This is a genomic window from Trichocoleus sp. FACHB-591 (assembly GCF_014695845.1).
Classification (GTDB): Bacteria; Cyanobacteriota; Cyanobacteriia; order FACHB-46; family FACHB-46; genus Trichocoleus.
Genome location: NZ_JACJPA010000038.1, coordinates 1 through 53,745, shown reverse-complemented (window position 1 = coordinate 53,745; position 53,745 = coordinate 1). Strand labels below are relative to the sequence as shown.

General features: G+C 48.7%; 45 protein-coding genes and 1 pseudogene. 22 read left to right on the top strand and 24 right to left on the bottom strand.

Annotation, left to right across the window (positions count from 1 at the left end; translation table 11 throughout):
- A pseudogene (locus tag H6F90_RS06165) lies at positions 1 to 302 on the bottom strand (photosystem II q(b) protein); the annotation flags it as partial.
- A gap of 166 nt (positions 303 to 468) precedes the next feature.
- On the bottom strand, positions 469 to 1,590 hold the full coding sequence (locus H6F90_RS06160) for a hypothetical protein (RefSeq protein WP_242024362.1): 1,122 nt from the start codon (positions 1,588 to 1,590) through the stop codon (positions 469 to 471).
- Between the two features lie 444 nt (positions 1,591 to 2,034).
- Between H6F90_RS06160 and H6F90_RS06155 the strand changes: the two genes are divergently transcribed.
- Both H6F90_RS06155 and cofG read left to right on the top strand, forming a co-directional pair.
- On the top strand, positions 2,035 to 2,751 hold the full coding sequence (locus tag H6F90_RS06155) for a LuxR C-terminal-related transcriptional regulator (protein ID WP_190551154.1): 717 nt from the start codon (positions 2,035 to 2,037) through the stop codon (positions 2,749 to 2,751).
- Positions 2,752 to 2,832: 81 nt separating this feature from the next.
- A complete protein-coding gene (gene cofG / locus H6F90_RS06150) occupies positions 2,833 to 3,825 on the top strand; it encodes a 7,8-didemethyl-8-hydroxy-5-deazariboflavin synthase subunit CofG (protein WP_190551152.1) in 993 nt (330 codons plus the stop codon).
- A gap of 90 nt (positions 3,826 to 3,915) precedes the next feature.
- Here cofG and H6F90_RS06145 read toward each other — a convergent pair whose 3' ends face one another.
- The 9 genes from H6F90_RS06145 to H6F90_RS31435 all read right to left on the bottom strand — a co-directional run bounded on the left by H6F90_RS06145 (position 3,916) and on the right by H6F90_RS31435 (position 13,177).
- Entirely contained in the window at positions 3,916 to 4,569 is a 654-nt protein-coding gene (locus tag H6F90_RS06145; RefSeq protein ID WP_190437046.1) for an LON peptidase substrate-binding domain-containing protein, read from the bottom strand.
- A 285-nt stretch (positions 4,570 to 4,854) separates the two neighbouring features.
- Positions 4,855 to 5,163: a 30S ribosomal protein S10 gene (gene rpsJ / locus H6F90_RS06140; protein WP_370527507.1), complete on the bottom strand. Its 309-nt coding sequence runs from the start codon at positions 5,161 to 5,163 to the stop codon at positions 4,855 to 4,857.
- A 152-nt stretch (positions 5,164 to 5,315) separates the two neighbouring features.
- Positions 5,316 to 6,545 carry an elongation factor Tu gene (gene tuf / locus H6F90_RS06135; RefSeq protein WP_190437052.1) on the bottom strand — a complete coding sequence of 410 codons (1,230 nt, stop codon included), beginning with the start codon at positions 6,543 to 6,545 and terminating at the stop codon, positions 5,316 to 5,318.
- Between the two features lie 23 nt (positions 6,546 to 6,568).
- Positions 6,569 to 8,692, bottom strand: a complete 2,124-nt coding sequence (gene fusA, locus H6F90_RS06130; protein ID WP_190437055.1) for an elongation factor G — start codon at positions 8,690 to 8,692, stop codon at positions 6,569 to 6,571.
- Between the two features lie 84 nt (positions 8,693 to 8,776).
- Complete coding sequence (gene rpsG, locus H6F90_RS06125; protein ID WP_190437058.1) at positions 8,777 to 9,247, bottom strand: 30S ribosomal protein S7; 471 nt, start codon at positions 9,245 to 9,247, stop codon at positions 8,777 to 8,779.
- Between the two features lie 250 nt (positions 9,248 to 9,497).
- Positions 9,498 to 9,878 carry a 30S ribosomal protein S12 gene (gene rpsL / locus H6F90_RS06120; protein ID WP_190437061.1) on the bottom strand — a complete coding sequence of 127 codons (381 nt, stop codon included), beginning with the start codon at positions 9,876 to 9,878 and terminating at the stop codon, positions 9,498 to 9,500.
- 206 nt (positions 9,879 to 10,084) lie between these two features.
- Complete coding sequence (locus H6F90_RS06115; RefSeq protein ID WP_370527504.1) at positions 10,085 to 10,414, bottom strand: HesB/IscA family protein; 330 nt, start codon at positions 10,412 to 10,414, stop codon at positions 10,085 to 10,087.
- 137 nt (positions 10,415 to 10,551) lie between these two features.
- Positions 10,552 to 10,971 (bottom strand): cupin domain-containing protein, encoded by a 420-nt coding sequence (locus tag H6F90_RS06110; RefSeq protein ID WP_190551150.1) that lies wholly within the window; start codon positions 10,969 to 10,971, stop codon positions 10,552 to 10,554.
- Between the two features lie 238 nt (positions 10,972 to 11,209).
- Entirely contained in the window at positions 11,210 to 13,177 is a 1,968-nt protein-coding gene (locus H6F90_RS31435; protein WP_199295752.1) for a phosphodiester glycosidase family protein, read from the bottom strand.
- Positions 13,178 to 13,978: 801 nt separating this feature from the next.
- Here H6F90_RS31435 and gltB point away from each other — a divergent pair.
- The 3 genes from gltB (at position 13,979) to H6F90_RS06090 (ending at position 20,075) form a co-directional block, all read left to right on the top strand.
- Positions 13,979 to 18,673, top strand: a complete 4,695-nt coding sequence (gltB, locus tag H6F90_RS06100) for a glutamate synthase large subunit (RefSeq protein WP_199295751.1) — start codon at positions 13,979 to 13,981, stop codon at positions 18,671 to 18,673.
- 108 nt (positions 18,674 to 18,781) lie between these two features.
- Positions 18,782 to 19,447, top strand: coding sequence for a hypothetical protein (locus tag H6F90_RS06095; protein ID WP_190551146.1), 666 nt, complete (start codon positions 18,782 to 18,784; stop codon positions 19,445 to 19,447).
- Between the two features lie 64 nt (positions 19,448 to 19,511).
- The gene (locus tag H6F90_RS06090) at positions 19,512 to 20,075 is read left to right on the top strand and encodes a Uma2 family endonuclease (RefSeq protein WP_190551143.1); all 564 of its coding nucleotides are present in this window, start codon (positions 19,512 to 19,514) and stop codon (positions 20,073 to 20,075) included.
- A gap of 112 nt (positions 20,076 to 20,187) precedes the next feature.
- On the opposite strand, the gene H6F90_RS06085 is transcribed toward H6F90_RS06090, so the two are convergent.
- Positions 20,188 to 21,819 carry a bifunctional pantoate--beta-alanine ligase/(d)CMP kinase gene (locus H6F90_RS06085; protein WP_199295750.1) on the bottom strand — a complete coding sequence of 544 codons (1,632 nt, stop codon included), beginning with the start codon at positions 21,817 to 21,819 and terminating at the stop codon, positions 20,188 to 20,190.
- 45 nt (positions 21,820 to 21,864) lie between these two features.
- Positions 21,865 to 23,058, bottom strand: coding sequence for a septal ring lytic transglycosylase RlpA family protein (locus H6F90_RS31430; protein ID WP_190551141.1), 1,194 nt, complete (start codon positions 23,056 to 23,058; stop codon positions 21,865 to 21,867).
- A gap of 447 nt (positions 23,059 to 23,505) precedes the next feature.
- Here H6F90_RS31430 and purM point away from each other — a divergent pair, with 447 nt between their 5' ends.
- Positions 23,506 to 24,534 carry a phosphoribosylformylglycinamidine cyclo-ligase gene (purM, locus tag H6F90_RS06075; protein WP_190551139.1) on the top strand — a complete coding sequence of 343 codons (1,029 nt, stop codon included), beginning with the start codon at positions 23,506 to 23,508 and terminating at the stop codon, positions 24,532 to 24,534.
- A 331-nt stretch (positions 24,535 to 24,865) separates the two neighbouring features.
- Positions 24,866 to 25,171, top strand: a complete 306-nt coding sequence (locus H6F90_RS06070) for a hypothetical protein (protein WP_190551137.1) — start codon at positions 24,866 to 24,868, stop codon at positions 25,169 to 25,171.
- Here H6F90_RS06070 and H6F90_RS06065 read toward each other — a convergent pair.
- Positions 25,168 to 25,485 carry an MGMT family protein gene (locus H6F90_RS06065; RefSeq protein WP_190551135.1) on the bottom strand — a complete coding sequence of 106 codons (318 nt, stop codon included), beginning with the start codon at positions 25,483 to 25,485 and terminating at the stop codon, positions 25,168 to 25,170. The two genes, H6F90_RS06070 and H6F90_RS06065, sit on opposite strands and share 4 nt — an antisense overlap.
- 231 nt (positions 25,486 to 25,716) lie before the next feature.
- Here H6F90_RS06065 and H6F90_RS06060 point away from each other — a divergent pair, with 231 nt between their 5' ends.
- The 3 genes from H6F90_RS06060 to H6F90_RS06050 all read left to right on the top strand — a co-directional run bounded on the left by H6F90_RS06060 (position 25,717) and on the right by H6F90_RS06050 (position 30,468).
- Positions 25,717 to 27,834 (top strand): TIGR00300 family protein, encoded by a 2,118-nt coding sequence (locus H6F90_RS06060; protein WP_190551133.1) that lies wholly within the window; start codon positions 25,717 to 25,719, stop codon positions 27,832 to 27,834.
- 126 nt (positions 27,835 to 27,960) lie between these two features.
- Complete coding sequence (locus tag H6F90_RS06055; RefSeq protein WP_190551131.1) at positions 27,961 to 28,959, top strand: hypothetical protein; 999 nt, start codon at positions 27,961 to 27,963, stop codon at positions 28,957 to 28,959.
- A 168-nt stretch (positions 28,960 to 29,127) separates the two neighbouring features.
- A complete protein-coding gene (locus H6F90_RS06050) occupies positions 29,128 to 30,468 on the top strand; it encodes an alkaline phosphatase PhoX (protein WP_190551129.1) in 1,341 nt (446 codons plus the stop codon).
- A 217-nt stretch (positions 30,469 to 30,685) separates the two neighbouring features.
- Here H6F90_RS06050 and H6F90_RS06045 read toward each other — a convergent pair whose 3' ends face one another.
- Positions 30,686 to 31,129, bottom strand: a complete 444-nt coding sequence (locus tag H6F90_RS06045; RefSeq protein ID WP_190551126.1) for a hypothetical protein — start codon at positions 31,127 to 31,129, stop codon at positions 30,686 to 30,688.
- A 305-nt stretch (positions 31,130 to 31,434) separates the two neighbouring features.
- On the opposite strand from H6F90_RS06045, the gene H6F90_RS06040 reads away from it, so the two are divergent.
- The gene (locus H6F90_RS06040; RefSeq protein ID WP_190551124.1) at positions 31,435 to 32,694 is read left to right on the top strand and encodes an alkaline phosphatase PhoX; all 1,260 of its coding nucleotides are present in this window, start codon (positions 31,435 to 31,437) and stop codon (positions 32,692 to 32,694) included.
- Positions 32,695 to 32,776: 82 nt separating this feature from the next.
- Here the strand turns inward: H6F90_RS06040 and H6F90_RS06035 are convergent, their stop codons facing one another.
- Positions 32,777 to 34,552, bottom strand: coding sequence for an N-acetylmuramoyl-L-alanine amidase (locus H6F90_RS06035; protein WP_190551122.1), 1,776 nt, complete (start codon positions 34,550 to 34,552; stop codon positions 32,777 to 32,779).
- A gap of 259 nt (positions 34,553 to 34,811) precedes the next feature.
- On the opposite strand from H6F90_RS06035, the gene H6F90_RS06030 reads away from it, so the two are divergent.
- Together H6F90_RS06030 and H6F90_RS06025 are read left to right on the top strand one after the other, a co-directional pair.
- On the top strand, positions 34,812 to 38,099 hold the full coding sequence (locus tag H6F90_RS06030; protein ID WP_190551120.1) for a cadherin-like domain-containing protein: 3,288 nt from the start codon (positions 34,812 to 34,814) through the stop codon (positions 38,097 to 38,099).
- A 165-nt stretch (positions 38,100 to 38,264) separates the two neighbouring features.
- Entirely contained in the window at positions 38,265 to 39,605 is a 1,341-nt protein-coding gene (locus H6F90_RS06025; RefSeq protein ID WP_190551118.1) for a pentapeptide repeat-containing protein, read from the top strand.
- Positions 39,606 to 39,624: 19 nt separating this feature from the next.
- On the opposite strand, the gene H6F90_RS06020 is transcribed toward H6F90_RS06025, so the two are convergent.
- Positions 39,625 to 40,311: a hypothetical protein gene (locus H6F90_RS06020; RefSeq protein ID WP_190551116.1), complete on the bottom strand. Its 687-nt coding sequence runs from the start codon at positions 40,309 to 40,311 to the stop codon at positions 39,625 to 39,627.
- 240 nt (positions 40,312 to 40,551) lie between these two features.
- A complete protein-coding gene (locus H6F90_RS06015) occupies positions 40,552 to 41,037 on the bottom strand; it encodes a protein tyrosine phosphatase family protein (RefSeq protein ID WP_190551114.1) in 486 nt (161 codons plus the stop codon).
- 127 nt (positions 41,038 to 41,164) lie between these two features.
- On the opposite strand from H6F90_RS06015, the gene H6F90_RS06010 reads away from it, so the two are divergent.
- The gene (locus tag H6F90_RS06010; RefSeq protein WP_190551113.1) at positions 41,165 to 42,154 is read left to right on the top strand and encodes a glycosyltransferase family 2 protein; all 990 of its coding nucleotides are present in this window, start codon (positions 41,165 to 41,167) and stop codon (positions 42,152 to 42,154) included.
- A gap of 53 nt (positions 42,155 to 42,207) precedes the next feature.
- Here the strand turns inward: H6F90_RS06010 and H6F90_RS06005 are convergent, their stop codons facing one another.
- Complete coding sequence (locus H6F90_RS06005; RefSeq protein WP_370587958.1) at positions 42,208 to 43,227, bottom strand: Gfo/Idh/MocA family protein; 1,020 nt, start codon at positions 43,225 to 43,227, stop codon at positions 42,208 to 42,210.
- Between the two features lie 488 nt (positions 43,228 to 43,715).
- Between H6F90_RS06005 and H6F90_RS06000 the strand changes: the two genes are divergently transcribed.
- Positions 43,716 to 44,015 carry a ferredoxin gene (locus H6F90_RS06000; RefSeq protein ID WP_190437124.1) on the top strand — a complete coding sequence of 100 codons (300 nt, stop codon included), beginning with the start codon at positions 43,716 to 43,718 and terminating at the stop codon, positions 44,013 to 44,015.
- A 154-nt stretch (positions 44,016 to 44,169) separates the two neighbouring features.
- On the opposite strand, the gene H6F90_RS05995 is transcribed toward H6F90_RS06000, so the two are convergent.
- Positions 44,170 to 45,906 carry a SpoIID/LytB domain-containing protein gene (locus H6F90_RS05995; protein ID WP_242024361.1) on the bottom strand — a complete coding sequence of 579 codons (1,737 nt, stop codon included), beginning with the start codon at positions 45,904 to 45,906 and terminating at the stop codon, positions 44,170 to 44,172.
- 202 nt (positions 45,907 to 46,108) lie between these two features.
- On the opposite strand from H6F90_RS05995, the gene H6F90_RS05990 reads away from it, so the two are divergent.
- The 5 genes from H6F90_RS05990 (at position 46,109) to H6F90_RS05970 (ending at position 48,962) form a co-directional block, all read left to right on the top strand.
- Positions 46,109 to 46,372, top strand: coding sequence for a ParB N-terminal domain-containing protein (locus H6F90_RS05990; RefSeq protein ID WP_190551111.1), 264 nt, complete (start codon positions 46,109 to 46,111; stop codon positions 46,370 to 46,372).
- A 170-nt stretch (positions 46,373 to 46,542) separates the two neighbouring features.
- Positions 46,543 to 47,013, top strand: coding sequence for a Dps family protein (locus tag H6F90_RS05985; RefSeq protein WP_370587959.1), 471 nt, complete (start codon positions 46,543 to 46,545; stop codon positions 47,011 to 47,013).
- A 101-nt stretch (positions 47,014 to 47,114) separates the two neighbouring features.
- The gene (locus tag H6F90_RS05980) at positions 47,115 to 47,804 is read left to right on the top strand and encodes a helix-turn-helix transcriptional regulator (RefSeq protein ID WP_190551106.1); all 690 of its coding nucleotides are present in this window, start codon (positions 47,115 to 47,117) and stop codon (positions 47,802 to 47,804) included.
- Between the two features lie 129 nt (positions 47,805 to 47,933).
- Complete coding sequence (locus H6F90_RS05975) at positions 47,934 to 48,473, top strand: Dps family protein (protein ID WP_190437130.1); 540 nt, start codon at positions 47,934 to 47,936, stop codon at positions 48,471 to 48,473.
- Between the two features lie 291 nt (positions 48,474 to 48,764).
- Positions 48,765 to 48,962 (top strand): hypothetical protein, encoded by a 198-nt coding sequence (locus tag H6F90_RS05970; RefSeq protein ID WP_190437134.1) that lies wholly within the window; start codon positions 48,765 to 48,767, stop codon positions 48,960 to 48,962.
- 7 nt (positions 48,963 to 48,969) lie between these two features.
- Here the strand turns inward: H6F90_RS05970 and H6F90_RS05965 are convergent, their stop codons facing one another.
- Positions 48,970 to 49,383 carry a response regulator gene (locus H6F90_RS05965; RefSeq protein ID WP_190551104.1) on the bottom strand — a complete coding sequence of 138 codons (414 nt, stop codon included), beginning with the start codon at positions 49,381 to 49,383 and terminating at the stop codon, positions 48,970 to 48,972.
- 393 nt (positions 49,384 to 49,776) lie between these two features.
- On the opposite strand from H6F90_RS05965, the gene H6F90_RS05960 reads away from it, so the two are divergent.
- Positions 49,777 to 50,058 (top strand): hypothetical protein, encoded by a 282-nt coding sequence (locus H6F90_RS05960; protein WP_190551102.1) that lies wholly within the window; start codon positions 49,777 to 49,779, stop codon positions 50,056 to 50,058.
- 56 nt (positions 50,059 to 50,114) lie between these two features.
- On the opposite strand, the gene H6F90_RS05955 is transcribed toward H6F90_RS05960, so the two are convergent.
- The 3 genes from H6F90_RS05955 to H6F90_RS05945 all read right to left on the bottom strand — a co-directional run bounded on the left by H6F90_RS05955 (position 50,115) and on the right by H6F90_RS05945 (position 51,749).
- The gene (locus H6F90_RS05955; RefSeq protein WP_190551099.1) at positions 50,115 to 50,396 is read right to left on the bottom strand and encodes a hypothetical protein; all 282 of its coding nucleotides are present in this window, start codon (positions 50,394 to 50,396) and stop codon (positions 50,115 to 50,117) included.
- A 281-nt stretch (positions 50,397 to 50,677) separates the two neighbouring features.
- A complete protein-coding gene (locus H6F90_RS05950; protein WP_190551097.1) occupies positions 50,678 to 51,031 on the bottom strand; it encodes a CDP-alcohol phosphatidyltransferase family protein in 354 nt (117 codons plus the stop codon).
- 322 nt (positions 51,032 to 51,353) lie between these two features.
- A complete protein-coding gene (locus H6F90_RS05945) occupies positions 51,354 to 51,749 on the bottom strand; it encodes a hypothetical protein (protein WP_190551096.1) in 396 nt (131 codons plus the stop codon).
- A gap of 189 nt (positions 51,750 to 51,938) precedes the next feature.
- Between H6F90_RS05945 and H6F90_RS05940 the strand changes: the two genes are divergently transcribed.
- Complete coding sequence (locus H6F90_RS05940) at positions 51,939 to 53,648, top strand: NB-ARC domain-containing protein (protein WP_199295748.1); 1,710 nt, start codon at positions 51,939 to 51,941, stop codon at positions 53,646 to 53,648.
- Positions 53,649 to 53,745 lie beyond the last annotated feature (97 nt).

Genomic DNA, 53,745 nt, shown 5'->3' with positions numbered 1-53,745 from the left:
GAAGCGGCTTCCCAGATGGGGTAGAAGTGGAGGCCGATCGCATTGGAGGAAGGAACGACAGCACCAGAGATGATGTTGTTGCCGTAGATGAGGGAGCCAGCGACGGGCTCACGGATGCCATCGATATCGACGGGAGGAGCCGCGATGAAGGCGATGATGAAGCAGATGGTGGCGGAGAGCAGGGTGGGGATCATCAGAACGCCGAACCAGCCTACATAGAGGCGGTTGTCGGTGCTGGTGACCCAGTTACAGAACTGCTCCCACAGGTTGGCGCTTTCGCGTCTCTGTAGAGTGGTAGTCATGTCTGGATGAGTGCTTAATGAACTACAAAATGATGCGTGGATGTTTACTCCACTTAAGTCTTAGGTTAGACGATCTATTTAATTTTGTAAAGCAGTTTATGAGTATTAATCGCCAAATATTTAACTTTTATTTACAAATACCTCCGTTTGCTTTACAAATCATCTTTTAGCGATCGCTGGGGAAAAGATCCAGCTTTAAGTTGGCAACTGCTTGCTTCAGGTCTAAAGCTAAGTAACGATCTACTGGTTGATAAGTCCAGTACAGAAGGCTTTGAGGTGCTTGACAAGTCTTATGAAATCCGATCGCTGGCTGTAACTCTTCGTAAATAGGATGAATCGCAAGTGCGTAAATGTCGCATAAGTTGGGGAAGTCTTCCTGCATAGCCACTAAGGTCTGCCGACCATCCTCCAAGAATTGGTACATCTGTTGCCGCTGCATGTAAGGCGGATCAATCATCCAGGAGCGGACAAAAATAGAGGTGCAGTCTGGATCTCCTGGAGTAGCGATCTTAAATGGGTCAACTTCAGTGCTGGTTGTGAGGTAAAGGCTCTTAGTGGGTGGTAGGAAAAAATTAACTTCAGATTCACTCGCAACGGGAAATAGGATGTTAATCCCAACGGCAGTCAAGTTGTCACATCGACGCAGCACCCGCATCCCCTTGGGATATTGTTGAGCCCAACACCGCAAAATTTTGGCAATTTTCTGAGGCGCGATCGCGGAAGGGTCTTTGTCCATCCAGGAGTAGTTACGCGCCAATAAGTTGGCAATAGGAATCGTATCGGTTCTGGGGTTAAAGGCGTCTGGTAAAACCTCGGGCAAGCTTGGGTCTTTTGGTGGAGGAGGTGATGGTAAGGGCCGAATGCCAATGCAGATGGTGTGACCATCAAACTTTTTTTCGATCAGACCTAAAGCTGCTAGGCGATCGATCATCATGCCAGCCGCGCGATCGCTCCCTCGTTCTGTTTTGCTGTAAAACAGTTCAGCTGCCTCACGGTGAGTGCAAGGTACTAGCCCTTCTAAACTCCCTAAGTCAGTTAAGGAAGCTTTAGGCATCTGCCCCAACTGAAATTGTTGTTTGAGAAATAGGTAAGCCCATAACTGCACCAAGCACTCAGCCCGTCGCTTTGTTAACCCAACTCGACCGATTCCCATCCATTGGGAAACATAATGTTGCTGCTGTTGTACCGGAAACCATTGGTCTAATAATTCAGGTTTTAGGGAGGAGACAGTTTTGTCTACACTGCGTCCCTCAGCGATCAGCTTAGAGCGGCTATCAAAGTTAATCATTCAGCAATACCTGAGTCGGCAGAGTTTTAAAGGATTCGGCGCTGGCAGGATAGGGCTTAAACAAAAGAGCACCCTAACGAGTGAGTCCTGGAAAAGCAATTCAGTTGAAAATCTAGACTACAGGAAAGCCAAAAAAGGTTTAGTAGTTACTTCCTGCGCTTAGGGGATAACAGCTCAAGGTTTCCCTAGGCGCTGTTATAGCTGAGGTAAGCCGCTGGCAAATCTAGTGCGGCTCCAATCTTTTTGCTTAATTGACACTATTATTCCGCAATTTCTCTATCGAGAAAGGAATTGTAACGGAAAACTTCACCTCACTTCACCCTGGTTCACCTCACTTCAGCGTGGTTAGTTGCACTTCAGGATTCTAGTGCTGCCTACTAGCTGCTCATTGCATGTTCATTCTTAGAGCACGCAGAATAGCGGCATGATTTGAGGCACACTTCCATGACAGCCCGTCTACTTTCTAATCCCGTAGAGGCTCAATTCCTCAAGACTGCATCGCTCAATCATTACTTCCTCAACAGCCAAATCTTCACCAGACGCACCTTCAAATCCCATATGGAGCGAAGAGATGAAGTGCCTACAGCTAGCACATCGGTTTTGGAGATGCTCTGGAGTACTCTGTTGGAAGCTTTGCCTCAAGGAGTAGTGGTGCTCTCTCGTAATATGCAGCCACTTTATCTAAACGAGAGAGCTAATCATCTGTGCCAACTTCTAGCTTCAGGCGATCGCCAACCTGCTAGCCCACCGTTAGTGATCTCAGAAATTGGCCACCGCTTGTTAAAAAATGCTAGTTCTACCAAGCAACCTCTCGTTGTCGAACGCCAAACTCCTCAGGGGCATCTGATTCGCATCCGAGCTAGCTGGCTACAAGTGAACCCGACTGATGGCGTTGCCAGTTCAGCTAACGATTCTCAGTACATTTTGGTGATTTTAGAGAACTGCACTGAGGTACTGCGAGAAGAATTACAGATTGAGCAAAAAAGATACGACCTGACTGAACGCGAAACCGAAATTTGGATGCTGCTGCGGCAGGAATACAGCTATCAAGAAATTGCTAAAACATTACGCATCAGCTTGAACACGGTCAAAACTCACGTCAAAAACGTTTATGCCAAAAAACGGAGCTGCCAAGGGCGAGAACAGGTTGTAGTGTTTTAAGCAATGATTTATAAGACTAAGCGAGTAAGACTCAGCAAGGGCAGCTAGACTTCTAAGTTGCTTGTCCTTGCTGCTGAATCTATGCCTCTACCCACAACAGCCACCGTTACTTATAGTCCTGCTTACACTTTAGTACCCACTTATGAGTGCTTTAATCGTTGCGCCTACTGCAATTTTCGAGTTGATCCCGGAGAGGATGTTTGGTTGTCTTTGAGCGAAGCTGAAACTCAATTGCGGCGAGTTCGCTCGCAAGGTGCCATTGAAATTCTGCTGCTCAGTGGGGAAGTGCATCCGCGCAGTTTGCGACGAGTTGACTGGTTGCAACGAATTTCTGATTTAGCGGAATTGGCTTTATCTCTGGGACTCCTGCCTCATACTAATGTCGGGCCTCTCACTTTTGATGAGATGTCGCAGCTAAAGGCTGTAAATGTTTCTATGGGGTTGATGCTAGAGCAAGTTACCCCGAAGTTATTAGAAACCGTACATCGCCATGCTCCTAGTAAAGTTCCTCAACTGCGACTACAACAGTTGGCTTGGGCAGGGGAACTGCAAATTCCTTTCACAACAGGATTATTATTAGGCATTGGTGAAACTCCAGGCGATCGCTGGGCAACCCTAGAAGCGATCGCCCAGCTGCAGGAGCGCTGGGGACATATTCAAGAAGTAATTTTGCAACCTCATAGCCCAGGCCAAAGCCAAGTTTGGCAGGGAGCTACCTTCGCCGCAGCAGAACTGGTCGAGGTAATTGCGACAGCTCGGCAGATTTTACCTGACAGCATTACTTTACAACTCCCTCCTAATCTAGTGCAGCAACCAGACTTACTATTGGCTTGCTTAGCAGCAGGAGCGAGGGACTTAGGTGGAATTGGGCCGCGAGATGAAGTGAACCCCGACTATTCCCATCCAGAATTAGAAACTTTAACTGCGATCTTGGCACGGGCTGGCTGGCATCTGGTACCTCGCTTGCCTGTTTATCCTAAGTATGATCATTGGCTACCAAAGCGATCGCAAACGCTAGTACAGCAGTGGCGTTCTACCTTACAAGCTCAAGTTGGCAATGTCCACTCAAATTAGAGCGGCTGCTCAGATCTAATCTCTGAACAGCCTGCCTGCATTGGTATTTATCTAGCAGGTTTGGCGATCGCCGTCCCTAACTTGCTGCAATTATTTAGGAGTATCCTTCAAGACATCCTTCAATGCGGTGCGAGCCGCTAGATGATTTCGCGTGGAAGTGAGGATTTCTGCTTCCCGTTCTAACCTAGCTACCGTATCTTGCATTTCTAAAAGAGCTTGCTGCTCACTCGCAACACCGTATAGATTACTAGCTACCCAGTGGGAAAGTTCTAGCGGTAGATCAGGAATACTTTCCGGTAGTTCGATAACCTGACCTGTCAGCTTGGCTGAAAGATGAACCACGTCGCGAAGCAATTGCTCAACTTCAGTCGCTAAAGGTTGTAAGTTTTGTTCGGTAGGCTGGTCTTCTATCCACTCTACAAGCCCTACCCGATAAGGCTTTTCTCGGACATATTCCAACACTCGAAACCGTTGTTGTCCCAATGTCCATATCTTCATACGGTCATCAGGCAAGCGTTGAAATTGGAGAATTTCAGCACAGCATCCTACCAGAGCAGGTTTTCCTTCAACCGGGTCCCACATCAACACTCCGAAGCGGCGATCGCCCTCCAGAATCGTGTTCATCATGATGCGGTAGCGGAATTCAAAAATGTGCAGAGGGAGAGGCCGACCGGGAAACAAAACTACTTCTGGCAGGGGAAATAGAGGAAGTTCTCGAACCGCAATTGATGAGGAGGATGCCATTGTCTAAATATTAAGAGACAGTGCTTCTGTCTCTACTCTATCCCATATAAGGGAGTCGTCAGGGCACCACCAAAATTTTTCCGTGGAAACCCATCATTTGAACTTATTTAAATTGCTCAGAACGCAAAGCCAAATTAATAAGAATAAGAAGCCCCTCAAAGCTCATGCCTCACGCTTTAAGGGGATAAAACCAACACTAATTTGATCTGGCCCAATGTTTTGAGGCGTAGGCTAGCAAGGTCAAGACCAAGTTTTTTCAACCTCTATAAAGCTTCCCTAGCGTTACTAGAGCTTGACTTCAATATCAACGCCAGCTGGTAAATCTAGCTTCATCAAGGCATCGATAGTTTTTGAAGAAGGCTGGTGAATATCAATGATGCGGTGATGCGTCCGAGTCTCAAAGTGCTCTCGGGAGTCTTTGTCTACGTGAGGCGATCGCAGGAGGCAATAAATTCTCCGCTTGGTTGGTAAAGGAATCGGTCCAACTGCTGTAGCGTTTGTGCGATTTGCAGTATCAACAATCTTTTCGCAAGAAGTGTCCAGGAGGCGACGGTCAAAAGCTTTGAGGCGGATACGGATTTTTTGCTGCTGAATAGTTGCCATTTTAGATTTATTCGAATTGTCGAGGTTCTACGGTCTGAAAAATAGTCTGTATAGCAGAGTGCTATGCCAAAAAAGCGGGAGCAGAAAAGCATGATACCGAAATGGCACTCCTTTTCTGCTCCTAGATCATCAATAACAGAGAGTTACTTGAGGATCTTAGAAACGACTCCCGCACCGATAGTACGACCACCTTCACGAATAGCAAAGCGCATACCTTGCTCAATCGCGATCGGGTTGATCAGTTCTACAGTCATCTTGATGCGATCGCCAGGCATGATCATTTCAGCTTCACTGCCGTCGTCGGAAGTAAAGGTGGTGATGGTGCCAGTTACATCAGTGGTACGAACGTAGAACTGAGGACGGTAGCCAGGGAAAAAAGGAGTGTGGCGACCACCTTCTTCTTTCTTCAGAACATACACTTCAGACTCAAACTGAGTGTGAGGAGTGATGGACTTGGGCTGAGCAATTACCATGCCCCGCTCAATATCAGCCTTCTGAATACCACGTAGTAGCAAACCTGCGTTGTCACCAGCCATCCCTTCTTCAAGGCTCTTCTTGAACATCTCGATACCCGTTACGGTGGTGCTACGAGTATCCTTGATGCCCACCAATTCGACGGTGTCACCAACCTTGATTTTTCCGCGTTCAATCCGACCAGTCGCGACAGTACCACGACCCGTGATGGAGAACACATCTTCTACTGCCATCAAGAAAGGCTTATCAACTTCACGCTCAGGAGTGGGGATATAAGCATCAACTTCATCCATGAGTTGGTGAATTTTATCAACCCACTGGTTTTCACCTCGTTGCGTTTTAGGATTAGCAGTCATGGTTTCTACTGCTTGCAACGCTGAACCAGCAACGATAGGAATATCATCGCCAGGGAAGTCGTAGGAGCTGAGGAGTTCACGAACTTCGAGTTCTACCAACTCAAGCAGTTCTGCATCATCCACCATGTCTTCTTTGTTTAAGAAGACAACCATTGCTGGAACACCTACCTGCTTCGCGAGCAGAATATGCTCACGAGTTTGAGGCATAGGGCCATCAGCAGCAGACACCACTAGGATGGCGCCGTCCATCTGAGCAGCGCCAGTGATCATGTTTTTGACATAGTCAGCGTGGCCAGGACAGTCTACGTGAGCATAGTGACGGTTAGCTGTCTCATACTCAACGTGAGCTGTGTTAATCGTAATACCCCGAGCCTTCTCTTCAGGTGCGGCATCGATTTGATCATAATTTCTAGCTGCTGCCTGACCCAAAGCAGCCAGAGTCATAGTGATTGCAGCAGTTAGAGTGGTTTTACCGTGGTCAACGTGACCAATGGTACCAATGTTAACGTGGGGTTTAGTCCGTTCAAACTTTGCGCGTGCCATGGATTATGTGTTCCTCTTCCTGATTATGCGTTCCCTTTACTCTTTGCGATGATTGTTTCAGCCACGTTGCGAGGTACCTCGTCGTACTGGCTAAATTCCATCGTAAATGTACCGCGGCCCTGAGTCATAGACCGGATATCCGTGGCATATCCAAACATCTCAGCTAATGGAACCTTAGTGGTTACCTTAGCAATTCCCTGTTCAACTGTTTGACCTTCAATTTGACCTCGACGGGAAATAAGGTTACCCATGACGGAGCCGAGGAATTCCTCAGGAGCCTCAGCCTCAACCTTCATTACAGGCTCCAGCAGAACAGGGGATGCCTTCATCACAGCTTCCTTGATTGCCATTGAACCAGCAATCTTAAAAGCCATTTCAGAAGAATCTACATCGTGATAAGAGCCGTCTACCATCGTGACTTTAACGTCAATCAGTGGGTATCCAGCTAAAATTCCAGACTCACAGGCTTCTTTCATGCCCTGTTCTGCTGGGGCGATGTACTCTTTAGGTACAGTACCACCAACAATCTTAGAGACAAACTCAAAGCCGCTGCCTGTTTCACCCGGTTGCAGTTCAATCACAACGTGACCGTACTGACCCTTACCACCGCTTTGGCGGATAAATTTGCCTTCAGCTTTAACTGCCTTGCGTATAGTTTCACGGTAAGCGACTTGGGGAGCACCTACATTGGCTTCCACTTTAAATTCCCGTAGCATGCGATCTACAAGAATTTCTAAGTGCAGCTCACCCATGCCTGCAATCACAGTTTGATTGGTTTCAGGGTCAATACTAACCCGGAAAGTTGGATCTTCTTCCGAAAGCGCTTTAAGGGCCTTGGAAAGCTTCTCCATGTCTTGCTTGGTTTTTGGCTCTACCGCAACCGAGATCACCGGCTCTGGGATGTAAAGAGATTCCAGGATTACAGGAGCATTTTCATCGCAAAGCGTGTCCCCAGTCAAGGTATCCGACAAGCCAGGAATAGCTCCTAAGTCACCAGCACGCAGTTCATCCACATCAATCCGGTCATCTGCTTTCAAGATGATGAGGCGGGAGACGCGCTCTTTCTTGTTTTTGGAGGCGTTTAGGATGTAGCTACCCTTCTTCAAGACACCTGAGTAGACTCTAACGAAGGTTAGCCGCCCGACGAACTTATCGGACATCACCTTAAAGGCTAGAGCTGAGAACGGCTCACTATCGCTTGGACCCCGCTCGACCGTTGAGCCATTGGGCAGTGTTCCCTGAACAGGAGGGATATCCACTGGAGCAGGCAGGTAATCAATTACTGCGTCCAGCATTTGCTGCACACCTTTGTTTTTAAAGGCAGAGCCACAGAGCATCGGAACAATCATTCCAGCAATCGTTCCTTTACGGAGCGCAGCTCGAATTTCCTCTTCCGTTAGCTCTTCACCATTTAGATACTTCTCGGTGAGGGTATCATCGGTTTCCGCAACAGACTCGATCAGCTTCAGACGGAACTCCTCAGCCTGCTCCCGAACTTCCGCAGGAATTTCAGTTTCCTCAATGTCAGTTCCTAAGTCATTTCTGTAAATATGAGCACGCATGCGTACCAAATCTACAAGACCCTTGAAGTTTTCTTCAGTGCCAATGGGGATTTGTACTGGAACCGCATTGGCACGCAAACGATCGCGGATCTGACCGTAAACCTTGAAGAAATTAGCTCCAGTCCGGTCCATTTTGTTAACAAAGACCATTCGAGGGACTTTGTAACGATCGGCTTGACGCCATACAGTTTCAGATTGAGGCTGAACTCCGCCTACTGAACAAAAGACAGCAATAACACCGTCTAACACCCGCATGGAACGTTCCACTTCAATCGTGAAATCTACGTGTCCCGGAGTGTCAATGATGTTGATCTTATATTCAGGCTCGCCCGCCAAGGCTTTAGTCGGGTTTTTAGGGTCGCGACGGGCCCAAGCAGTACTGATTGCGGCAGCAGTGATGGTAATGCCCCGCTCCCGCTCTTGCTCCATCCAGTCAGTAATAGCAGTTCCGTCATGGACTTCGCCAATCTTGTGAACTACACCGGAGTAGAACAAAATTCGCTCTGTTGTTGTAGTTTTGCCCGCATCAATGTGGGCAGCAATACCAATGTTGCGTACTCGTTCAAGCGGGGTGGTGCGTGACACGGCTACCTCCTTTATCTTTGCCGCAAAAAATTTGCGCTTCTGTTAGAATTCTATACTTTTGTTGCGGAAACCAGGGTTCGGAGATCAGTACCGATAGTGGGCGAAAGCCTTATTCGCTTCAGCCATGCGGTGAGTTTCTTCACGCTTACGAATCGCGCTACCAGTCTCGTTAGCTGCGTCCATCAATTCATTCGCTAGCTTGCCAGCCATAGTTCGGCCAGCGCGCTGACGAGCAAACTGACTTAGCCAACGTAAAGCTAAAGCAGTTCCTCTATCAGAACGAACTTCCATAGGGACTTGGTATGTTGCTCCACCTACTCGGCGAGCTTTGACTTCAACTAAAGGAGTTGCGTTTCGTACTGCTCTTTCAAATAGCTCTAAGGGATCTGAGCCTGTCCGTTCCTCAATGGTTTTGAAAGCATCATAAACAATGTGGGAAGCAACGGACTTCTTGCCACTCTTCATAATCCGCCGCATCATCATGCTGACTAAGCGACTGTTGTATACAGAATCAGGAGGAACAGGACGTTTTTGAATAACAGTACGACGAGACATATTGAGCCTTTAGAGAAAAGATTGCGGAACTACTATTTTGAATGCAATTCGAGATTTATTCAGTCAAAAACAAGCTCGGTAAAGCAAGAAGCAATACGACCATTGTATAGAATTGGCCAAGCCAAAAGACCGAGATACTTTTCAAGCTTCTCTAAGGCCGTATGCAATAGCCCAGTCTTCCAAGCAAGGCTTGCAACTTACTAATACTTGCTTCTTCAGCGTTAACCGATACGAATGACAAGCTTGGGCTTTACTTTTTAGCAGTAGCGCGCTTGGTACCGTACTTGGAGCGACCTTGACGGCGGTCTTTAACTCCAGCAGTATCCAAGGTGCCCCGGATGATGTGGTATCTCACGCCGGGCAGATCTTTGACCCGACCGCCTCGAATCATTACTACAGAGTGCTCTTGCAGGTTGTGACCGATACCTGGGATGTAGGCTGTGACCTCAAAACCAGAAGTTAGACGAACCCTGGCAACTTTACGCAGAGCGGAGTTGGGCTTCTTAGGAGTGGTCGTGTAAACTCTTGTGCAAACGCCACGACGCTGAGGGCAACTCTTCAGAGCCGGGGATTTGGTTTTCTTCTGAACTTTCTGACGTTCGCTACGAATGAGTTGCTGGATAGTGGGCATGAGTTATGGCGTGCGCGGCCTTTCGCTGCTTCAACAAACAACAAATTCTAATCTTACCGAGTTAATGGAGTCAATGTCAATTTTTTGGTGAACAATCTCAAATCCTTGAGGCTCAAGCCACGGTCGTGTGTTGCCCAGTTGCCTGCTATTTCAGTGCTTGAGTGGTTTTGAGGGAACAGTTCGACTATCAAGTCAAATTGTAACGTTTAGCTGACAGAGAAGGAGTTACCACAGCCACAGCTTTGAGTAGCATTGGGATTGTGGAAGCGGAAGCCGCCGCCCATCAGGTCTTCGGAGTAATCTAAGTTTAAGCCGCTTAGAACGGTTAGGCTTGAGCGAGCGATCGCAACTTGAATGCCGTTGCAGTCATACAACGCGTCATTAGGCCCGACTTCTTCGTCAAATTCTAGAGTGTAGGACATACCCGAACAACCACTTGGCTGTACTCCCAAACGGAATACGGCATTTGGCTTGCGGCACTTCTGCTTGAGACGCAAGATTTCTTTAATTGCGGCTTGGCTGAGCTGGAGCATCATTCACCGAGTTTTTCAGTAACTTTTTGAGTGAGTTTTGAGTAAGTGCTTTAAAAAGAATTTACAGCGCTAATAGTATCCTACTAACGCTGCCAGCTTGCTTAAGTTAATTCAATTTAGAACTTAGAACGCTACTTGATTTACGAAGCTGTACGGGCGTAATCGTCTTGAAAACGCACGATGTCATCTTCGCCTAGGTATTCACCGTTTTGCACTTCAATCAAAACCAAAGGAATTACCCCAGGGTTCTCTAAACGATGACTGGTGCATTGCGGTACGTAGGTGGATTGATTGCTGCATAAAACTAGCTCTTGATCGCCACAATTGACCCTAGCGGTGCCAGAAACTACAATCCAATGCTCACTGCGATGATGATGCATTTGCAGACTGAGACGATGTCCTGGCTTTACCTCGATTCGCTTAATTTTGTAGCCTCGGCCCTCTTCTAAGATCGTGAAAGAACCCCAGGGACGCAATTCTGTTGCAGCGACTCCCTTAGAGGTAACAGGGGTAGCTGTAGGGAAGGTAGACGCTTGAGGAACTTCTTGAAGCTGGGCCACGATTTCTCTCCTTAAGAACTGCTGGAAAGGGATGTTTTAGTCAAGATTGAGAGGGTAAATCTCCAAATCCTAGAAGCCACAAGGTTGGCCTGAAGGCAAACATAGCAAATGTGGCCTGGTTGATGTCACCCATGAGTTAGGTAAATCGGCAAATTTACATCAAGTCTTTACTCACTGCCAGGGAACTTCAAAGCAGCTTTAACTTTTGCGAAAAAGTGTAGCTAGAAGTACTTATGGTTTATGGTCTGGGTTGGATAAATACTCCAATGCCGTTATGAACCCGAGCGGCAGTTTGAGGAGGACGATTGAGAATTTGACCACCCAGATACAGGGTTGTAGAACTGCCACCATCTAGGTTGAGGGCATCGATCGCTCCCATTTGTTGGGTCAGTTGAGCCACTTCAGCCAAAGTTGGACCCACCCCTCCGACTCGATTGTGAACCGCCGCTATCATTAGGGTGCCCTCCCCATTCGTGCCGATTACACTGCGAACCGCTCTTTCCTTAACAAAGGCATCGCTGAACTTTTCTGCTTTAGCATCGAGCACAATTTGCCGATTTTGTACTAACAATGGACCCGCACCCATAATTTGGGTATGGCGATCAAAGTCAGCGGGTATAGTTTCACCCTCCAGTCGTACCGCTGTATTAACGGGTAGAGCACTGGCAGCAGCGCGATTGGCCCGTAAGGTCAGCAAATAGCCATCACTAGGGATTGGGAAGGCACCTTTATTTGCCCCTTCACCAGGTTGCTGAGCGGTTACTTGGTTGTTGCGAACCGTGACAATGATTTCGTTATCAGTTAGTGGTGTGTAAGCGGCTCCCCAAAGCGACGTGTAGCGAGCAATGCCTGCCTGAACGTAGCCACTGTTGACTGACAAAACGGGTAGGCGTTGCTGAGTGGAGGTGCTAAGCGTTTCTTGGAGCGTCAGGCGATCGATTTTTACGTCTCCTGCCTCATTCCAAGCGATCGCCCCTCGGTTCAAAATTGGGCTGGATATCCAACGGCCATCTTGCCGAATGGCACCGAGTGGTAACTGGGTTTTGCGATTAAAAAAGCCCCCGTTAATGGCGGCAGCGACTTGCCAACGCTGAGCGGTTTGCACGAGGGGAGCAATGCCGACGAGAGAACTGGGGTTGCTCCAAATTGGACCCAGTTTCAATCCGGGCTGACGCAAGTTCACCGAGAGCCAAACCACAGGAAAACGAGAGCTACCCAGCGTAAGAAACTGCTGTTGCCAACGTAGCCCTGGAGCCCACAATATATTGCGCTCTACCATAGCGTCGGGTCTAAGGTCGATGATGAGCCGATTCGGCTGGGATAAAGTTGAGAATTGTGGTTGCAAACCCGCCGGAATATCCAGACGCAATGCTAGTTGGTTCTGAACAACTTCCAGTTTTAGAGGAATACCTGCCCGCGGTGGAGTTCCTGGCGGAGTAGCAATAGGGCGAGATGGTGCGGTGCTAGGTGTGGGACGTATAGGTCTGGGCTGGAAACGCTGAATTAAAGCTGGTTCAGCAGCTGCGTTGAGCGTTACAGTCAAGGCTTGGCCTTGCTGATCGACTTGCCAAGGGGTAGGACGGTCTAGATCTACAACAATGCGAGTGCCCCAAGGCTGACGGCCTTGCCGAATAGAGGTCAGTTGCGATGTGGGGGCATTGATGAGAAGCGTACTGCCCGATGTTCTTACTTGCCAACCAGTGCGAGTTGCTAGCTCCGTAATATCTAAATAGCGATATTGCTGACTGTGACGGACGGCTAAGTTGAGTGAGTTCGAAGTGGGGCTAGAGTACCACTGCACGGGCTGTTGTAGAGGGTCATTGGTGTTTAACAAATCCACCCCAGTTGTACGCAGTAAGCCTGTGTCACTAATTCCCGTACGAATTTGATTACTATTAGATTGCCACTGCCCCCAAGCAACGGGCCAAATGCGACCATTGAGAGAAATTTGGGTTCCCTGCTGTAACAATTGGGCAGATGAAGAGGTTGGTGAGGTACTGGGCGATCGCGGAGTTACCGGAGTTGCTTGACTGAGTTGAGCGATCGCAGAGGGTACAGCCCCACTTTCCACTCTGTCCACAAAGGCACCCATTAGGAGGTAGCACAACGCTAGCAGGGGTGAAAGTAAAAATTTTGAAGGAAGATGGAGGGACCGAGGAGCAGGTTTGGCGAGCAACCGCTGAGCGAAGGTTTTAGCGTTAAGCACGATGATTTGAGGAGTCCTGAAACTTTAAACGAGCACTGCCGAGACAAATTCTGACTTCAACGACTGAATTTTAGAGGGCGATCGCGAAGCTCACAGTTTTTTGATCCTTAAGTTTTTACTTCTTGATTTTCCGTAAGGATGACTGAGTTCTTACTCAAATCAGCAGACACCTGGGTCCCTCTATCAGGAAATAGTGACTTCGTTTTTGGTACCAAGTTTCATAATGAAGATATGGGACTATCAGTCGGCATGAGATTGTTGTGTTTAATACAAGCTCTGCTGTAGTCTTTAAAGTTGCTTGAAAAATAGGGGACCAGCCTGGGCAAGAAAAGGCATGTAGTCTGACAACCCGTAAACCCGTAACGGATACGGTAGAGGTTAGGGATTGTCAGATTCAGATACCTTCTATAATATTTTTACTCCGGCTCCCTAGGAAAACCCTTAGCGACGGGGGTGTTAGGTACTGTTTCATGGCACCAGTAACTTGGATTCGCAAGAAGAATTTTACCTGTCACCAACACAACTTCAGTGGGGCCAAGGGGTTGAATTAAATAGCTTTTGAAGTTTGCCAGCCATGCTGATGGGAAGCGCAGGTTTGGAGCCAAACCCGTAAAGGTAGTGTCTTGACTTAGCTCAAGCTCATGAACCGTCGGAGGGTTAAGTACGTTCTTAAATTTAATAGGGTACGGACTTTGCCTTTGATCGTGGCTTCGTAATTAATGTGCAGCTTCTTGCTGTAGCGATGACTGCGCCCAATCAAACTAATTTTTAACTCCAGAGGACTTTACCCAGCCTTAGCCAATGAACGAAGCGAGCCATCCCATGGATAACGTGAGTGTGAATTTGAACCAGCAATTAAATCAGGGATTAGAAGCAGGCTACTCCGGCCAACGTTGGTTGGTTGAGGAGCGAGATGCTTGTGGCGTTGGTTTCATTGCGGATCTCCAAGGTCGAGCTACCCACTCTTTAGTGGCTAAGGCGTTGTCAGCTCTAGAGTGTTTAGAACATCGGGGCGGCTGTAGTGCCGACCAAGATTCTGGGGATGGCGCAGGGTTGATGACTGCCATCCCTTGGGAATTGTTGCAGCAGTCTCTTGCTGAGATGGGAGTGCCAGCCGCTGCACCTGAGCGCACAGGGGTAGGCATGCTCTTTTTGCCTCAAGATGCCTCTGCTGCGGCCAAAGCTCGTCAGATTGTAGAAAAAGTTGTTCAGGAAGAATCTCTAACGTTGTTAGGGTGGCGTTTGGTTCCGGTTCAGCCTGAAGTGTTGGGCGTTCAAGCGAAGGAAAACCAACCTCAAATTGAGCAAGTATTGATACAGGCTGAGAGCCTAACTGGGGATGAGTTAGAGCGCAAACTGTACTTAGTTCGTAAGCGGATTGAGCAAGCAGCAGCGATCGCCCTTCAAGAATCTTCCGGGCCTAGCGAGTATGACTCGTTGAGAGATTTTTATGTCTGCTCCTTCTCTAGCCGCACCCTTATCTACAAAGGAATGGTGCGCTCGGCGGTGTTGGGAGACTTCTACACCGACCTGAAGCAGCCTGCTTACCAAAGCGTGTTTGCGGTGTACCACCGTCGCTTTAGCACCAACACTTTGCCTAAGTGGCCATTGGCGCAGCCGATGCGGCTTTTGGGGCATAACGGTGAAATTAATACCTTGCTCGGCAACATCAACTGGATGATGGCGCGGGAAGCGGATTTAGCTCATGCAAGTTGGGGCGATCGCCTGCAAGACCTGAAGCCCGTGGTTAACCCAGACAACAGTGATTCCGCGACGCTGGACAACGTCATGGAACTGCTGGTGCAGTCAGGACGTAGCCCAGTAGAAGCCCTGATGATCATGGTGCCAGAGGCTTACAAGAATCAGCCAGACTTGGCTAACTACCCGGAAATTGTTGACTTCTACGAGTACTACAGTGGCATCCAAGAGCCTTGGGATGGCCCCGCCCTGTTAGTGTTCAGCGATGGCAAGAAAGTAGGCGCAACTCTAGACCGGAATGGTTTGCGCCCCGCTCGCTATAGCATCACCAAAGATGGTTTTGTGGTGGTGGCTTCGGAAGCGGGTGTGGTTGACCTGCCGGAAGCAGAGATTGTAGAAAAAGGACGCCTTGGCCCTGGACAAATGATCTCGGTAGATTTGGGCACCCATGAAGTCCTGAAGAACTGGGAGATCAAGCAACGGGTGGCTCAGGCTCATCCTTATAGCGAGTGGCTCCAGCAAAATCGTCAAAATTTGCAGGCTCAACCCTTTGCCGATACCGCTCAAATGGACGGTCAGATGCTGTTGCGGCACCAAGTGGCCTTTGGCTACAGTTCTGAAGATGTGGAAATGATCATCGAATCAATGGCAGCTCAAGCGAAAGAACCCACTTTCTCAATGGGTGATGACATTCCCCTGGCAGTGCTGTCTGAGAAGCCCCGTCTGCTCTACGACTACTTTAAGCAACGCTTCGCTCAAGTCACCAACCCCCCAATTGACCCCCTGCGCGAAAGTTTGGTCATGTCTTTGACCATGCAGTTGGGTGAGCGGGGTAACTTGCTAGAGGCTAAGCCAGAGTCGGCTCGCCAGCTAAAGCTAGAATCTCCAGTGCTGAATGAGGTGGAGCTAGAGCAAATTAAGCAGTCTGGGTTTGAAACAGCTTCACTGTCTACCTTGTTTGCCATCTCCGCCGGGCCAGAAGGGTTACAACGAGCGGTAAATGCTCTTTGTCAGCAAGCGGTGGAAGCGGTTCGTGCCGGTAAAAAGGTTCTGGTTTTGAGCGATCGCAACCAGGAAAATGGTCTTCAATTAACTGAAGATCACAGCTACATTCCACCTTTACTAGCAGTGGGTGCAGTTCACCACCACCTAATTCGTCAAGGCTTGCGGATGAAAGCTTCCTTGGTTGTGGATACAGCCCAGTGCTGGAGCACGCATCACTTCGCTTGCTTAATTGGCTATGGGGCCAGCGCAATTTGCCCTTACCTAGCCCTGGAAACCGTACGGCATTGGTGGGCTGACTCCAAGACTCAAGCCATGATGCAGCGTGGCAAGATTGAGGTTTCAACCCTGAATGGAGCTCAAGACAACTTCCGGAAAGCTGTAGAAGCGGGCTTGCTGAAGATTCTTTCCAAGATGGGAATCTCACTGTTGGCCAGCTACCACGGTGCCCAAATCTTTGAAGCGATTGGGATCGGCTCCGATCTGTTGCATTTAGGTTTCTCTGGTACAACTTCTCGGTTGGGTGGCCTCAGTGTTGCGGAGCTAGCCAATGAAGTAATTTCCTTCCATTGCCGCGCCTTCCCTGAACTGACCGCCAAGAAACCAGAAAACTACGGCTTTGTACAATACCGTCCGGGTGGTGAGTACCACATGAACAACCCGGAAATGGTCAAAACTTTGCATAAAGCGGTGGCTGACAAGAGCCACGACCATTACGACTTGTACCAGCAACATCTCAGCAACCGTCCGATTACGGCCCTGCGGGATCTGCTCGACTTCAAGAGCGATCGCCCCTCAATTCCTTTAGAGGAAGTGGAGTCGGTCGCTGACATCATGCAACGCTTTTGCACCGGGGGCATGTCCTTGGGCGCACTCTCGCGGGAAGCTCATGAAACATTGGCGATCGCGATGAACCGCATCGGTGGCCGCTCCAATTCTGGTGAAGGCGGCGAAGATTCGGTGCGCTATAACACTCTCAATGACGTAGATGAAAACGGCAACTCACCCACACTGCCTCACCTAAAAGGTCTGAGAAACGGCGACACTGCCAGCTCTGCCATTAAACAAGTTGCCTCTGGTCGCTTTGGCGTGACCCCGGAGTACCTCGCCAGTGCCAAACAAATTGAGATCAAGATGGCTCAAGGGGCCAAGCCTGGGGAAGGTGGTCAACTACCTGGGAAAAAAGTCAGCCCTTACATCGCGATGCTGCGACGCTCTAAGCCTGGAGTGACCCTGATTTCTCCCCCACCTCACCATGACATTTACTCGATCGAAGATTTGGCTCAGCTAATCTTTGATCTGCACCAGATCAGCCCCACGGCTCAGGTTTCCGTGAAGCTGGTGGCTGAAATTGGCATCGGTACCGTGGCAGCGGGTGTGGCCAAAGCCAATGCTGACATCATTCAAATTTCGGGTCATGACGGTGGTACAGGCGCTTCCCCGCTCAGCTCGATTAAGCACGCAGGTGGTCCTTGGGAACTGGGATTGACCGAAGTACATCGTGTACTGATGGAAAATCAACTGCGCGATCGCGTGATTTTGCGAGTAGACGGTGGCCTCAAAGCAGGTTGGGATGTCTTAATCGCAGCCTTGATGGGGGCCGAAGAGTTCGGCTTTGGCTCGATCGCGATGATTGCTGAAGGGTGCATCATGGCGCGGATCTGCCACACTAACAACTGCCCCGTGGGTGTTGCGACGCAGCGGGAAGAACTCCGCAAGCGTTTTACGGGCACGCCTGAGCATGTGGTCAATTTCTTCTGCTTCATCGCGGAAGAAGTGCGATCGCTATTGGCAAGACTCGGCTATCGCTCCTTGGATGAAGTGATTGGTCGGGCAGATTTGCTAGCAGTCCGGGAAGGCGCGAAGCTGACCAAGACACAATCGCTGAACCTGAACTGCCTAACTCAACTCCCCGACACCCGCGAAAACCGCGGTTGGTTGCAACACGAGTCGGTACATAGCAACGGCCCTGTGCTCGATGATCAGTTATTGGCTGATGCTGAGATTCAAGGGGCGATCGCGAATCAGGGTAGCGTGACGAAAGAGGTCATGGTTATCAACACCGATCGGACGGTAGGTACTCGCTTGTCTGGGGCGATCGCTAAGAAGTATGGCGACTCTGGGTTTGAAGGTCAAATTACTCTGAACTTCAAAGGCAGTGCGGGCCAAAGCTTTGGTGCCTTTAACCTGCCGGGCATGACGCTAAACCTAGAAGGCGAGGCGAATGACTACGTAGGTAAGGGCATGCATGGCGGCGAAATTGTGATCAAGCCACCCGCCGCTGCAACCTACGATCCTTCTCAGAATGTGATTGTAGGCAATACTTGCCTCTATGGAGCGACGGGCGGCACTCTGTTTGCCAATGGTCAAGCAGGTGAACGTTTTGCAGTCCGCAACTCCAAAGGTCAAGCGGTGATCGAAGGGGCGGGTGACCACTGCTGCGAATACATGACGGGTGGCACTATTGTTGTTCTTGGCCGTGTGGGCCGCAACGTGGGTGCTGGCATGACGGGTGGCCTCGCTTACTTCTTGGATGAAGATGGCAGCTTCCCTACCAAGGTCAACCCCGAAATCGTGAAAGTGCAACGGGTGATTGCTCCTGTTGGCGAACAACAACTACGTGACCTGATTGAGGCTCATGCAGAGCGGACAGGTAGCCAAAAAGCGAAAGCGATTTTGGCGAACTGGTCAGAGTCTTTGGCTAAGTTCTGGCAAGTGGTTCCACCTTCTGAAGCAGATAGCCCAGAAGCAAACCCTGATGCTGCGACTGAAAAAGTATTGAGTTCAGTGCAGTAAAAAGTAGAACAATCTGGTTGGCGATCGCTCAGTAGATTGCTTTGTAACATATAGATAGGGGTTAGCTCTCAAGCTAGCTCCTATTTTTTATTACCTTTTACTAGAGTTATGGAACAGAAAATCCAAAAGTGGAATAGGTGGGTACAAATTCTTCGAGAGCAGATAACCAGACTTGTGCAGTCAAACTATATCTATGCAGAAACACGAAAAATTGTTGTTGAAAATTCAGCTATCAACAACTCTAATCTCTTTTATGATTGGCTCACAAGGAATTATGTAGACGCAACACTTATGGGAATTAGAAGGCAATTAGATGACCACTCAGATTGTATTTCTCTTATTAAGCTTTTGCGTGATTTGCAAATCAACAGTACATTATTGACTAGAGAAAAACATCTTTCTCTCTATTCGAAGGATATGCACGCTCTGGGGCATAACGCGTTCGACATTCTTGCGGGTAAAGATCTAAATGTATTTCCTGAAAAGACTTTAGAGATTGACTTGCAACAACTGGAAAAAATTAAAGCTCTCCATAAAGAGTTTATTGATCGAAGGATTGCACATTACGAAAAAGTATCTGAAGTTCAATCACTCGGTACTTTCCAGGATTTAGATGACGCTATTTTGATTCTTGAAAATATATTTCAAAAGTACTTTTTATTACTTACTGCTAGCAGCACTAAACTTTTGCCGATTCCTCAGTATGACTGGACCTCGATCTTTAAACAGTCTTGGCTCTCTAATATTACTAAGGAAATGGAGCAAGATGAATAATGCTGCATTGGCGGCCTATCCAAGTATGCAAAACTCATCCTACTCCCTTGTGTAAGGAGATATCGTGGCCCAGACCCTATCTAAATCCATAAACTTAGAGGAGTTTCTGAAGCTGCCAGAAACAAAACCTGCTAGTGAATATATTGATGGGAAAATCATTCAAAAACCAATGCCGCAGGGTAAGCACAGCACGATTCAAACCGAGTTTTCTACTACTGTTAATGCTGTTTTGAAATCTCGACGAATTGCACGGGCATTCTCAGAGCTACGCCTCACTTTTGGCGATCGCTCAACTGTTCCAGATGTGTCTGTGTTTACTTGGGAAAAAATTCCGCGCGACGAGAATGGCGAGATTGCCAATACCTTTGCGATCGCGCCTGACTGGACAATTGAAATTCTCTCCCCTGACCAAAGCCAAACCAAAGTCACTAAAAATATTCTGCATTGCCTCAATCATGGAACTCAAATGGGTTGGCTGATTGATCCAGATGAGCAAACCGTGTTTGTTTATCTTCCAAAACAGCAACCAGAAGTCTTTGATGCATCAGAGCAAAAACTCCCAGTTCCATCCTTTGCAAGTGAGCTGAATTTAAACGTGGGAGCTGTGTTTGGTTGGCTATTGGAATAGAGGCAATAAACACAACGCTGTAAGAAACAAAAAAAGAGGAGTGGCAGACATAAATGCCCCTCCTGATTAATGTTGAATTGCTTGCTTTGCCAAGCTAAATCAGAGGCCAATTCTAAGCATTGATGGTGGAAACACGCTCGTGATATAGCGCTATAATTCGATCGCGCACTTCAGCAATCGTGAGACCATCGGTATTAATTTCGATCGCGTCTACGGCTTTTTGGAGGGGGGCCAAAGTGCGAGTACTGTCCTTGCGATCGCGCTCGTAAATCATCCGCTCTAGTTCATCTAAGCTGATGTCGCCCTTGCCCTGATTTTTTAGATCTTGCTGGCGACGACGGGCGCGTTCTTGCACTGAAGCCGTCAAAAAGATTTTAAGTTCTGCATCGGGGAAAACATGGGTGCCAATATCACGACCCTCGATTGCAATCCCACCTTTGCGGCCATAGCGTTGTTGTTGCTTCACTAGTTCTTCTCGAACCGCAGGTTGAGCTGCGATCGCTGAGACATTAGAAGTGACTTCTAGGTCACGAATGGCCTGGGTCACTTCCTGGTGATCAATCCAAACTCTAACTGGCTCTTGCGGAGTTTCTCCGGGTACGAGTTGAATTTCACACTTGCTCACTAGTTCTGCGATCGCGGGTTCGTCTTGAATGTCAATGCCCGATTGCAGCACCCGCCAAGTCAAAGCTCGGTACATGGCTCCTGTGTCTAAATAAAGCAGCCCTATCGTCTGAGCAATCTGACGAGTCACCGTCGATTTTCCTGCCCCAGCGGGACCATCGATCGCCACAATCGGCTGACGGTCTTGCAAAACTACATTGTCAATCAAGCGAGTTGAACCTAATCGGGCCGCGATCGCCAGCAATCCTGCTTCGTCAACTTTATCTAAGGGAGCCATCGTCATGGGATGCACTAATTCAATGTATTCAGGTTTGATCGGCACAGTTGCCAATTCTACCTTGACCGCATCAATTAGTGCATTCGTGTCTTTCTCACCCGTTTGAAATTGCCGTTTTGCTCGCTGCAAACCTCGATATATTGCCGTTGCTTGTTCACGTTCCTGGGCGGAGAGGTACTGGTTGCGAGAGCTGAGAGCCAATCCACTTGCCTCCCGTACCGTTGGACAACCCACAACTTGGACTGGAATATTCAAATCGCGTACGAGTCGCTGAATAATTGCCAATTGTTGAGCATCTTTGCGGCCAAAATAGGCGCGATCGGGCTGGACGAGTTGTAGTAGCTTTGTGACTACCGTGGCCACTCCTTGAAAGTGTCCCAGGCGAGAGCGACCACATAAAGTAGCCGTCATAAACTGAGGGGGTACGACTTGAGTCACTTGTTCTTGCTGACGGCAATAGGCTGAACCGTACAGCTCTTCAGCAGTAGGGGCAAAGATGGCATCGACTCCAGCTTGCTCACATAAACGCCGATCCGTTTCTAGGGTGCGAGGATACTGCTGAAAATCTTCCGTAGGCCCAAACTGCAACGGATTGACGAAGATGCTCACAATGACGAGAGCATTTTCCTGACGCGCCCGCTGGATCAAGCTCAAATGACCTTGGTGCAAAGCTCCCATTGTCGGCACTAGCCCCACGGTTGCCGTAGGTGCCAAAGACGATGCATCGCTAATTGGCTGATCTAGCTTCAACCCGTCTTGTTGAGATCGATGTAGCTCCAGATAGCACCGCAATCCCGCTACCGTCGTAAACAGGCGCACCGATCCCCCTAGGTTGATTACCAAAGCTCCGCCTACTAGTTTAGGGATTCATCTCCGGTCTGTGTCGGTTTAATTGCTAGCTGTGACAGTTTTTTGCTGATCTAAAACATCAACACGCACCGGAGCCACACCGCTATGAATTAGACCTAACACCTGAGCCGCAGCGGCAGAGAGGTCGATGATGCGATCGAAGGCATAGGGACCGCGATCGTTGATACGTACGACTACTGTTCGTCCATTGTCTAGATTGGTGACTCGCACCTTAGTACCAAAAGGTAGGTCACGATGAGCAGCTGTGAGAGCATTTTGGTTAAAAATTTCACCACTAGCACTACGATTGCCGTCAAAACCAGGGCCATACCAGGAGGCCCAACCTTTAATTTGAAATTGGACTGAACCGAAGGCAACGGTTTGCTGACGACGTACCACAGGGCGACCCGAAACTTCTCGCAAGGGAGCAGCGTTACCGAGCAAACGTCTCAGCCGATTGGTGGCTTGAAGCGCATCCTTAGCCAAATCGCGAGTGGTGTCAGGTAGTTTAGTGGTTGCGGTTGCATCCAGGGTGACTAGGACGTTGCCGTCTGCTTTGATCAAGTAGCGATCGCGGGGTTCGCCTGTCACGCTAGGTTCACCATCCCAACTGACGGTAATCTTGTCAGCATCTAAGCCATTCCAGCTCATTTGATTAATCTGGGCCGCCACGGCAGTCGCTCGCCACAGCGGGTCATCAGCACTGGGTGAGGTAGCACTATCTAGGGGTGAGTTCGTAGCGATCGCGCCTGTCTTGGTCAATGCAACTGGCTTGGATGCTTCAGCTTCTAGGGACACAGCTTGACGGGCTGCTACTTTGACAGGTTGAGTGATGGTTAAACTTTGGCTGCCTGCAACTTCAGTTCCTGGTTCCGCTTCTGGGTTTGTAAGGAAAGTCAAAACCGGAATATCTCGGACATACAGAGTTGCAGCTTTACGGCCTGCCACTTCATGGGCTTGGATTTTGGCAACGAGGGTGTTTTCCTCGGTGGTGGAAGACTGACGTTCTCCAACTTTGACGACCTGGGCCGTTTGAGTTGACTGTAACTGTGCCAGCTTTACTGGAGATTGCGGCGCTACCTGAGGGGGGCCTGAAGTGGACTTGCTATTCGCTAGGTTGGTCTCAGTGCTGGGTTCGATGGCTTCTGCTAGCTCATTAGAACCTAACAGGGGGGTAGATAAAGCAGCCAACAACAGGGCAACAGTGACACTACTCCGAAATCGTTGATTCATAAATCCATGTAAAGGGCGCTGGAAAATCGAGATTGATAGGTTGCAAATGAGCTGTAAGAACGCTGTAAGAACAGGGTCTAATGGGTTAGTGCAACTCGTACTCGTTCCGTATTTACTTTCTGTCATAGAACTGCAACAGAGTAACACGAAGTTTTGGCCCTGGGGATCAGGGTGCTACGGAAGCCGTTTAGAGTTTTATTAAAACTTTATATTAAAAAAATCGACAAAATGCTTCTGTGGAAAGAGTTTTGGGGTTGATGCGGTTTCAGCATGCTTCATCAAAACTTTATATAAACTTCATACTAGATATGAATCATTTTTTACCTGATTTAGTCTCTAATTAGCGATCGCAGAGCTTTAGCTTGGAGCAATTTTGAAAGACTAAATTCTCAAGACCAATGGCGAGTAGAATACATCCTGCAACTAGCACGGGAAGTACGTCGTTTCATGGATTACAGAGAAGCTGGGGTTGATGTCGAAGCAGGCCGAGCCTTTGTGCAACAAATTCGCGGCATGGTCGAGAGCACTTATCGACCGGGCGTACTGGGAAAATTTGGTGGCTTCAGCGGTTTATTTCAAATTCCGGCAGGCTATCATGAGCCGATTTTGGTTTCTGGCACCGATGGCGTTGGTACTAAATTAAAGATTGCTCAGGTGGCAAATCGTCATGACACGGTCGGGATTGACTTGGTAGCGATGTGTGTCAATGATGTACTGACTTCTGGAGCTGAACCCTTATTTTTTCTGGATTATTTGGCGACAGGGCACTTGGAACCAGAACAGTTAGCCCAGGTGGTGTCTGGGATTAGTGAAGGTTGCCGTCAGGCGGGCTGTGCGCTGCTGGGGGGAGAAACCGCAGAAATGCCAGGTTTTTACCAGCCAGGAGAATACGATTTGGCGGGCTTTTGTGTGGGTGTAGTGGAGAAAAGCCAACTCCTAGACGGTTCTCAAGTGCAAATTGGGGATGTGGCGATCGGTTTGGGGAGTCAAGGGGTGCACAGCAATGGGTTCAGTTTGGTTCGCAAAATCATCAGCGATCGCGGCTTTAGCTGGGAAGAGAAACCGGAACTGTTTGGGGGGCAAACTTTAGCGGAGGCATTTCTTACCCCGACTCAGATCTATGTCAAACCTATATTGGCCGCGCGTCAAGCAGGCCTGACAATTCATGGTTTGGCGCATATCACGGGCGGTGGCTTGCCAGAAAATCTCCCCCGCTGTCTGGGTGAAGGCCAAGCAGTCCGCCTCAACCCCAACTCTTGGCCTGTTTTACCCGTGTTTCAGTGGTTGGCAACGACCGGGGAAGTCAGCGAGGTTGCCATGTTTAATACGTTCAATATGGGGATTGGCTTGGTCGTAATTGTGCCGTCTGATCAAGCTGAGCAAACGATGCAGTGGTTTACCTCGCAAAGTCTTGCGGCTTATGCGATCGGTGAAGTGGTTTCGGGTGCTGGGGAATTGATTGGGTTGCCAGAGTAAGACAGCTCGTTGATTGCAGCGCAATTGCAGCATATATAAAGACAAGGCGATCGCTCTCTGGTTCAATCACAGGCGATCGCATTTTTGTTGGTTTAGATATTTATGACATTTAGTGATCTTGAAGTCTTTATTCAGCAAGCTGTGATTCCTAGTAAAGCTACGGTTGAAAGCTTGGTTGACCCTCGTGGATCTGAATATTGCAAGACTAAAATCGTCTGAAGGAACCCCGCTCAGCTTGGTTGGATTAAGAGACCGTGAATCTTGCAAAAGTCTACTTGTAGAGCCAGAAGCATTTGCTTAAACTGCCTTTAACTCTGCATCTCACACTTCCATGTCTCCATTGACGATTTCTGAAACTCTGATTCATTACTTCACCTTCGTTAGCCCTGATGGTTGTCTGAGACAGGGGATGCGAAGTGGAGGCCAGTTGTATAGCTATGTCGCGTCATTTCCAGCAGCTTGCCAAAACCAAGCTTATGCCTTGGCCTATGGGTTATCGGAGTATGGCCAGCAGGTTGTCATCACTGATTCTGACAACGGCTACAACGTTTGGAAAGAGCTGCGATCGCTGCATCAGCCAGCTTTAAACCAACCTGAAACGTCATCAAGTTTTCCTACTCAGCACCGACATTGTTAGATTACGGTGGGTTGCCACCGATATTTCCGTAAATCGATCTTTTCTTCGGCATTAAATTCGATGCCTTCTGCTTCTAAGAGCGATCGCTGCACATAATCAGAACCAAGCCGCAGGGGTGATTCTGAAACTTCGCCTTTGGCATTGATCACGCGATGCCAAGGAATATCTGAATTTTTATCAACTCGGTAAAGTGCGTATCCTACCAAACGAGCTTTGCCATATAACTCCGCTAACTCAGCTACCTGGCCATAAGTAGCAACTTTTCCTATGGGGATTTGACGCACGATCGCATAAATACGGTTGTAGGTAGACACTTTTGATGATCTAGGCTGGAGAGAGAGACAGTCGGAAAGTCAGGAACCTATTACAAGGTTGGCTTTTTTGTCAATACCTGAGGTCGTAGGAATAATAAGATAGACTCCAGTCTCGTTGCTACGGAAATTTAGAGACTGAGAAGCGTTATTTAGCTGCAAGTTTGACCACAGTTTTCATCTTGTAGGCTCGTTAAAGTTTTTGCATCAACTCCTCATTCGAGCTTTGGATTTATGGTTTCCTCAATTCGTTTTTTAATGTGTTCGCCGGATCACTATGAGGTGGACTATGTAATTAATCCTTGGATGGAAGGAAATGTTCACAAGTCTTCTCGCGATCGCGCTGCCGAACAGTGGGAGCACCTATTTCATCTAATCAAAGAGTACGCGATTGTTGATTTGATCCAACCTCAAGTCGGTGTCCCTGATATCGTATTTACGGCCAATGGGGGTTTGGTCTTAGGCGACACCGTAGTATTGAGTCGATTCTTCCATAAAGAACGGCAAGGCGAAGAACCCTTCTTCAAGCAGTGGTTTGCTGAGAAGGGCTACACTGTGCATGAATTGCCGAAAGAATTGCCATTTGAGGGGGCGGGAGATGCCCTCTTCGATCGCGAGGGTCGCTGGTTGTGGGCAGGATACGGCTTCCGCTCTGAACTAGATTCGCATCCTTACTTAGCCAAGTGGTTAGACATTGAAGTGCTATCGCTGCGCCTCATGGACGAGCGCTTCTATCACTTGGATACTTGCTTCTGCCCGCTCAGCCAAGGCTATCTGCTCTACTATCCTCCTGCTTTCGATGCCTACTCCAATCGCTTGATTGAAATGCGGGTGCCTGAGGAGAAGCGGATTGCGATCGCCGAAGCCGATGCCGTGAACTTCGCCTGCAACGCCGTCAATGTTGACCATCGCGTGATCTTGAACAAAGCCAGTGATGAGTTGAAGCAACGTCTGGCTGACAAAGGCTTTGAAGTGCTGGAAACACCTCTAACCGAATTTCTCAAAGCGGGGGGTGCGGCCAAGTGCTTAACGCTGCGTGTCACCGAGCCTGTCCGAGTTGAAGTTCATGCCCATGCCACCGTAGAGAGCCGTGTGATCCGCTTAGATGGTCACTTACTTGACTCTGGCTTGATCAATCGCGCCTTAGATTTAGTTGTGGAAGCAGGTGGTAGCTTCCAAGTGCTCAACTTCAACTTGGGTGAACAGCGCCAAAGCACTTCTTCGGCGGAAGTGAAAGTGTCGGCTCCTTCCCATGAAGTCATGGAAACGATCATGACGCAGTTGATCGATCTGGGCGCTGTGCCACCCCCCCAAGAAGCTTGCGATATCAGCTATGAAGTGGTGACTCAAGCGGGAGTAGCCCCGGATGACTTCTATGTCACCACAATTTACCCCACAGAAGTGCGCGTGGAGTGCCAGTGGGTGAAGGTGCAGAAACAGCGGATGGATGCGGCGCTCGTGTTGCATTCAACCCCTACAGGTCCCATGGCGGAATGCAAACTGCTACGAGATTTGGCGGTAGGCGATCGCGTCATTGTGGGTGTTGAAGGAATTCGCACAGTCCGGAAAACAGAATCCCGAGAGCAACGGAATGTCCAAGAGTTCAGCTTCATGGGAGCAGGGGTTTCCAGCGAACGCCGAGTTGAACTTGTAGTCGAGCAGATTGCTTGGGAGTTACGCAAGATTCGCGATCAAGGTGGCAAAGTAGTAGTCACGGCGGGGCCAGTGGTAATTCATACAGGTGGTGGTGAGCATCTAGCCCACCTGATTCGCCAAGGCTATGTGCAAGCGCTACTGGGCGGTAATGCGATCGCCGTTCATGACATTGAGCAATCGATGATGGGCACTTCCCTCGGTGTGGATATGAAGCGAGGGGTTTCGGTGCGCGGTGGTCATCGCCATCACCTCAAAGTGATCAATGCCGTTCGTCGTTGTGGCAGCATTCCCCAGGCTGTAGAGCAAGGTGTAGTGACGAGTGGGGTATTGTACGAATGCGTCCGCAACGGCGTGCCTTTCTCCCTGGCTGGCTCAATTCGCGATGATGGCCCTTTACCCGACACGCAGATGGATTTGCTGCAAGCTCAGGCGGATTATGCTCGCTTGATCGAAGGAGCCGATTTAATCTTGATGCTGTCCTCCATGCTGCACTCGATCGGGGTGGGCAACATGACTCCCGCAGGCGTGAAGATGGTCTGCGTGGACATCAACCCCGCTGTGGTGACTAAATTGAGCGATCGCGGTTCTGTCGAATCCGTTGGAGTGGTCACAGATGTAGGCTTGTTCCTCAGCTTGTTGGTGCAGCAGCTCGATAAGCTCACAAGTCCCTATCACTTCGCTTCTGCTACTGCCTAGACTCTTAACGCATTGTTAATACCTTCTTTCCCTCTCGTTGAAGAAAACACTTTAAGGTAGTACCTCAGGCTGGCTTTTGTGGGGCTATCTACTTTTAGGGTCATCTATTGGTGAGAGGGAAGGAACATGCGTCGAAGCCGTCGGTTCATTTGGGTTGCCTTGTTGTCAATGCTGCTTGTAGGACTGGTCTCTCTGTTAGAAGCCCAGCCTTTTGGCAACGAAAGTGTAGCGGCTACAAAGTTTGACTTTGGCCTGATCGGCGACTTACCCTACAACCCTGAGCAGGAAGGCAAGTTCCAAAACCTGATTCAGGACATGAACAAGACACGGCTCGCCTTCATTGTTCACGATGGTGACTTTAAGAGTGGCTCGACTCTATGCACTGATGAAACGTTTTATCAGCGCTACAACTTGTTCAATACCTTTGTGCATCCGTTCATTTTTGTGCCGGGAGACAATGAGTGGACAGACTGCCACCGCGCGAACAATGGCGGCTACGACCCCTTAGAACGGTTAGCTAAACTGCGGGAAATCTTCTTTCGAGGGGACCAGAGTCAAGGTAAACGCACGATCGCTCTGACTCGCCAAAGTAACGATCCGCAGTACAGCAAATTTCGCGAGAATGTCCGCTGGATAGCCAACAACATCGTGTTTGTGGGACTGAATATTCCAGGGAGCAACAATAACTTCGGTCGTACTCCAGAAGCTGACGCTGAATACCAAGAGCGCAATGCGGCAAATCTAGCTTGGTTAAGAGAAGGATTTGCGATCGCCCAGCGCAATGGCAGCAAGGGCATCATGCTGGTTATTCAAGCCAACCCTGGGTTTGAGTTAGCTCCTACCGATCCCAACCGTACCGGGTACAACGATTTTCTCGCGGCTTTAGAAGCTGAAACTGTCGCCTTCAAAAAGCCTGTGGTCTTGGTACATGGAGATAGTCACTATTTCCGCATTGACAAGCCTTTAGTTGGTTCGCGCGGCCAAAGCCGCATTGAGAACTTTACTCGGGTTGAAACATTTGGCTCACCAGATGTCCACTGGCTGAGGGCAAGTGTTGACTTCAAAGACCCCAATCTCTTCAGCTTTCAGCAAGAAATTGTTGAGCAGAACTTAGTCGCTCACTAGTAGCTCCGTAAAGCAACTTGACAGCAGCAATCTTGCCAAAAGGTGTTAAGCAATACAGCAAAAAAATTGAAATCTGCAATTGCTTAACCCAAGATTAATCTATCCTTTGCCAGTTGATGAGATTCGTTGCTTAAGCTAATGACGCATGCTGAGAACTGAGAGTAGAACATGGCTTTATCGCGACGTAAATTCTTTGCGCTGGCGGGTGCTAGTGCCGCTGGTACGGTAATGATGTCGCCTTTGCAGGCGCTCTATGCTCGCAAAGCGAATGGTCAATCTGTATTTGGCGATGGCTATGGCCCGCTGATTCCCGACCCGAATGGTTTACTAGACTTACCTCGTGGCTTCCAGTACCGAGCTTTCTCCCGGACTGGGGATGTTATGAGCAATAACTCTCTGGTACCCGGAGGACACGATGGCATGGGTGCTTTTGCAGGTCCCAGAGGTACTACCATCTTGGTGCGGAACCATGAACTCAGCCCCACTTCTGCTACCAAAGTTTCTGACCTAAATGCACCTGTGTATGACCCCTTGTGCAAAGGTGGCACCACTACACTGGTAATTGGTAACGATCGCAAACTAATTCGCCACTATCCTTCTATTCAGGGCACCTACCGTAACTGTGCAGGTGGCGTAACTCCCTGGGGCTCTTGGATCACCTCCGAAGAGAACACTTCTACCCCCGAAGAAAATCCTGGCTTGGTTTCTAAGCGTCACGGCTATAACTTCGAGGTGCCTGCTAACGCAACAGGAGCCATTACTCCAATTCCTTTAAAGGCAATGGGTCGCTTTAACCACGAAGCCGTGGCGATCGATCCTCGCACTGGAATTGTTTACGAAACCGAAGATACCGGGGATAGCCTGTTCTACCGCTTTATTCCCAATAAATCTGACAGATTACAAGAAGGTGGGGTTCTACAGGCACTTAAGCTCAAGGATTTCCCGACAGGTGTGCTCACCCGAAATCGACCTACCAGTGTGATTCCTGTAGGCCAACCCCTTGCGGCTGAGTGGGTCACCATTGACGAACCCGATCCAGTCAGCGACGCTGCTCCTACTGGTACTCGCTTCCAGGGGCGTGCGAAGGGGGCTGCTACCTTCAGCCGTGGCGAAGGCATTTGGTTTGGCAATAACGAGCTGTACTTTACCTGTACAGATGGTGGCCCTGCTAGATTGGGTCAAGTTTGGCGGTATGTGCCTGGTGCAACCGCTGAAGACGGTGGTACTTTAACCTTGTTTGTCGAGTCTACTCAGCAAGCTGAGTTACAAGCTCCAGACAATATTGTGGTCTCTCCCTTCGGCGATTTGTTCATCTGTGAAGATGGTTCTGGTGACAACTTTGTAGTTGGAGTCAATGCCAACGGTGAACTTTATCACTTTGCTCGTAACGCTCTCAATGACTCTGAGGTAGCGGGTGCTTGCTTCTCCCCCGACGGTCAAACCATGTTCTTAAATGTTCAAACTCCCGGTATTACCTATGCTATTTGGGGACCTTGGAGCCGAGCTTAATTTAAGTTTGTTAGTTGCTCTCTCTTAATGTTTTAGAATTGGCATTTTTAGAGAGCGATCGCGTTTATCCTTCTCACCTGCGTTAATGTTTGGGCGAATCGTTGCCACTTGGAAACAATAAAGGTTTTCAGGTGGCAATTTTTTAGCTAATTTTTAGATAAATTGGTTGAACAAAAGAGCTTTTTAGGGCCACTAAATTACTCCTCAAGTATTGCTACTAATCGGCAAGGTCACGACAGTAATACTCAGTCGATAAATTCAGTAGAATATCTCTGTCAACTGAAGTTTTATTTTTCCAAAAAGTGCTTTCGGTCCCCGTTCTTAACGCATTACATACGTCTGATGCGGCCTGAAGAATTTGGCGAGGATTGTTTTGAGCTACTTGCCTTAACTGTGGGTTAAGGGTGGGAGAACTTGCCAAAAGACCTAAATACTCTTCAAGAAATTGCTGATCTTTAGTTTGAACTATTTCAACCGCTTTTTCTCCACAGAGGCGATCGAGATTGAGGGTTGAACCACTAGTCGTTCTCATATAACACACTGACGCATCAGTGCTTGGGCCAGTAGAGTAGTCAAACTGCTGAGAGGCAAGAACGGAGTGATTATAGCTTCCTGCTAAATTTATTAATAGAGTGGTTCCTAAGAGATTGGAGAATTTCAAAAGTCTTTTTTCCTCATTGAAACATCTCATGTCGAACAATACATAACTACAACAAATATAAGCATAACCGTAAGATACTTGTCATGAACAAGTTTTTATTTTCAATCTAAACCTTACAGTTTTTGGTTTAATGTTTGTAATTTTTAATAATAGGCTGATGATTAGAAATTTGTATGTTCTCTAACTTAATTTTTTGCTTTTTATAAGCTTCTCTTAGCCTCTACTTAAACTAAGAATTCTTATCTTTCCTAGATAATCAAACTGCCTATTGGTAACAACCTTTTCAAAATTTCAAAGAGGCTGTAGTGAATCTATCAAGACGTAAATTTTTTGCCCTGGCAGGGACATCGGCTGCGGGTGCTGTATTGTTATCTCCTTTGGAAGCTTTTTATGCTAAGCCCTCAATCGCTGCTGGGCCTTACGGTAATTTAGTCGCTGATCCAAATGGAGTCTTAGATTTACCAGCTGGGTTTACCTATCGCAGGCTTTCTGAAACTGGACAAACCATGACCGATGGTTACAGAGTACCTGGTGGTCATGATGGGATGGGTGCTTTTGCAGATGCCAACGGCAATACGGTTCTCATCCGGAACCATGAACTCGCTCCTACCTCTAGTAATGGCTTGAGCGCTCCCAGCACCAGGAAGTACAACACCAACGCTAGGGGCGGCTGCACTAAGTTGGTGGTGAGCCCCACTCGGACTCTGGTATCGCATCGAGGTGTGTTGGCAGGAACGATTCGTAACTGTGCGGGCGGTCCGACCCCTTCAGGATCTTGGCTAACCTGCGAGGAAACCTTTGAAACGAACAATACCAAGAGGCACGGCTACGTATTTGAAGTTCCCAGCAGCGCAACGGGGTTTGTGACACCTGTGCCGCTAACCGCGATGGGACGTTTTAATCATGAAGCTGCTGCTGTAGACCCCAATACAGGGTATGTCTACATGACAGAAGACCGAGGAGATGGGCTGTTCTATCGCTTCATTCCCAACCAAAGAACCAACTTGAGTGCTGGCGGCACTTTATCTGCTTTAAGGATCACCGGTTCCTCCGGAATCAATACCGCCACGGGTTTCCCCAAAAATACTGCTAGAGCAGTGGACTGGGTGACGATCGCGAATCCCGACCCTTCAACGGATACCGTTAGAACAGAGGGATTTAACAAAGGCGCAGCGAGATTCTCTGGTGGAGAGGGGATCTTTTACGGCGGTGGTTATGTCTACTTCACTTGTAAGAGCGGCGGTAGTTCTGGAGATGGACAGATCTGGCGCTATTCACCTGCTAACAACACTGTCGAGCTTTATATTGAACCTAACAACTCCGGTGTCTTAGACAATCCTGACAATATTGTTGTTGTGCCAAACCGAGATATCTTCCTCTGCGAAGACGGCGATGGAACAGACTTTATCCTAGGTGTCACCCCCAGTGGCAGTCTTTATAAGTTTGCTCGGAATGCTCTCAATACATCAGAGTTGGCTGGAGTTTGCTTCTCTCCCGATGGCCAAACGATGTTTGTAAACATGCAAACCCCTGGCATTACCTTTGCGATTTGGGGTCCGTGGTAGACAATTGATGCTGCGATGATTGAGTAGCCTCGTTCAGCGATCGCCACCCTTTATAGGCAAAGAGCGATCGCTGAATCCCAAATTATTTGCTCGACTGCACCCACTCGGTAATCCCAGCCGCAATCGCCTCAGCTAATTTTTGCTGCGCCTTGGGATCGACAATCCACTCGAATTCTTCTGGGTTAATCATGAAGCCCAATTCGAGCAAGACAGCAGGAGCGACGGTAGGACGAGTTAAAGCCAAGTTATTCCAATAGACTCCATAGGAAGGGCGATCGAGCTTTTCTACGAGATAGTCATGCAGAAACACAGCGAGACTGTTGGCTTGGGGATTGTACCAAAACGTGGAAACACCTCTGGTTTTGATCGCGTCGCCGTTGTCTGGGAGGGCGTTGTAGTGCAGGCTAAGGGCGATCGCGGGTTCTAGTTTGTTAATTTGGTTTACCCGATCTTGGGGATATAGGTCTTCATCGCCTTCGCGGGTCATATAGACGGTGGCACCCCGCTTGAGCAACTGCTCTCGTACCAGTTTAGAAATAACCAGCGTCACATCTTTTTCGGGATATCCGGTGGGGCCTTTTGACCCCAAATCGTTGGGGCTACCATGTCCTGGGTCGAGCAGGATGGTGATGCCCTGTAGCGATCGGTTTTTAGATTTCTGAGATGTTTGGGGAGGATGGCGCAAGGACAAGACCAAGCTGGTGCCTTCGTACCGCAGTTTATAACCCCACTGTTGATCTGACTTCAGTTGCAAGGTGTACTGTACCTGAGTTGGAGCAACTTGTTGCCAATCCAGTCGAGAAATTAGGCGATCGGGATTGACATAGATAGTATCCGTCTGGGCGGTGGTGTTGAAAAGATTGAGGGTAAAAGTGCGATCGCCTTGTTGCACGCTCACAGGCACAGGGGCTTGCAAGGGAAACACCACTTCTGTCCAGCCTGGAACTTGACGAGAACTAATGCTGCGAATTAGCGATCGCGGTGGCACTGCGCTGGACGCCAGTCGCGTTTCCTTTTGGTTGATCCAAGCGCCATAATCTAGGCGCAACCAATCTCCTTCTCTGCCTGTCACAGCGGCTCGTGTTCCTTTAGGCAAGGGAGTGAGACGAGAGTAGTCAGTAGTGGGGCCTGTGCGAGCGGTGCCTGCCTCGGCTGTCACCTCTGCCACTTCCAGCTGATTCGGGGCCAAGATGGTGACTTTTCCAGGAGCCGCTTGCGTGGTGCTCGCCCCTTTGGAACTGAGTTGAAATTGCGGTTGGCCTAAATTTCCTGGTGTAGTCGCGATCGTGCAGCCTTGGTATTGCCCGATCGTGGAGCCAACAGAGGGTTGGTTTTGCTGCGTCAGCACCGCAGAGTTTTCTGGCAAATTTACTGCTTGCGTTTGAGCTTGTAAGGGAATCGTTTGGTTGCCGAGCTTGACGCTGACCTGAGCTTGCGGTGGCGCGATCGCCCCAAAACAAATCGATTCTCCAGGCAAATGTGCAATATCCGCAGCAGGAGTCAAAGAATCTTTGGCAAAATTCAACCCGGTGGGCACTTCTGACTGAGCAGCTTGACGGGTGACCTTGAGTTGAATGGTTTGGTTTTGGTAGCGCAGGGTGAATAAATTCTCACCAACTTGCAGCGGAAACGTAGGAGCGAAATGCCCTGCCGCACTGCGTTGAATTGGGCGATCGTTGACCAGCACTTCTCCAGCGGGGGGAGCGGTGCCAATTAAGAAAATGCGATCGCTAGTGGTCTCATGGTTATTCGGTGGGTAGGCCAGGTACAGCGGTTGTGCTGCGATTGTCACGGTTTGCCACAAGACGGCACTACAAGTTCCGACACCAATCGCTGTCCATCCCAAAATTCTGTTCATATCTTTTCTGTCCCTTGGCCTTGTTCATTGTGTCTCCCTGGGGTTTTGTGTTGCAAGTAAGAAGACTTCATCAAAAAAACAAAAAGATTGTTAAATCTAGCTGGTATGGTACTTTAACCAGCATTGATACTCTTGCAGAGTGATAAGGAATACTGTAAAGCAGTTTGCTTTGGTAATAAATTTAACTTTAATTTCCGTAGTTTGAATACCGTAGATTTCCGCCCAAAAACCGTCCATGTCCTTTGAGTAGAGGAATTCTATGAGCCTAAACTTCGCTGAGCTGTTTGACGAAAGCTATTATCTGGGGACGAATCTTGATGTAGCGCAAGCCGTCGCTTCAGATGCATTCACCAGTGGTCTCGATCACTTCACTCGGTTCGGTCGTTTAGAGGGGCGAGATCCTAGTGCTTTTTTTGACACCAAGTACTACCTCAGTACTAACCCGGATATTGGTGTAGCGATCGCTGCTGGAACTATCCCTAGTGCCATTGATCATTTCGTGCAGTTTGGGCAGATAGAGGGACGTGAGCCGATTTTTCTGTTTGATAGCAACTACTATTTGGCAAAAAATCCTGATGTGGCTCAGGCTGTGGCAGCGGGCATCTTTAGCAGCGCCTATGACCACTTTTTGGAGTTCGGGCAACGAGAAAGTCGGAGCTTCGGCCCGTTTTTCGATACCAACTATTACCTCAGTACCAATCCTGACGTGGCTCAGGCTGTGGCAGCAGGAACGATTACAAGTGCAGTGAGCCACTTTCTGCAATTTGGGCAAGTGGAGCGGCGTGATCCCATTCCCTTATTTGATAGCGACTACTATTTAGCCCAGAACCTCGATGTAGCTCAGGCAGTAGCAGCAGGCGCTTTCAACAGTGGTTATGAGCACTTTGCTCTGTTTGGACAAGGGGAAAATCGCAGTCCGAGCCCGGCTTTTGACGGGAGGGCTTACTTGGCGCGTTATACCGATGTTGCCCAAGCGGTGGCAGCAGGAATCTTCAAAAGCGCTTTCGAGCATTTTGCCTTGTTTGGCCAAGCGGAAAACCGTCTGGGAGTCAATGCTGCTCCTGTGGTCGGCAATCAAGCAATCACGACCAACGAAGATGTGGCGATTACCGTCAATGGCTTGCTGAATATTAGTGATAGCAATGGTGATACGATCGCGATCGCTAGTGTCGGTCCAGCCGCAAACGGCACTGTGACCCTCAATCAGGACGGCACCCTCAGCTACACACCCAACCTCAACTTCAACGGTAGTGATACCTTCACTTATACAGTGGCTGATGCCTTTGGTGGTACCGCGATCGCCACGGTGAATGTCTTAGTGAATCCATTACCGGATATCCCGATCGCAACTAACGACACGATCTCCACCAGCGAGGACACCCGACTGACGATTAGCAGTAATCTTCTCTTTACTAATGACATTGAGCCTGACGGCCAAACCTTACTCATTACTGGCTTTACCCAACCTGCAAATGGCTCGGTGGTAGGAAATGGTGACGGTACTTACGTCTACACGCCCAACGCCAACTTCAATGGCACAGAGAGCTTTACCTACACTGTGACTGATGGCCTCGACGGTTCTGCTACAGCAACGGTGACGATCTCGGTTGGAGCCGTTAATGACACCCCAATCGCTGGATCTGATAGCTTCACCACAAATGAAGACACGTCCCTCAGCTTTACCCAAGCGAACTTACTCACGAACGATTCAGACGTTGAAGATGGACTGCTGACAATCACAAGCTTTACTCAACCTACAAGTGGCAGTTTAGCCAGAGATAACAACGGCAACTACCTCTACACCCCTGCCCCCAACTTCAACGGCAGCGCCAGCTTTACTTACACCGTTACAGATAGCAATGGTAGTTCGGCGATCGCTACAGCCAACCTAGTAGTGAACTCGGTCAATGACTTGCCCATTGTCGGCAGCAATACCGCGACCACAGTTGAAGACACGGCTTTAACTTTGAACGCAATAGACTTACTCGCCAACGACTCGGATATAGAGATTGGAGAGTTGCTCATTACTAGCTTTACCCAACCTGGGAACGGCAGTTTAGTGGGTAACAATAACGGCACTTATCTGTATACACCCAACTCCAACTTCAACGGCAGCGATAGCTTTACTTACACCGTTACCGACAGCAATGGTGGCACCGCTAGTAGTACGGTGACTCTCAGCGTGACTTCAGTTAACGATTTGCCGATCGCAACTGGAGACAGCTTTAGTTTGGATGAGGATGGCACGCTGACCATTACTGCCAACAATCTGCTGCTCAACGATCGAGATGCAGATGGCACCCCGCTGCTGATTACCAATTTCACCGCTGCTTCCAAGGGGCAATTAGTCGATCGAGGCGGCAATACCTACCTTTACACCCCAGAGCCTGGGTTTAGTGGCAGCGATAGCTTTACTTACACCATTACAGATGGCACCAGCAATAATGCAACGGCCGTAGCTGTGGTCACGCTCACCGTTAATGCGGTCAACGACATTCCCATTGTTGGCAATGATGCGTTTACCACCAATGAAGACACAGTGCTCACGCTCAATGCCACCAACTTATTGACGAACGATTCTGATGCGGAAGGAGAACCACTAGCGATCGTTAGCTTCTCGCAACCCGCGAATGGCAGTGTTATGGGTTTTGGCAATGGCACGTATCTGTACATGCCCAAGGCAGACTTTAGTGGCAGCGATAGCTTTACTTACACTGTCAGAGATGGTGTGGGTGCGACAGCAGTAGCCAGCGTTAATCTCACGGTGGTTAAGGACACGAATGTTCCGCCTATTGCCCTAGATGACTTTGTGACAACCGATGAAGACACGGCGATCGCCAGCTTCAACGCCTTTGCGAATGATACTGATGTCGAAAATACTCCGCTTACCCTCGTCTCGTTTACCACACCTGATCAAGGCACTGTCACCTTTAGCGAGGAAGGGGTCTTTACCTACCAGCCTAATTTTGGCTTCAACGGTAGCGATAGCTTCAGCTACACCGTCAAAGATGGCAATAATGCTACGGCCTCTGCCACCGTTCGCATCGGGGTGAATGCAGTCAATGATGCGCCTGTGCTCAATCCTGAGGCTGCACCTCTATTAACGGCGATCGCTCCTACTGCCACCGACAGTCCCGGTAATATGGTGTTTGAGTTATTGGGTACCCAAGTCACGGACTCGGACGTAGGTGCCCTCTCAGGCATTGCCATCACAGAAGCGAATGATGCCAGCGGCACTTGGCAGTACTCCCTCGACAATGGCAACAACTGGACGGACATCTCTGGAGTTTCAGAAAAGTCAGCTCAGTTATTAGCTGGCGAAGAACTGATTCGCTTCCAGCCAGAACCTAATTTCCTGGGCCTTGCCACTTTTACATTCCACGCTTGGGATCTCACAGATGGCCAAAACGGCGAGACCATCGACTTAACCACGAGTGGCATAGGTGGTAGTAGTGCCTTTAGTAGTGGTACCGAAACTGCCATGCTTCCAGTTGTTATCGGCGGTATAGTTCTCGATCCGTTACCCGGAACCGGATCTGGAATTTAATTTCAACTATTTGAAGCATTGATTAATTAGCAGCGGGGGTGTGCAAAGGTATACCCTCGCTTTTGTTTATAAACACGAATGCGATCGCGTCCCTCCTAAAATTTGGCTACTATTTTGGATACAAGTAGCCATGCCCAGAGTCTTTGAGGCTTCATACTGAACAGCATGACCAGCAATCCCAACTCATCTCAGTCTCACTCGCCTATGTCTGCGCCGGAACCCGGCTCACCTGACTCTAACTCTGGCGCTAATAGCCTTAATGGTGCGGCGAGTAATCAGCTTTACCAAGAAAACTTAGCGGCTAACCAATCATTAGGGGCACTAACGAGTAATTCTTTACAAAAGTCGCGGCAGCCTGTCGTGCGGCATGCCCAGTCTCAGAAAGGGGTTCCGGGTAGCTCGCCAGCGACCACCGCTGCTACTTCTGTCATGATCTTGGCAGCGATCGCGATCATGCTGATTGGGTTTGGACTGGATAATGCTTGGTTTGGTTGGGCAGGGGCTTTGGTGGCTTTGCTGCTGTCTTTGCAGGTGGTGTGGCCTGTTTGGCAACCTGCGATCGCCGAGTTATTCCCCCGACAAGAGCAATCGGTTTGGATCGGCACTGTAGGACTGATCGCAGCTCTGGTGGGTCTTTATCAACTTACTGGCTTCAATCAGCGCCTGAATAATTGGATCAATCAGTTAAATTGGGATGCGGTTGGAGCGTTAGGCGAAGTTTTTGGCGCGTTAGGGCAGATTTTAATTGCGGTTTTAGCGGTTTATATTGCTTGGCGACAGTATGTGATTTCCAAAGACCTGACAATCCAGCAGAACCTTATTACTCAACAGCAAACCATTGACACCTATTTCCAAGGTATTTCAGATCTGGTGTTGGATGACCAAGGGTTGCTAGAAGATTGGCCACAAGAACGGGCGATCGCGGAGGGCCGTACGGCTGCCATCTTTAGCAGTGTGGATGCGGGTGGAAAAGCCAAAATTATTCGGTTTCTCTCGCGGGCCAAGCTGCTAAGTCCCTTAAGGCGCGATCGTCGGTTGGGCCGAGCCATTTTGGATGGGGTTGGTGGCTACGAAGAAGACCGAATTCATGGGGTCCGAGTCATTGACTTAGGGGTGATGCTGGCTGGGGCAGATTTGTCTGGGACTGATCTTCGCTGGACTGACTTAAGCGAAGCCAATTTAGTCCGGGCGAATCTTAACAACTGCGACCTAGTAAAAGCCAACTTAGCCAGAGCAATTTTGTATGAAGCCAAGCTGCAAAAGGCTGACCTAGAAGGCACCCGTCTGTTCTATGGCAACCTTGATACTGCCACGCCTCGCAGCCGCACAGAGGCTCCTGACTACCGCGCTGGCCTGCATACAGGGGCAGTCGTAGAAAACGCCGATCTCACGGGGGTAAAACTGTCGGAAGATCAACGCTGCTACTGCTGTGCTTGGGGCGGCTCCAAAACTAGAAATACAATCATGGGCGGCTGTGAAGGCATTCCCAATCTACTAGGTCGTTAACTTAGAGTAATTCACGCCTTTAATCTGAAGTTTGAAGAGAATTGTATTCTTTACCATCCCAGTAGATGGTGCGGTTAGCTGATGCTGCTTTTGCCATCAAAATTCCTTCTCCTAGCGCTGAGATTGACGGATATTTAGCCATTTCTTCCTGAGGAACAACTGCCCAAATATCATCGGCACCCAACTTGTCGGGATCATCAATGATAGTTGCCTGCTCTGTACCACCCTGAAAAATTGCCATTACTAAAGGAGAACTCAAGCCATTTTGAACTGGTTTTTCTTGCAGCATTAAGGCAATATCAATTTTGCTGTCGCCGTTAAAGTCTCCTCGCAGATATAGAGGTCTGATGTCTCTAAAGACCATGACATAACGTTCATTCAACTTTTGCTTAAAAAAGGATTCTCTAACCCATAGAGGCACGTTGCTATATCTAATTTGGGCAATAAAGGAGGATTGGTCTGACCCATCGCCATCGCCCTGCACTGTTTTAGGATCATATGTGGTGTCATAACTAGCAGTTTGCGGGGAGGGCTCAGACGGCTTGCTAGGACTGCTCTCTGATCCAGGAGTTGAGGTTGGAACCTGATTTTGGGAGTTCTGTGCAGTCTCCACCGAACGATTTGAAGCACGATTTGTGGAACAAGCGATCGCAAACCATAACAGAAGACAAATTGTTGTCCAACGAGCGATTGAAGTTTTCTTCATAGTATTTTCTCCTCCTTTTGCCGAGGTGAAGATTTCTTTTTAGTTTTAATTTCTTTTGAAGAGAAGACAGAGCGATCGCCCCAATAGAATCACACGCGATCGCTATTTCTAAAGCATGATTAACCCTAAAGATATAAATACAGGCTGAATTAAAGGCTTTTCGCAAAACCTCATCTTCCTGTCTGTAGCAAGCAGAATGCCTGCACTACGAATAAATTCAAGGAATAGGAAAAATAAAGTTCAAATAATATTTTTTAGAGAATTTTTTCTCCGGTATTGAGTAGTTACTTGCTCAATAAAAGCTTGCCATTGCGGCGCTGGAGTCCAAATTTGCTGTAAGTCTTGGAGTGCTGCTTCAGGAGCAACATTTTGGCAAAGGGTGCGGTATAAAAACATAAATGCTGAAACCCGCATATTGGCAGCACAATGGACAAACACTTTTTTGTCGTGGTTAGCTGCCATCACCTCAAAGAAATTCAAAGCATCCTCAACCTGCGGTTTTTCCCAATCAACTGGAATGTGAATATATTCCATCCCGTAACTCGTAACGATCTCTGCTTCGTTTGGCAGCGCATTGGTTGAGGTGGGTAGCGCTAAATTCACCACAGTTGCGTAACCTGCGGCTTTAATGGCTACGAACTGCTCGACACTCGGTTGTCCGGCTGTGCCGATTTTGTCAGATAGGCTGAGGAAAGCTCGAATTTCTGCAAGTTCAGGGTTGCTCATCTTAATCTCCTGATCTATTGCTGAGTCTATGGTTAATCAACGCGGGGCGATCGCTCAGAGTAATAGCAACTAAGGGTATATTCATCACAAGGTCAGCGTGCAAGTACTGGCAGGCTAGAGACGGATCATGCGCCCTCATTATTCTTTTGTAGTTCCTATTTATAACGAAGAAGCTACCATCCCAGAGCTGTATCGCCGCATTAGCAGCATCATGGACCGCATGGATGGGCCAGTGGAGTTGATATTGATTAATGATGGCAGTCGCGATCGTTCTTGGGAACTATTGCGGGAGCTGCACCAACGGGATGCGCGGGTTTGCTACTTGAGCTTGGCTCGCAACTTTGGCCATCAAATCGCGGTGACGGCGGGGCTAAACTTTGCCCGTGGGCAAATTGTGGTGATTTTGGATGCAGATTTGCAAGACCCACCAGAACTGATCCCCGACATGGTGGAAAAATGGCGGCAAGGCTATCAAGTGGTTTATGCCCAACGCACGCAGCGCCAACGCGAAGGTTGGTTTAAGCGTTTCACGGCCTATGCTTTCTATCGCATCCTGAAGCAGTTAGCCGATGTCGAAATCCCCACCGATACGGGAGACTTTTGTTTGCTCGATCGCCAAGTGGTGGATGTGCTAAATGCGATGCCAGAGCGAAATCGTTATATTCGAGGGCTGCGATCGTGGGTCGGGTTTCGGCAAACCGCAATTTTGTTTGAGCGAAACCCTCGCTTTGCGGGAGATGTGAAATATACGTTCCGCAAGTCCTTAGGGCTAGCTGTGAATGGTTTGGTTTCGTTTTCCAAAGTACCGCTGCGCATTTCGACTTATATTGGGCTATTTTCTGCGGCGATCGCGCTTTGTATGGCAATTTTGGTGCTTTACTGGCGATTTTTTGCCCCGGGTTCACCTTTGACTGGTTACGCGGCCATTATCGTGGCGGTCTTTTTTCTGGGTGCGGTGCAATTGGTCAGTATCGGCATCTTGGGCGAATACATTGGCCGCATCTACGAGGAAATCAAAGGTAGGCCCCTCTACACCCTTGCAGAAGTGCAGGGATTCCACGAAGCAGAGGCCCCCAGCCCCAAGGTAAGCTCGAACGGTCACGCAGAGCGTCGATAACGGCCAACATGATGCAGGAAACCAGCCAACCGTTAACCGCTAAGTACTACCTGCTAACTACCCACTGCCACTACCTGTCCCGTCTCTGCCGATCGCCGCGCTGCGTCTGCCACTCTCAAAGCGTACAAACTGGCCTCTGGAGACACATATAAAGGAGTGCCTTTATAGAGATGATCTAAAACATTGGCTGTGTCTTTCGCGAATAAACCCCGTCGTCCACCCACCTCAACCACCTGCTCGCCAGCAGCTTGAATTAAAGTGCCGCGATCGCCATCAAAGACTAAAGCTCCTTGTGTTCCTTGCACTTCAAAGGTGCGAGCCGATTGCCATAGAGTTTCCCCTTTGCCATAGGTGACTTCAGCTAGCACCCCATGGGCGAAATTCAAGTGGGCGGTGCACAAGCAAGCTTGATAGAAACCAGAGTCTTGATCGGCTTCAGGTTGTCTCCAGTAACGCGCCTGACAACTCACAGTTGTAACTGTGCCAAACAAATCGGTTAAGCGATGAATCCGGGAAGTAGCACCCGAAAAGGGAAAGCCAAACAGTTCTGGTTGGTAAGTCCATTTTTGCGGCGCGGGATTTTGGGGATTGATTGTGGCGTAGCGGGCATGAAAGACAGAGCCGATCTGGGGCAAAGATTTCCGTAGGGCCTGATGCAAGCCACCTAAGAGTTCAATATGCTCGACATGCAGTAATTTGTTTTGGGTTTTAGCTAGGGCAATCAGCATCTCTGCCTCAGCTACATCCAAAGCCAAGGGATATTCAACCACAACATGCTTGCCTGCTTCTAGGGCTGCTCGGGCGATCGCTCCGTGATCCCGATTTACCGTACAGATCACCACTAAATCAATTTCTGGGCGATTGAGTAAGGCTGACCAATTGTCCAACGCCTCAGCTTGGTAAGTTTGGCTAAAGGCAACGGCTCTTCCTAGCTCGTGGCCCACTACTGCTACTAGTTGCGATCGCGAATCTGCTTGAAATGCCTCTGCTCGTAACTTTGCGGCATAGCCAGTCCCAACCAACCCTACATTGAGGGGAAATGGAACCATATCTTTGAAGAAATGCGTGGTCACAGCTACAAATCCAAGTCAGTACTAATGAATAAGATGGCGAATCTATAGATTACCGAATTGTTCTAATCCAGGTAGACAGTTTTAGTTCCAACCCGACTAACTAGCGTAGTTGATGAATTCTAATAAAACAGATAATTCTTACTAATTTATCGCTTGATTTTGGAACTAATAGAATTCCATTTGTCAACTGCTAAACCCTCATAGCATCTTACTTCTAAGCCATAAATCTAATAAATGGGCTGAGAAAGGAACCTGTAAAAGCCATTTAGTCAAGCCTTTACCCGTCCCATAAGTATAAGTAGATCAAATGACCAAATTTCATTACGAATCCCATTCAACCCAACACCTGATTTGGTGTTACAAGTTTTAATTTTTCCCGTAGTATCTAGAAGTGAAGCTGATGAAGGAAGCCATTACTCAGGAAGATGCCTGAAGTCGCCTTTCTACAGGCTTTACGTGCCGATTCATTGAACAGAGAGGACTACTGCATGCCAACTTTTAAGGTCACCTTGATCAACGAAGCTGAAGGGCTCAACACCACTATTGAAGTTCCTGATGACGAGTACATTCTTGACGCCGCAGAAGAGCAGGGAATTGACCTTCCTTACTCCTGTCGCGCTGGTGCTTGCTCTACCTGTGCTGGTAAGATCACCAGCGGCAGCATTGATCAAAGCGATCAGTCCTTCTTGGATGACGACCAAATCGAAGCTGGTTTCGTGCTAACTTGCGTGGCTTACCCCACCTCTGATTGCACCATCCTGACCCACCAAGAAGAAGAACTGTACTAAAAAATTCGTTTTGTAGGGCCAGAGAGAAATGCTGATTGGTTGAGTTCTCTCTGGCTCTCACCAAGCTTCTAAACCTTTTTGCTAAAAGAGGAACTTAGATGATATTGGTCGAGGGAGTAGGCAGGAGTGCGAGTTGCACTGCCTGCCTTATTTTTTAGCTTCTAGGAGCCGTTTGGGGAGACGGAATGCGCCAAAAGGTCAGCGCTTGACTAATCGGTTGAATCTGAGTGCCTGGATAGTAGAAGCTCAAAATTTTCTGATTAGTCCAGCCCAACTTGCCTAGACGGTAGGAGCCAGTTTGGCTTAACCCTACGCCATGTCCCAGCCCTCCTCCCACAAAGGCGTAACCTTTGAGAACTTTGTTAGCTCCGTAAATGGGGTCTAAGTAAAAGAGGGTGCTGTTGGGCGGGTAGAAAGCGTTAAGAATGTCATCTTTTTCTAACTCGATCGCGCCTCGATCCGTTTGTGCCACCATCTTCAACACGCGTCCCGCAGGCGATCGCTCGGTGACCTGGAGTTGTTGAATGGCTGTGAAATCAGCTAAGGGATGTTTATTACTCTGCAAATATTGCTTCAGATCTGTGGTCAGCCGAGCTAAACTGCCCTCTTCGCGCCAGCGGAACATATCCCACCCCTCTTCATTGAAGCCTTTACGCTGAGTAATAAAAGCCCGGAAGTTTTGCTCATTGGCTAAGCTGCGCTGCGATAAATCCCAAATGTTAGCGGCTGAATCGATCACGGCTCGCAAGTAAGGCCGAGGGGCTCCATTCCAGACATCACTAAAGGGCGCGGTTACTCCACCTGTGGTCGAGGAGTATAAAGCGTCCACGAGCTCGTTTTGGTAAGTCAGCACCAAGCCCCGAGTCGCTGCGATCGCGCGATCGGCTTCAGGCACGGTTCCAGTTAATCCCCAATACACTTGGCATTGAGTATCGGCGCAAAGCTCATAACCATCGATCGCAAAGCGACGTAAATTGCGTAGGGCGTAAGTACGAGCCAAAATTGCTTGGGCTTCGACCGCAGGCTGGGGGGCTCCTGCCCCAATTTCGTGCGGCACAACGCCTCGCAAGTACGTTTCAATGGGAACTTGATTAACGAGGGTATAGGTGCCGTAGGAGTTGGGTTGCAGGCGTATTGTCCCGGCATAAAGCCGACTGGTTTGCTGCTCTTTGGCTATTTGTTCGGGAGTTTTGTTTTTCTCTTTGCTGCCCGGTGTGACCTGAACCAAACTGCTGCTACTACTGACTTGCAACTGATCCCGGGTGTAGCGGTAGCCATCTACGATAAACGAGGCTTTCGGGACTTGGGAAAGAACTTGTGAATCAATATACGCAGTCGCATTACCTTGGTCTTGCAAGCTTTGCAGTAGTAAACGCCGCAGGAGCGGGGAACTGTACACATCCCGCTTGGCCCAAACTTGCCAGCGTTCCGGCTGGGCGACTTCAACTTCAATCCCTTGAGCCTGCCACTTGGCAGCGCTGTCTTCAGCACTCTCGAAGCTGCGGTGAGTACTCAGGACCACTCGCTCATTGACTTGAGGTTCTGGCAGTGGCTGCATCACCACATCCATCTTTACCTTGGTAGTGCTCAGGGTTTGGCGGATGGGGCCTGTCGTAAAAGTTATGGTCAGGCGATCGCCCGCTGGGGCTTGCAAAGTTAGTTCATCGGTGGGTTTGGTGCCAAATCGTTGCACAACGCCAAGTTGTAGCTCTGGTTCTGGGGGCGCAGCAGAGACTCCTGCCTGGACTCCTAAGCCTGCTAAGCAGGAAGCAGCGATCGCCATACCAGATAACTCAAACCAAGGGAGACGCAGTGGGTTTCTCTGAACCTTGGGGTTTTTAGCTTTAGAGGAAGCAATGGGTTGAAGCGGTTGGCTCACAGGTCGCGGCATCGCAAGAAGACTTCTTTGACAGAATACGGCAGTTCGACGAAAAAAACAGGGAAAAAGATCCGTAATTTTTATCAGGCTTAACAATCTCTTTCCTGGCTGCTCAGTAAGTCGCAGCGACAAGAGAAATTATAAAAAATGTTGCAAATCGTAGTCGGAATGAGTATGATTTAGGATATAAGTAATCATCTCTCAGCTGCAGTCGATGGCCAGAATTGAAAATATTCCCATCCAAAAAATCCGTCGTCCTTTGTTCCGACAAAACGACCCTGCTAAAGTTGCCGCTTTGATGACTTCTATTGAGGCAGAAGGCTTAAGAGAACCCATTGATGTTTTAGAAGTTGAGGGCGAGTACTACGGGTTCTCAGGTTGCCACCGTTTCGAGGCTTGTAGTCGCTTGGGTCATGAAACGATCCGCTGCAACGTTCGTCGTGCGCCTCGCTCAGTTTTGCAGATGCACCTAGCCTAAAGCTGAAAGTAGCAACCGAGTAAACTGCCTTTTGTATTAACCCTGACATTTATCATCCTGACATTTAGCGATGACTATCTAACTGGCATAATCTAGTTGCAAGCTGGATGGTTAGCTAACAAAATCCTTGAGTTACCTACGGAGATATTATGCAAGCCCAATCTAAAGGTATCGCCATCAATATCGGTATTAGTGAAGCCGATCGCAAGGAGATTGTAGACGGACTTTCCCGTCTGCTGGCGGATACTTACACGCTTTACCTCAAGACTCATAACTTCCACTGGAACGTGACGGGTCCCATGTTCCAGACTCTTCACCTCATGTTTGAGACTCAGTACACCGAATTAGCTTTGGCTGTGGATCTAATTGCTGAGCGAATTCGTGCCCTTGGATTTCCTGCTCCTGGCACCTACAGCGATTTTGCCCGACTTAGCTCGATCGACGAAACTCCGGGTGTCCCCACCGCCGACGAAATGATTCGTCTCTTGGTAGAGGGTCAGGAAGCTGTGGTTCGCACTGCTCGCTCTGTTTTTCCAGCCACGGAGCGGGTTAATGATGAACCAACGGCTGATTTGCTAACGCAGCGGATGCAAATTCATGAAAAAACAGCTTGGATGTTGAGAAGCCTACTCGATCAGTAAGATCTCGAATCATTACTTGGGACGTCATCAACTTCAGACTCACGAGCGGGTAGAACATGAGATGGTATTACTTCAGAGCTACCCGTTGAAGTGCAAGTAGGATGATCCCAGCGAACTCTCCAGACTACACCCATCAGTTGCGATCGCTTATGCAACCGGTGGGTGTTTCCAGCTTTAAAACCCTAGCTCAAAAAGCCGACGTGTCAGAGTGGCAGGTGCGGCAACTGCGGCAAGGACAAGCTACTCAGATGCGAGCCGAAGCTTTGATTAAGCTCAGCCAAGCTCTAAAAATCTCCTTGCCTGAGCTAATTAGCACTTTTTCTCAGGTTGCCCTAGAGCCAGAGGTACGTCCTGTTTCGCCGACAGTCAGTGAAACGGGTTTGGAGGCCGAACTGGTAGCCGTGAAGTTGGAGTATGAGCGATCGCAAGCGCAATTGGCTCAACAACGAGAGGCACTTTGGCAAGAGTTTCAACAATCTGTTTTGCAGGCAATTGAATCTTGGCTTCTGCAATGGCCGACAGCGGCTTATGCAGCTCAACAAAACCCTCAAGCACCAGCGGTTAGACTGCTACCATTACTGCGACCGATTGAAACTTTATTACAGCAGTGGGGAATCGAGGCGATCGCTGAAGTGGGAACGGAACTGCCCTACGACCCAACCCAGCATCAATTGATGGAAGGAATTGCTCAACCTGGCGATCGCGTCCGAGTCCGCTACACAGGTTATCGTCGAGAGGAGAAGCTGCTTTATCGCGCTAAGGTGAGTCCTGGGGTTGTAGCTAAGCCCTAAACACCTTTGTTTTAGCATCCTCCAAGATTCAGAACCTACGCCAGCTCAATAATCTCTCATTTGACTGATGCTGCAATTGTGTGGATTTGTTGCAGTAGAAAGAGTGCTGAAGCGTGGAGAAAAATAAAAATGCGTAAGTTAAATATTGGTTTGACCGAAGAACAGCGTCAAGGCGTGATTGGATTGTTGAATCGTGATCTGTCTAACGCTTATTTGCTTCTGATCAAAACTAAGAAATACCACTGGGATGTAGTTGGTCCTCAATTCCGCTCTCTACACCAAATGTGGGAAGAGCACTACCAAGCTCTGACCGAAAACATTGATTCACTGGCTGAGCGCGTCCGGATGTTGGGCGGCTACCCCGTTGGAACTGCTCAAGGCTTTTTGGAAAACGCATCCATTGAAGAGCATGGGGGTGACGTTCCTACAGCAGAGCAAATGGTTTCTAACTTGGTCGGTGACCACGAGCAGGTGATTCGTAATCTGCGTGACCATGTAGACCAGTGCTCCGAAAGCTTCCATGATGAGGGAACTGCTGACTTCCTCACAGGTTTGATGGAACAGCACGAAGAAATGGCTTGGATGTTGCGCTCCTTCATTGAAGGGCAGTCAATCCAGCCTGATGGTCAGACTAGTGCAGAACCCAAGCTGACTGTAGCTGCGAACTAAATTAGTTTTGTAGATTAGAAGTTTTAGGGTAAGAGAGGTAAAGCTTAGGCTTTGCCTCTTTTGCTTATGAAGATTAATTGACTGTGATTAGGCGATCGCTACTAAAAAGCCAAAAGTTTTTAGTAAGAATTTCCCTAGAGTCTTTTCTCAGAGTAATTAGCTAATTTCCTGTGGTTAGGCGCAATCGCTGATACAGGTTGAGTCATTTGGCTAGGGGAGTTTCGGGGTCTGTAAAGAGAGAATTGAGTTGTTAAGCGCAAACTTTTTCTTACTTGAAGAGATCTGACCCATATGACACCGGAAGAATTCAGAGAGGCTTATCTAGCAGCTCAAAATGGCCTTGGAAATGATCTGCAAACGCTAGTGAGTCTGTCTAAAAAATTCAGCGAATTGGCAACTAAATTCAGTGAGCTAGCAGATAAAATCCCAGTAAATTACTCAAAAATCAATGAGATTGTAGAAGACTTTATTGATCAGCAAGAGCCCTAACCGCTAGTTAAATGATTGAGTAAGCGGTCTTCAGTTCAACTTCAATTGTTTTCACCAAATTCTCTAGAGCGATCGGTTTTGTGAGATACGCACATGCTCCCAAATCGATCGCTTTTTGCTTCTCGCTCTGGAAGGCGTAGGCAGAGGCAACGATGACGGGAATGGCAGACCAGACAGACGATTTTAATTGCTGAAGCAAAGTCAATCCATCAATGCAAGGTAGCTTCAGGTCGAGAAGCAGTAGCTCAGGTTGGAACTCAGCTAAGGCTGAAAAGAAGTTGAGGCCATCCGGTAGGCTCAGAACCGTGTAACCTTCAGCTTCTAAACAGTCGTGAGTAATTAAGCGATGCAGCTCATTGTCTTCAACAATCAAGATTCGCTCTTTAACAGTGGTTGAATTGTGAAGTTCAGTGATTGTCATCGCTATCTCTATCAAGTTCCTGTAAAGCTTCGAACTTCCTATATTGTGCGTTCAATTTTTTCCGTTGTACTCACTGAACTGGCCGAACTATAGTTAGCGAAATCGCGTAAAAATTGCGCTCGCTGAGCAAATTTTATACCTTCACGGTTTAATCAGTTAGACAGCATGGTGTTTTCCTAAAGTAGGCATTGCTCCCCTATTACATTTACTAGTGCGATCGCTGCCTCGCTTCATCCCTGCGCTTTCCTTACTGTCTGTCACGCTCTAGTCGTTGAATAGCAGTTTTCCAATACCAGGCTTCAAGATGTCTGCTTGCTAAAACGCTCTTTTCGTAGAGCACCATTGAAAATATAGCCAAACGGCTTGATGCAATCTTGAGGGTATATTTCATTCATGTGGTTAATGCTGATCTCTTTAGCTGCCCTCACCGGAGGCATTTGTGGCTGGATCTTCCAGGGGTACCGCTCCATTATTCTGGGAGGTGCAATTCCTTGGTTTGGGCTGCTGGCGTGGCTGCTCTACAACGAGTATTTCGTCCCTTACCAAGGAGGTGGAGCATCCATGTGGCCGATCGCTCAACTTTTTGCTGGCTCTATAGTGGCTGTGGTGGGTATACTTGCAGCGGTTGTTGTTCGTGAAGTGAAGGCGAGATTGCGAGGAAACAAGCGACCATAAAACCGGGCGTTCACAAATCGAACCCGTACGAATCTTTTTCCTATTATGTTTTACGTTTACTGACGCGATCGCTGCCTCGCTTCAGCTCTGTGATCGCCCCACCACATTAGTGCTAGGACAGGGATGCCTATCACTAGAGGCACCAGAAATCGGAGATCGGCTGCGGCTACCCCTACTCCGGAAATGGTGAGAGTAAGGAGTGCTGTAATGAAGTATCGGGTGTTAATGCCTTTTCCCAGATGCTTGAGCAGTAGTAACACTGGCCAAAAAATGACAAAGAAGGCCAAGGCGAATAGGAATATACCCAACAGCGAATAAAAGATGAAAGTCAAAGACATACAAAAAGCTTAAGACGAGAAGTTCTGCCAAATACCCATTCAGGATGCCCCACAAGCGATCGCATCAGCATGATAACGCGATCGCTTGTGGTAGTGGAGTTGTAATTTTATTCTTACCGTTTGCAGCTTATGAATTGCATCGTTACCGAGTTCATGCGGCGGCTGTAGTTGGTGCTTTCTTGCTTTTTCGGATGATTAAGAGCAGGTTTTGTATGGGGAGGTTGACTGTAACTTGACCTCTAAGAGTGTTGTTTCCTTACTTCAATAGGGCGATCGGTCCCCTAGTGTCGATCGCGCCTCAATTTTTCAATCGCTGCTTTGCAATTTCCTCTCTCAAAACCAATTAGACGTTCGGCTAAGGCTTTGTCACCACCACACATTCTGATGAGTTGCCGCTTTAGGTCTGGGTTTTGCTTGGCTTCCAATCTGGGCAGTGCTATGGGTTTGCCTAACTCCTGCACAGCCCAAAATATAACGACTGCCGCTGAAGCGATCAAAAAGAACCAAATCCAAAAACTGAAAAAGCCATAGCTACGGAACAAGACTGAGCTAAGTACACCTAGAGCGATGCCAGCATATGTGCTCTGATTGATGATCTGTTGCTGGTGATGGGTGAATTGCTGATTGTTTTTCACGAAAATACTGACGGGGGAGAGTCAACGGCCGGCTCTGGATTTCTCTAGAGAAGACTTTGTTCATGTTTCCCGTAATAGTGCGATCGCTCCCGCTAAAAAATAAACTCAGCGAGGTCTGTTTAAAACAAAGCCCGCTCAATTTAATGAGCAGGCCTTATGCGATCGGAGCGGCGGGATTCGAACCCACGACCCCTACTACCCCAAGGCAGAAATTTGTCGGCTAAAGCTTCCTGATAGCAATGGTTTCAAGAATTCTCAATTGCTGGGATATCAAAAAGATCTCAATTCTATGGGCGGAAGCGATCGCCTTTTGCCTACTCCACTAGTGAGATTTATTCAGCTTGCTCATCGCATGACCGATCGCAGTCACGAGTGCACAGGTTGCCAGGATGATGGCAGCAGGGCTGTAAGGAGCAGGCCAGGGGGGAGTGGTATTCGGTTGGCTTGTAGTAGAAACCGATTGTATAGGTTGTTGAATTTGCCCTCCTGAGTTTGGGGTAGGTTGAATCTGAGTTGGCGATATTTGGTTTGGGGTAGGTTGAATCTGAGTTTTGCCGATTGCGGTGAATAGCACACTAGTAGCCAGGATGATGGCAGCAGGGCTGTAAGGATCAGGAGGTAGCGGGGGAGTCGCGCTGGGTTGGCTAGCAGTAGGAAGTAGTTGTGCTGGTTGCTGAGATTGAGACGGTTGGTTTGGGGTGGGTTGAATCTGACTCATGCTTGGAACCTTGTTGGTTGAATTCGTTACTGCAACCAGGTTCACTTTTGGGGTATGAGGCAAAGCAAATACCCCAAACAGGTAAGTATCACCCGCTTAGAGGGAAGGCTAGAGTAGTTTGGGGTAGTTTATTCCTCTTGGGTACCCTAACCTAGCCCAAACTTTTTCGCTAAGAGCTGAGTCAACTCAATGCCACGAGCTACTTATGGTCCTCAAGTCAAAGTCAGAGCCCAACGCTTGTTTGAGGCAATTCTGAGCTTTGCTCATGATGAACTCGAGGGTTGTGAGCAGTTGGGTTTGGACCTTAAGTGGAAGCAGCGAGACGGCACTCAGCCAGAGCTGATCATTCAAACCACGTTGAGGGCGCTCGAATCGTTAACCCAAAAAGATAGTGGCGAGGGGAAGCTCACGAAGGTGCAAATTCGGGAATCGCTCAACCGAATGGCCGACTTCCTCAATATTTTGCAGGACCACCGAGTGCATGAGCGGGGTTCTGAAGATTGGCACTTTACGCTCAAGCTGTGGTCACGGGACAAGAGCAAGAATCTTGAACAGTTTGAGCAGACATGGGAGCGTAGACGGCCCCAAAAATCTAAGCAACCAGAAGAGGCGGTTCAACAGATTCAGGATGCTAACAAGAAGCGATCGCCCCTAGAAGCTGAGAGGCAAGCAAAACCACTCAAAGCAGGAGCTCCTTTTCAAGCTCCACCCCTACCCAGTTCTTTTGTTGATCGCCCACAACAACGTAAGGCGGTCAAAGCACTCTTACTTGCTGAGGAAAAACAACCAGGCACTCTAGTAATTAGTGCCATTTATGGTCTGGGTGGTATTGGTAAGTCAGTATTAGCGGCTGCCTTGGCTTATGACCCTGAAGTTCAGCAACGATTTTCAGATGGCATACTTTGGGCGACCCTCGGTCAGGAACCAGATATCCTGCCATTTTTGAGCAGTTGGATTCAGGCTCTAAACGACTACGACTACAAGCCCACCACCATTGATGCGGCTTCTTCCCACCTGCGATCGCTGCTCTACGACAAGCGAGTTTTGTTAGTGGTGGATGATGCCTGGAATCCGGATGACGTAGAACCATTCCGCTTGGGGGGAGTGGGTTGCCGAGTCTTGGTGACCACTCGAGAAGCAAGCATTCTCGATGCTCAGCGCTATGACATGGATGTCATGACAGAAAAGCAGTCCTTGCAGTTGCTACTAGCCAAAGCTCAATGCCCTCAGCCCACAGCTCAGGAACAGCAACAGGCAGAAATGCTTGCCAAAGAGGTGGGTTATCTTCCTTTAGCTCTAGAGTTAGCAGGGGCTCAAATTGCGGACGGTCTGACTTGGGCTGAGCTACTGGAAGACCTCCAAGCTGAAATAGCCCGATTAGAAACTTTGGATGCGGCAAATGCAGCAGAGGTCAAGAGTGAGAAGAACCGCAAACGCCTGAGCTTACTCGCCTCGTTCCATCTCAGCCTACGGCAACTTTCCCCCGAACAGCTGCAACAGTTTGCCTGGTTAGGGGTGCTGCCTGAAGATGTCTCGATTACTCAGGCGATGGTGGCTACTTTGTGGGAAGTCACACCACGGCAGGCAGGAGCCATCTTAAAGGGATTTTGGTCTAAAGCCTTAGTCCTAGCAGGAGCCAAACAGTCACCAGAGCAAAGGCTCACTTATCGACTGCATGACCTGATGCATGATTTAGCTCAAAGCTTGTTAACGACTTCTGTAACCCCGCTCCAGCCAGAAGGAATACAAGGGCTAGGGCTCACTTTAGTGGATGCTCATGCTGCTTTGTTGCAACGATACCAGGTTCAAACACAGGACAAGTTGTGGCACACCTTGCCAGATGACGGTTACATCCATGCTCATCTGACTTGGCATCTGGAGAATATTAGACGACACTGATATAGACGAGGTCGCGACAGCAGGTTGTCGGGTGCTGATGATGGAAGGAGTGCTTCTCTAGTTACAGATCACGACAGCCACAAGACTCGACGGCTCG

What these genes read in the sequence shown, in the direction of transcription:
- H6F90_RS05995 (WP_242024361.1), bottom strand. Translation starts at nt 45,906, where the DNA reads ATGCCGCGACCTGTGAGCCAACCGCTTCAACCCATTGCTTCCTCTAAA.
- H6F90_RS06095 (WP_190551146.1), top strand. Translation starts at nt 18,782, where the DNA reads ATGGAACAGAAAATCCAAAAGTGGAATAGGTGGGTACAAATTCTTCGA.
- H6F90_RS05945 (WP_190551096.1), bottom strand. Translation starts at nt 51,749, where the DNA reads ATGAGTCAGATTCAACCCACCCCAAACCAACCGTCTCAATCTCAGCAA.
- H6F90_RS06155 (WP_190551154.1), top strand. Translation starts at nt 2,035, where the DNA reads ATGACAGCCCGTCTACTTTCTAATCCCGTAGAGGCTCAATTCCTCAAG.
- H6F90_RS05960 (WP_190551102.1), top strand. Translation starts at nt 49,777, where the DNA reads ATGTGGTTAATGCTGATCTCTTTAGCTGCCCTCACCGGAGGCATTTGT.
- H6F90_RS05975 (WP_190437130.1), top strand. Translation starts at nt 47,934, where the DNA reads ATGCGTAAGTTAAATATTGGTTTGACCGAAGAACAGCGTCAAGGCGTG.
- H6F90_RS06060 (WP_190551133.1), top strand. Translation starts at nt 25,717, where the DNA reads ATGGTTTCCTCAATTCGTTTTTTAATGTGTTCGCCGGATCACTATGAG.
- rpsL (WP_190437061.1), bottom strand. Translation starts at nt 9,878, where the DNA reads ATGCCCACTATCCAGCAACTCATTCGTAGCGAACGTCAGAAAGTTCAG.
- H6F90_RS06015 (WP_190551114.1), bottom strand. Translation starts at nt 41,037, where the DNA reads ATGAGCAACCCTGAACTTGCAGAAATTCGAGCTTTCCTCAGCCTATCT.
- H6F90_RS06020 (WP_190551116.1), bottom strand. Translation starts at nt 40,311, where the DNA reads ATGAAGAAAACTTCAATCGCTCGTTGGACAACAATTTGTCTTCTGTTA.
- H6F90_RS05955 (WP_190551099.1), bottom strand. Translation starts at nt 50,396, where the DNA reads ATGTCTTTGACTTTCATCTTTTATTCGCTGTTGGGTATATTCCTATTC.
- rpsG (WP_190437058.1), bottom strand. Translation starts at nt 9,247, where the DNA reads ATGTCTCGTCGTACTGTTATTCAAAAACGTCCTGTTCCTCCTGATTCT.
- tuf (WP_190437052.1), bottom strand. Translation starts at nt 6,545, where the DNA reads ATGGCACGCGCAAAGTTTGAACGGACTAAACCCCACGTTAACATTGGT.
- H6F90_RS06025 (WP_190551118.1), top strand. Translation starts at nt 38,265, where the DNA reads ATGACCAGCAATCCCAACTCATCTCAGTCTCACTCGCCTATGTCTGCG.
- H6F90_RS06160 (WP_242024362.1), bottom strand. Translation starts at nt 1,590, where the DNA reads ATGATTAACTTTGATAGCCGCTCTAAGCTGATCGCTGAGGGACGCAGT.
- H6F90_RS05990 (WP_190551111.1), top strand. Translation starts at nt 46,109, where the DNA reads ATGGCCAGAATTGAAAATATTCCCATCCAAAAAATCCGTCGTCCTTTG.
- H6F90_RS06050 (WP_190551129.1), top strand. Translation starts at nt 29,128, where the DNA reads ATGGCTTTATCGCGACGTAAATTCTTTGCGCTGGCGGGTGCTAGTGCC.
- gltB (WP_199295751.1), top strand. Translation starts at nt 13,979, where the DNA reads ATGAACGAAGCGAGCCATCCCATGGATAACGTGAGTGTGAATTTGAAC.
- H6F90_RS06145 (WP_190437046.1), bottom strand. Translation starts at nt 4,569, where the DNA reads ATGGCATCCTCCTCATCAATTGCGGTTCGAGAACTTCCTCTATTTCCC.
- H6F90_RS06000 (WP_190437124.1), top strand. Translation starts at nt 43,716, where the DNA reads ATGCCAACTTTTAAGGTCACCTTGATCAACGAAGCTGAAGGGCTCAAC.
- H6F90_RS05970 (WP_190437134.1), top strand. Translation starts at nt 48,765, where the DNA reads ATGACACCGGAAGAATTCAGAGAGGCTTATCTAGCAGCTCAAAATGGC.
- H6F90_RS05980 (WP_190551106.1), top strand. Translation starts at nt 47,115, where the DNA reads ATGATCCCAGCGAACTCTCCAGACTACACCCATCAGTTGCGATCGCTT.
- H6F90_RS06030 (WP_190551120.1), top strand. Translation starts at nt 34,812, where the DNA reads ATGAGCCTAAACTTCGCTGAGCTGTTTGACGAAAGCTATTATCTGGGG.
- H6F90_RS05940 (WP_199295748.1), top strand. Translation starts at nt 51,939, where the DNA reads ATGCCACGAGCTACTTATGGTCCTCAAGTCAAAGTCAGAGCCCAACGC.
- H6F90_RS06035 (WP_190551122.1), bottom strand. Translation starts at nt 34,552, where the DNA reads ATGAACAGAATTTTGGGATGGACAGCGATTGGTGTCGGAACTTGTAGT.
- H6F90_RS06010 (WP_190551113.1), top strand. Translation starts at nt 41,165, where the DNA reads ATGCGCCCTCATTATTCTTTTGTAGTTCCTATTTATAACGAAGAAGCT.
- H6F90_RS06115 (WP_370527504.1), bottom strand. Translation starts at nt 10,414, where the DNA reads ATGATGCTCCAGCTCAGCCAAGCCGCAATTAAAGAAATCTTGCGTCTC.
- H6F90_RS05965 (WP_190551104.1), bottom strand. Translation starts at nt 49,383, where the DNA reads ATGACAATCACTGAACTTCACAATTCAACCACTGTTAAAGAGCGAATC.
- cofG (WP_190551152.1), top strand. Translation starts at nt 2,833, where the DNA reads ATGCCTCTACCCACAACAGCCACCGTTACTTATAGTCCTGCTTACACT.
- H6F90_RS06070 (WP_190551137.1), top strand. Translation starts at nt 24,866, where the DNA reads ATGTCTCCATTGACGATTTCTGAAACTCTGATTCATTACTTCACCTTC.
- H6F90_RS31430 (WP_190551141.1), bottom strand. Translation starts at nt 23,058, where the DNA reads ATGAATCAACGATTTCGGAGTAGTGTCACTGTTGCCCTGTTGTTGGCT.
- purM (WP_190551139.1), top strand. Translation starts at nt 23,506, where the DNA reads ATGGATTACAGAGAAGCTGGGGTTGATGTCGAAGCAGGCCGAGCCTTT.
- H6F90_RS06055 (WP_190551131.1), top strand. Translation starts at nt 27,961, where the DNA reads ATGCGTCGAAGCCGTCGGTTCATTTGGGTTGCCTTGTTGTCAATGCTG.